The following is a 57,671-nucleotide window of genomic DNA, read 5'->3' on the forward strand; positions in this document are numbered from 1 at the left end:
GCGCCCTTCGCTTTCTCCTCGGCGGGCTGGAACAGAAACCTTACGGTCCCCTTCAGCTCGCGCTCCTTCTCCTTCAGCAGCAGCGCCGCTCCGAGCACCGCCGCGGTATGAAAATCGTGCCCGCAAGCATGCATCTTCCCTGGAATGCGGGAAGCGAACGGCAAGCCCGTCTCCTCCTGGATCGGCAGCGCGTCGATGTCGGCCCGAACGGCGACAATCGGCCCGCCGTTAAAGCCGCCGATCTCGGCGACGACGCCCGTCTTCAACGGATAATCGGCGATCCGAATGCCGGCCTCCGCGAGCCAGCCGCGAATCGACGCCGTCGTCTCATATTCCTCGTGAGACAGCTCCGGATTCTCGTGCAGATGACGACGGATCTCCACTAATCGCTGCACGAACGGAGCAGCTGCGAATCGGCCCATGACTTTTCCTCCTCCCCACAACTTGGCTTCTATTTTCTATTCTTTTCGCCTTCACGTTACCGTTAAACTGCCAGCTCTTCAAAGGCTTCCTTCAATAGAGTGAAGGAGCGAATCCGCTTATCGAAATCGGGAACGATCGTCGTGAAGATCAGCTCTTCGGCGCCGTACCGTTCCGCAAGCTCCAGCAGCCGCTTGCGAACGGTTTCTTTCGTCCCTCGCGTAATGTCCGCTTCCCGCTCCTCGGCCGTGAACGTCTCCCCGGCCTGTCTCGCGAATTCCTCCGCCTGCTCAAGCGAGCCGACGTTCACCGTCTTGCCGCTGGCGAGCGTCACGCGTACGCTCTTGAACGCTCCTGCGAGCGCTGCGGCTTCCTCCTCCGTGTCCGCAGCGATAACGGACAAGCCCAATATCGACTTCGGCTCCGTTCCCCGTTCGCGATTGAACTTGCTGCGATACGTCTCGAACGCTTGAAGCGCCGTATCCGGATCGTTGTTGATGAACAACGCAAAAGCGTAAGGCAGCCCTCGTTCGGCGGCAAGCTCGGCGCTGGACACGCTCGTTCCGAGTACGTAGACGTCGGCAGGCAGAACCGGAAGCGGGTTCGCCTGCAAGCCCGGCAGCGGATGATCCTCCCCTGCTTCGCCATGAAGGAACAGCTGCAATTCGTCCAGCTTCTCCGCCAAGGAAGGCGACTCCGCCAGCCCCTTCTGCAAAGCTTTCGTCGAGCGCGGCAGCCCGCCCGGGGCGCGTCCGATGCCAAGATCCACCCGGCCCGGAGCAAGGGATGCGAGCAAATTGAAATTTTCGGCAACCTTGTAGGGGCTGTAGTGCTGAATCATAACGCCTCCGGAGCCGATCCGAATGGTATTCGTTCTAGCCAGAAGATGCGAAATGAGAACCTCCGGAGACGAGCCCGCCATCTGCGGGGAATCATGGTGCTCCGATACCCAGAATCGCTCGAAGCCAAGCGATTCCGCAAGCTGAGCCAGCTTAACCGTGTTACCGAGCGCCTCCGCGGGCGTCTGCCCCGGAAAGACGATGCTTTGATCCAAAATACCGAATTTGAGTGCCATTAGGCGTCGCTCCTCTTCGCAATCGATTATATGGAATACGTGCCTTCCGGCGTGAAACGCTTGAGGAATTGCTTCGTTCGCTCTTCCTTCGGCGAAACGAAAATTTCGTTCGGCTTGCCCTCTTCCACGACGACGCCTTCGTCCATGAACACGACGTGATTGGCGACATCCTGAGCGAACCCCATCTCGTGGGTGACGATGATCATCGTAATGCCTTCCTTGGCGATCTTGCGAATAACGCCGAGCACTTCGCCGACGAGTTCCGGATCGAGCGCGGACGTCGGCTCGTCGAACAAGATGACCTCCGGGTTAAGCGCCAGAGCCCGGGCGATGCCGACTCTCTGCTGCTGTCCGCCCGATAGCTGGCTCGGATAGGCATCGAGCTTGCCTGCGAGTCCCACCTTTTCCAGCAGCTCGACGCTTCTTTTGCGCGCCTCTTCCTTCGGTACCTTTTGAACGACGACAAGCCCTTCCATGACATTTTCCAGAGCGGTTTTGTGCCGGAAAAGGTTGTATTGCTGGAACACCATCGCCGTCTTGCCGCGCAGGGCGTGAACTTCCTTCTTCGAAGGACGCTTGCATTGGACGGTAAGGTCCGCGATTGTAATTTCGCCGTCGCTCGGCTTCTCCAAGTAATTGATGCACCGGAGCAGCGTGGTCTTGCCGGAACCGCTCGGTCCGAGAATGGCGACGACCTCTCCTTTTTCGACAACGAGATCGATGCCCTTCAGCACTTGATTTTTGCCGAACGATTTCGTAATTTGCTTCAGCTTGATCATGCGACACCTCCGCGGTCATAGACGTTAATTCGCTTCTCGATCAACGCGGTCGCCCTTTCAATGAGAACCGTCAGCCCCCAGAATATTAGCGCAGCAGCCAAGTATGCTTCGAAAAACTTCCAATTCGTCGAAGCGACAATCTGTGCCTGCGCGTTAATATCGACGACCGATACGGTAAAAGCGAGCGTGGAACCGTGTAGGATACCGATCGTCGCGTTCGACAGGTTAGGCAGACTGGCCGCAAAAGCTTGAGGCAGTACGATGCGGCGCAAAGCCTGCGTCAGCGTCATGCCGATGGAATGGGCCGCTTCGATTTGCCCTCGGCTTACCGCCAGCAAGCCGGACCTTACAACCTCGGACAAGTAAGCGCCCGCCGTAATCGAGAAAGACAAGTACGCGAAGCCGATCATCGGAATGGATACGGAACGGAACGACCAGCCGAACTGCTCCGCCAGACTGTCGACGATAAGCGGCAGCCCGAAATAAATAAGCAGCAGATGAGTCAGCATCGGCGTTCCGCGAATGACGGTGACGTACGCGGCGGCGATCGGATGAAGCACCGGCACCCGGTACGTTCGGACGAGCGCGACGGCCGTCCCGATCAGCAAGCCGAAAACCATCGAAACGGCGGTAATGTTAAGCGTCGTCGGTATAGCTTGAAGGATTTGCACGAACGCGGTCCATATAAAAGAAGGGTCCAATGTCACGTTTCCGAGCCTCCTTCGCGAAGAGTAACTTTAGCGCCGAGCCTGCGGCTCAACCATTGTCTGGCAATAGCGAATTTCTTCGTTGCGACTTCCTGATCTTCATGCCGGAGCAATCGGCGTTCTACATAGTGGAACGCTTTTTCCAACAGGATGCTTATCAGAAGGTAGATGATCGCCAGCGCGATATACGACTCGATGAAATGCCGGGTCAATTGGCCGAGCGATTGCGACTTGGACGTCAATTCCATAACCCCGAGCGTAAAAGCGAGCGACGTATCCTTCAAGCTGGCAATCGTCACATTGCCGAAGATCGGAATCGAGATGGCGAGCGCTTGCGGAAATACGATTCTCGCGAAGGCTTGCGGTCCCGTCATGCCGATGGCGTAAGCCGCTTCGATCTGGCCCCGGTCGACCGAGGTTACGGCGGCCCGAATACCTTCGGAAATAAAGGCGGCGCTATGAAGGCCGTACGTCAAGATGACGAAATAAAGAACGGGAACTCTCGAGACGTCTACGTGTATGAGCTTCAGCACTTCCGGGAGCCCGTAATAGAACAGGAACAATTGAATGAGTATCGGCGTCCCGCGAAAAAAAGAAGCATAGATTTGCGAAAGCCGCTGAAGCACCGGAATGCGATAAAGCCGCGGAAGGGCGACGAGAAATCCGACGCCCAATCCTACGACTAAGGAGCCCGCCACGATAAGCAGCGATATCCGGATAAAAGGAAGCAGCTTTACCGCGTATTCGAATACATAAGCGATATCGAATTGCGCACCCATATGGCGAACTCACCCTTTCTTGCTTTCATCCCCTTATTCCACAGTCGTAAAGTCCTGTCCGAGCCACTCTTTGCTAAGCTTGCTCAGAGTGCCGTCGGCTTTGATTTCCACAAGAACTTTGTCGATAGCGTCCGCAAGCGTCTGCTGCTCAGGCTCGTTCTTGCGGAACAAGAACAGAATGTCCGCTTGGCTCAGCGCTTTGCCGACTGTCTTGAGCTTGCCCTCCGGATCGATCAGGGAGAGCGTGAAGTCCGCCGCGAGCGTGCCGTATACGCGGCCCGAAGAGATTTGCTCGACGGTATCGTTCGCTCCGCCGCTTTGGTACACAATTTTCAGGGCGTTATTATGATCTTTGTTGTAGTTTTTAAGAATTTGGTCAGCCGCGCTCGAAGCAGACGTCAGAAATTTCTTTCCTTTTGCATCGTCCAACGTTTCGATCGGATCGTTGTTGTCCTTGGCGACGACGATCTTATTTTTCCAGTGCGCGTATGGCTCTTTGTTGAAGAGGTATTTCTCTTCGCGCTCTGCGTTTTTCTCGATTTCGTGGGCGACCAGATCGACTTTCTTCGTCTCAAGGCTAAGCAGCAAGCTAGGCATGGAATCCAGCAGCTGGAAGTCGAATTCGTATTCGGGAAGTCGCTTGTCGATTTCGCGAACGAGCTCGATATCGTAGCCTGTCAGCTTGCCGTTTGCGTCAAGAAAGCACACTTGCGGGAACAAGCTCGTCGTGCCAACAAGAATTTTTTTGACCTCTGCCGGTTTTTCGGAGCTGGCAGGAGCCGATGCGCTTGGCGATGCGTCAGCCGAAGCGCTCGGGGACGCCGCTTTCGATTCGGACGGTGAGCTCGACGCCTCGTTGTTTTTGCTGCCGCAGCCGGCAATCGCAAGCACTAGCAGTAAAGCGATGGATAAGAACAGCCCTTTTTTCATTGTCGATTCCTCCACATGTCGTTGGTTGTTTATTATTCTTATAATACCTACTGGTTAAGTAAGAATTATGGATGTATTAACCCTACCACTGCTCCGCGAGCAGCGTCAATCCATTCGTTAATAGAGATCTTCTATACGTCAATTCAAAGATGTGATTAGCGGGCTTTCGTTACTCCGTCGGATTCGCGGCTGGCACGAGCTCCTTCTTCCTTTTCGTGTAACGGTTCTCAGGAATGGGCAGCCCCAGATTGCCGCGCAGCGTATCCGACTCGTATTCGGTGCGGAACAAGCCTCTCTCCTGAAGGATCGGAACGACCTTGTCTACGAAATCGTCCAGCCCGTTCGGCTCGCCTCCGACGACGATGAACCCGTCCGCGCCTTCCTGCTCGAACCATTCCTGAATCGTATCCGCGATTGTCGCGGCCGTTCCGGTGAACAAGGATCTCGGCGTAGCGGTGCGAAGAGCGACCTGCCGGAGAGTAAGCCCCTGCTCCTTCGCTTCTCGCTTCAGCTTATCCGTCGCGCTCTGGAAGCTGTTCTTGCCCAGCTCTCCGAGCTCGGGGAACGGCTCGTCCAACGGATATTGCGTGAAGTCGTGATGCTCGAAAAAGCGGCCCAAATAGTTCAAAGCGCTGTCGATACTAACGAGCTCGGCGACCTTCTCGTATTTTCGCACCGCTTCCTCCTCCGTCTCGCCAACGATAACCAGAATGCCAGGGAAAATGAGCACTTCGTCCGGGTCGCGCCCCGCTTCCTTCGCCCGTCGCTTGACGTCCCGGTAAAACTCCTGAGCAATCTCCAGCGTCTTGTGATCCGTGAACACTCCATCGGCTGAAGCCGCGGCCAAATTTCGTCCCCGGTCCGAGGAGCCGGCTTGGAAAATGATCGGCTGTCCCTGCCTGGAGCGGGCGATATTGAGCGGGCCCTTGACGGAAAAATATTCGCCTTCATGGTTCAACGTGTGAAGCTTCTCCGGATCGAAAAACACGCCGCTCTCCTTGTCGCGGACGAAGGCGTCGTCCTCCCACGAGTCCCAGAGCCCTTGCGTCACCTGCAAATATTCCGCAGCGATTTTGTACCGCTTCTCGTGATCGGGATGCTCGGACAGCTTCTTGCCATAGTTCAGCGCAGAGCCTTCGAGCGGCGAAGTGACGACGTTCCATCCGCCTCGGCCGCCGGTAATATGATCGAGAGAAGCAAATTGCCTTGCGACGGTGAACGGCTGGCTGTAGGAGGTGGACAGCGTTCCGACCAGCCCGATGTTCGAAGTAACCGCGCCAAGAGCGGTCAGCAGCGTAATCGGTTCAAACCGGTTAAGAAAGTGGGGAATGGATTTCTCGTTAATGTACAGCCCGTCGGCGACAAAGACGAAGTCGAATTTGCCCGACTCCGCTTTCAGCGTTTGCCGCTTGTAGTACGGGAATTGAATGCTCGCATCCGCCGGAGCGTCGGAATGCCGCCAAGCCGCGAAGTTGCCGCTTGCGCCGTGCAAGCCCGCGCCTAAACGCAGCTTTCTTTGCTTGGATTTCGTTGTCATAGGGGAATCGACCGCCTTTATCGTTCGTAGAGTGACTTGCTTTTCAGCGGAAAATATAATTCATATCCGATTAATAGGAATTAATATCGTCACTTTATCATCGCGACAGCGAACCCGTCAATCGAAACGGTAATAGAACATTTCTATAGATATATCCATAAATTCAATCCTTTTGAATTCATGCAAGTAAAAACGCCTTCGTCGCCTTTAGGACACCGATTGCTCAAATTATGAAAAAGCCCGCCTTTCCTTGAAGGATTGGCGGGCTTAACTTAACGAGATGATTTGGACGGTTTTATTGGACGACTGCTTTTTCCTTAGCGCGAATATCCAGCCACTTGAGCTCTTCGATCAGGTCGGCGCTTGCTTTGTCCAACCGCTCGCGAAGCTCTTCGGCCAGACGGAAACCACCGTCCTCCAGACGCTCGACCCACTGATCGATGGCGTATACGCCGCCGAGAATATGACGGCCACCAAGCGCAGTCAGGACAGGCTTAAGCGCATAATCGATGCTTAGAAGATGAGCGATCGTTCCGCCGATGAAGAGCGGCAGCGAGATTTTGCCATGCAGGCCCGTCTGCGGGAGAAGATCAAGGAACGCTTTAAGCACGCCGGTGAAGGACGCTTTGTAAACCGGGCTGGCAATGACGACGCCGTCCGCGTCGCCGACGAGGGAGACGGCATTAACGATCGCTTCGTCCTTGAAGTTGGCATGGAGAAGCGCTTCAGCCGGCAATTCCGCCACCCGAATATGGTTCACTTCGACGCCTTGCGCGAGCAGACTGCTCTCGACGGATTGAATCAAAGCATTCAGGCGCGAGCCCGGTGTCGGGCTGCCGGAAATAATAACGATTTTGCTCATGGGTAAATCCTCCATTCGGTTTCTTTATGATAGGTTAGAAAGCACTGGCGTATTGGCGAACAGCTCTTTACCGAATTCCAGAATCGTTTCGATAAAGGGCGCATGCTCCCCGTGACAGGAGACGACATTCGTCTGCATCGAGATCCCCTCCGTCTCGGCGAGCGGGATGGAGAAGAGCTTTTCTTCGCGTATTTCTTGTTGCACGCACACACCCGGCAAGAAGCAAATGCCCGTTTTTTGGATGACCAGCTTTTTGGCCATTTCCGAGTTGTCCGTCTGGATCTGAATGTTGGGCGGCTGATCCAAATTTTCGAAGATCCGGTGAATGCGAAGCCAGTCAAGCGCGCCGCACTCGAAAAAGACGAGCGGCTGCGCGGCGATCGCCTCCACGGTCGGACGTTCGCCGTGAAGAAACGGGTGATCCTTATAAGTGTACAACCGAATCGGGTCCTCGTAAAATTTGACCGACTGCAAATGCGGATGATTGACGTTGCGAACGAAGCCGATGTCGACTTCTTTATTCACAACCTTGCCTACGATGTCGTCGGTTACTCCGGTCACTATTTTATACTGCGTGTTCGGAAACCGTCTCTTCAAACGCGGCAGCAGCTCCGGAATAATATAGTTGGACACGGATATGGTGCAGCCGATCCGAAATTCCTCGGGATGCGATTTTTTCTGGTTGACATGAAGCTTGCCCTTCTGAAAAGTCAAGAGCAGCTGTTGGGCGTAAGGCAAAAAGCGTTTGCCTTCCTCCGTAATTTGAATCTGCTTGCCTTGGCGGTCGAAAAGCCTGCAATTAAGCTCTCTTTCCAGCGTTTGGATGCGGGCGGTGACGGAAGGCTGGGACAAGTACAACGCTTCCGCGGCTTTATTGAAGCTGCCGTAATGGATGACATACACGAACGCTTCAATATTTTCAATATTAACCGAAATCGCCCCCTCCGCAAGACTTTGTTATCGTTTTCGAATTTAATATTTCCAATAGGATAACTCGGGTTTTGAATTATGTAAAGGATTATATTTTTCGCCGTTCGATTTGCTCGCCGGTTCGAGCTCCAGAGCAGCTAAAAATTTCGTGATTTCTGCTTGCGCTCGTCGCTGTGGAGTATGTTCCGAGGTATGCGTCTGTTTTAGCTTGCTGTGGGCGGGTTACAGATGCGCGACGGCGATGATTGCTCGGAATAGCCCGCTGTGGGCGGGTTACAGATACGCGACGGCGATGGTTGCTCGGAATAGCCCGCTGTGGGCGGGTTACGAATGCGAGACGGCGATGGTTACTCGGAATAGCCCGCTGTGGGCGGGCTTAATGATTGTTACGCTGCCATTCGATTCGATTTTCGATTTCAATGGCAAGGCTCGTCCCGGACGGGGTACAATGGATGCAGGAATGCACGACCGGAAGGAGTACGATCCCATGTCGACAATCTATTGGTTTCAAGGCCGCTTCCTCCCAAGGAGGAAGTGCGGATTTCGCCGGATGACCGGGCTATTATTTTGGCGACGGTGTGTATGAAGTGTTTCGCGTCTATGGCGGCATGCTGTTCGAGGAAGAAGCCCATTACGAGCGTCTGCGCAAAAGTGCGGAAGGCACTCGGATCGAGCTGCCGGATTTGGCGGATACGGCGACGAAGCTGCGCGAGCTTGTCAAGCTCAACGAAGTTGCCGACGGAACGGTTTACGTGCAAGTCACCCGAGGAGAAGCTCCTCGTAACCATCTGTTTCCCCTCCGCGCTGCGCCTGTGACGATGGCCTATTGTACTTCGACGCCCCGCCCAATCGCGGCGATGGAGCAAGGAATCCACACGGTCACGACGCCGGACATTCGCTGGCTTCGCTGCGATTTGAAGACGCTCAATTTGTTGCCGAACGCGCTGTTCAAGCAATATGCGCTTGACCATGACGCCAGCGACGTCATTTTTCACCGCGACGGGATCGTGACAGAATGCAGCGCTTCAAACTTGTTCATCGTTCAAGGCGGGGCTCTGGTGACACATCCTGCTAATCATTTGATTTTGAAAGGCGTTACGCGTGACGTCGTTATTCGAATTGCGCGCGAGGCCGGAATTCCGGCGCTGGAGCGGCCTTTTTCTTTGCATGAATTGGCGCAAGCGGAAGAAGCGTTCGTGACGGGGACGACTGTGGAGATAACGCCGGTCATCTCGATCGATGGACGGCCGGTCGGAAGCGACGGCCCCGGCCTGCTGACGAGAAAACTTCAACAGCTGTTCTACCAACGAATCGGCAACCTATAATTGCTGTCCCAACCAAAATGCAAAGCCAAAAGCCGTCAGTCGGATTGCTTCCGCAAAAAAGTCGTCAGCGGCTCAATAAGCTTCGATACGTCTCGATCGCCGCCGCCCGCGATGTCTTGAGATCTACAATCGCGTGCGGACGAAGCTGGTGAATTCTTTTGTCGTCCAGCTTGGCGAGCTCGGGCAGCCACTTGCGAATGTAGGAGCCAGACGGATCGTGCGTCTCCGATTGGGTGACGGGATTCATAATTCGAAAATAGGGCGCGGCGTCGAAGCCGAGCGAAGACGACCACAGCCAGCCGCCCCGATTGAGCGTGTTGTCGTAATCCTCCAGCTTGCGGCGGAAATATCTTTCTCCGAAGACGAACGGACAGCCCAAATTTTTCGTTAAAAACATCGCCGTAACCATCCTAAGACGATTAGGCATCCAGCCCGTCTCGTTCAGCTCCGTCATAGCCGCGTCGATGATCGGGATGCCCGTCCGCGCCTCTGCCCAAGCCCGAAAATGCCTATCGTCCAAGGAAGACAGATCGAACAAGCTCTCGTAGCGAAAAAAATCCGGGTCCATACGGGACTGGTACAAATAAAAGTCCCTCCAAGCCAATTGCCGCAGCCAACCTTCCGAATGGTTTCCAGCTGCCACAACGCACTCGTAGGCCGATCTCGCCGACAACGCCCCCACGTTCAAAAACCGCCCGATACGACTCGTCGCGTTCTGCGCGAACGAATCTCTGCTCTTTGAATAATCCACCAGACGCTCGTCTGCGAAAGCGGCCAGCGTCTGTTCCGGATTTTCCGTCGCCCGTCCTTGATCCATTATCGCTTCCCACTCGGCGGGAACCCGGTATCGTTCTCCGAGCGCAATCGAATGAGCCGTCTTCAAATCCCGCAGCCCGATCGTATAAGAGGATACGTTGTCCATGTCCAAAAACTCCCGCCATTTGCGATAAAACGGCGTGAACACCCGGTAGCCCTCTTCCCGCCCCGTCCATTCGTGAAAATCCCGCAGCCGCACGAGCGGCAAATCGGAAAGCGAAGTGAACCGTACACCGGCACTCTTCGCAATCTCCAGCATTGTCCGGTCTCTACGCAACGCGTACGGAGTAAAGTCCTCATGCGTGACAACCTCGTCGACAGCGGGATTAGCCGTCAAAATGTGCTCCAGCACCTCTCCCGGCTCGCCCGCGTAGACCGCAAGAGTCGCCCCGAAGCGCGCATACTCCTCCCTTAGCCTACCGGCTTGTCGCAAAAAATGAATGCCGCTATGCTCCTTGTGCCGATCGTCCCGAAGCAGAAATGGATCTAAAATCAAAGCATGGAGCGTCGCCGCTTCCCCGCCTGCTTTTAAATAGTCAAATGCCGGCAAATCGTGCGTCCGCAAATCCTTGCGATGGATGAACAGCTTCATAGCGCAAACTCTCCCATATTCCACATACTTGTATGAGCCTACTATACGCAATCCCTTTTCGGCAGCGCAAGACCGCATTTCGCCCGCTGCGGCAAAAAAACCGCGCCTCGGCAGCTTCGCCGAAACACGGTTATGAAGTCCTAAGCAATTCTGTCCGTAAAATTACCGAACGATCAATCGATGAAGCTGGGCGAGAATAACCGCCGTCTCTTCCCGTGTCGCAGCCTTTTGCGGCGCGAAGAACACGCCTTTCTTCCCGGCGATCGTCTTGCCGCTAATAAGGCCCGCGCGTTGCACGGTCGTTACGGCGGCCGAAGCGAACGTCTGAATTTCGGACCGATCCTCGAAGGTAATTGGAGCGGCTGTCTGCGGCAGCGCCGCTTGTTGCGTCGCGCTGACGAATCGGACGATTATCGCAGACATTTGCTCGCGCGTGATGGCGGCTTTCGGCGCGAACTTCCCTCCGCCAGTGCCTCCTGCGATTCCTAGACCGTTCGCCCATGCGATCGACTTGGCATAATACGCGTCCGAAGCAACGTCCTGAAAGGAAGGCGCGCCATAGCTTCCGAGCTCCGCTCCTGCCAGCTTCGCCAGCATCACGATGAAATCCGCGCGCGTGACGCTCGATTTCGGTGCAAAAGAACCGTCTCCGAACCCGGAAATAATATTGCGAGCCGATAAAAAAGCGATTGAGTCCTTCGCGAAACTTCCGCCGATATCTCCGAATGAACGCTTGTTATAGGCCACTTCGTATTTTGAGAAATGGACGACCTTGAACAAGATTTGGCCCGTTGCAGCGTCGAATTCACCGTTCGTTACGAGTGTCTTCTCTCCCGATTCAGCTACGTAGTAAACGACGATCGCGTTGGCGTCTTCGCCTGCTCCCAGTGTATACGGCACGCTGACCGCCGCCGTTCCGCCGCCGAAGCTAGAGACGCTTTTGCCTCCGACCGCGATTTTCAATTCATAAACCGGCCTATCGTTGGCCGAGCCGACTATGCTGACTGAAAATATCGCGTCTTCGCCAACAGCCGCGCCGGAAATCGCGTTGATCGCCTTCTCATCGAACGAGATCGAACCGATTCCGAAGCCGATCTTCAACCGTTTCGCCTGACTGCCCGCGATATTGCCGACGGCTTCCGCCGAAATTTTAACGGCCGCCTGCTTTGTGCCCGGATCGACGTTCGCTTGAATTTCGATAACCGGCTCTTTGCCCGCCGATTGGCCGCCGCTCAAACCATGGATCAGCTCATCGATCTGTTTGCCCGATATTTCCGCCAACGAATTGCCCTTGCCGTCGGAATTGGCCTTCACAACGAGGGGCCCGCTTCCGCCATTTTCGTTGCCTGCGCTCCCTCCGTTGCCGTTTCCATTGCCGGAGTTGCCGTTGTTGCCATTGTTATTGTCGGATGCGGCTGCGCGAGTCGCCGTTAAAATGTACGTCTTGGTCGATTGATCCTGCGCCTTGACGACAATCGTCACGGTATTGGCGCCTGTGTTCAGCGCAATCGTCTTCGCTGCGCCATTCGCTAGAGCATCGCCGTTTACCGTCATTGTCGCCAATGAATCCGCCGGCTTCGGAGTAACGGTCAACGTAGATACGGTATTAGCTACGGATAATGTATATGAGTTTTTGCCGCCGTCGAACGTTGGCGACAGCGCTCCAGCGTCAACGGCCAACGAAGCGAGGTCTGCAACATCGATCAAGCTCGCCCGAGGAACCGCCTTGAACAGGTTGTAATCCGCCTCGACCTGCTTCGCGTAATCCTCGCCCAAGTTCACGAGAGTATCGCGGATTGAAGTCCAGTCCGAATTGAGCAGAGGCAGCACGCTGTCCTCAAAGCTGTAGCCCAAGCCGCTATCCCGGTCCGCCCGTGCGTGAGCGAAGGCGTAAGCCATCGCCGAAGCTTTCAGAAACTCCTTGAAATCCGTGAAGCTGCCAAACTTTTTGTCATCGTAGTCCCGATCGAAAGCGGAAATTTTACGCACCAGATAGGTTTTGGACGAACCGTCAAGCGAGCCGACGAACGGATCCTCTTTGGCCGACATGTAATCGTACGCGGCTTTCGTACGAACAGCGTCCTTGCTCGCATATGCCGAATAATCGAGCGAAACGAACGGGTTGGCGATCGAAGCCGGCGTCCGTTGCTGCTTCACATCGAGCACAACATCATCGTCCGTCCCCGCCGTCGGCCCCTCGATGAGCACGAAATACCGCCGGACACCGATGCTTCCGAGCCCTTTTTCGATAACGCGGGCCATGTCCTTAATGGCAAAATAGTCGGCTTTGGAGGCCGTATCCAACCGGGTTAGATTCGCGTAGCCGGACCAGCCATTCCGAAGCTCGCTTTCTTCCGATGCGGTAACGGCCAGCAGCTTCTCGTCGGCGGTCGTCGAATCGGCTGCATTCGCAATTTTGACGAAGCTTCGTTGTCCGTCGACGACCCTCGTGAACCCTTTGACTCCTTTGGCCGAATTGCCGTCCAGCAAATCCCGATTCGAGAGATTGTCCAGCAAGCCTTCGCCTTGCGGCGTCGCCGCTGCGTCCCCGTAGAACGTTTTGAGCATATAGCCCGAATAGTTAAAGCCATTGTTCAACAAAAAGCTTTCATCGATACGAACAGTGTTTTCAAAATCGTTGCCTTCGCCCGAGACGGCCGTAAGCGTCGTTCTGTACTGATCCAGGAAGTCTTTGGCCGCTTGACGAACTTCAGCAGGCGTACTCGTGTTTTTCACGGCCCCGACGTCGTCTCTCGTAATGTACAGACTCGTAATGAAACGGATCAAATCGAAATAGAACGGCGCCTTGAACGATTCGTCCGGATCGTTGAGGTCGAAGTAGGCTTCGCCGTCGTTATGATCGAAAAAGCCGATGTTCCGCGTATGGGCGTCCCCTTCAATCCATGTATCGACGTTGCTCCACGATTTCCAAGCCGTCGGCACCGGAATGGTCGTTCCTAAATCCCGGTAAAAAATCGCGGCGTTGCCTCTGAAAAATTTGAACGTCTTGGCCGCCATTTCCGAATACTTGTAGCTTTTGTCGTAAGCGTCGGAATGAAAAGCGTTGACCGATTTCAAAATTTCCGTGACAGCGTTCGCGCGAGCGGCATCGTTCAAAAGCGCGGCTGACGGCCGCTTCACGACGATTCCGCCGATCATGTCCGAGTCCTCGGTCGCGCCCGAGACGATCGCTTCTTTCTTAATAACGACCGAGACGGAAGCATCGTTGAATACGCCGGAAGCGGCCGCGCCGCCGACCGTAAACGTAATCGTCTTCGCCCCGTCGCCTGTTGCGGCAAAAGTCAATCCAGCCGGAAGCCCGCTAATCGAAAAATGAGAAGCTGCGATGGGACCGTTGCTTACGGTTCCGTTCACGAGCGTAATCGCGAAGGAATTATCCGCCGAAGAAACCGCCGCCGAATCGCTCATCGATACGGTGCTGTCGGCTGCCGCCCCCGTTATTTTCGTGCTGCTCTTCAACAAAACAGGACCTGAAATCGGCTCGGAAGCACCGTAAATATCGGAGAAGGCGGACGGAAGCAGAACGAGCGCCAGCGGAACGTCCGCAAGAACGTCGGCTGCAGCTTGTCCGGACAGCGTAATCGTAATCGCCGTACCTGCAGCGATTGCCGTTGCCGTCAATCCGGCTGGCAGTCCGTTAAGCACGAAATCCGCCCCCTGCGCCAGCTCCGATTTGCTAAGCGTACCGTGCGTCGCATTCACGACGAAGGAAGCATTGGACGGGTCGACCGTCGTCGTCGAATCCATCGAGACCGTAAGATCGGCAGCGCTTGCCGCCCCGGCTGCCATCGGCTCAAAGAAGGAGCTATTTTGCGGATTGACCTGCGACTTGTCCGCCGTCACCTCGAAATCAAGAGCGTTATCTCCGCCCGCGGTCTCAAAGCCGTTGCCTTTGAAGACCCCGACTCCCGTTAACGTCGACAACGACGATCCGTCCGACGGATTTACGGCCTTGCGGATAAGGCTCTTCTGGGCGCTCCCTTTCGGAGCCGGGTTGCTTCCACCGTAACGAGACGGTTTGGAGCTTCCTGAGCTGCCGCCATAGCCGACGAAATCGACGACCGCGCCCCCGGAGGATGCGCCAAAATCGAAATCGGAGTCACTGCTGAGCAGCGCAACCATGCCCCCGTCCTTGTTCATGTTCAAGGAAGTGTCCGCTGCGTTCTCGCCGGTCAATTCTTTGCCCGAGCCCGAGCTGAAGCCGGTCGCAACCGTTCCCGCTCCGAGCTTGATCAAGTAATAGCCGTGAGGCTGAATATCGCCGGTCAACGTTACTTTGCCGATCGTGCCATCGCCGACCGTCATATTGTCCGCTTGACTGGTCGAATCGGTCACTTTCAAAAATTGAACGCTCCAGCCCTGCAAGCTTTGAACCGTTCCGGTCGGATTATACAGCTCGATAAAATCGTTCCTGTAGGGCGAATCCGTGTTGTGGGACCCCCCTCCGAATATTTCGCTGATGACGATATGATTGGCCTCCGCCGCTGCCGCAGCAGGCGTCCATGCAGGCAAATAGGCGGCATTAGATACGATAGCCGCGCTTAACGCCATGACCGCCGTCTTTTTCCACGTGTTGAACCGCACGATTCATTTCTCCCCTCGTCTACTAGCTGTCCGTATGCAAACTCTTACAAGCTTCATACTAGCAATCATCGACGGGGCCTGTGTAAAGCCCTCGTTAAAGTTGATTCGGGGTTATGTAAAAAAAGAAGCCCCGCCGGATAGATTCTCTCTATCCTGCAAAGGCTTCAAGCCGGGCAAAAGCCGGGGTTGCGCGCGCACATGCGCTTGGCATACGCTGGATCCTTGCCAGCCAGGTCATTGAAATAGCTGCTGATCACGTGGTTCGCGGAGACGGAGCCGTTCTGAAAATCGAGCGGAGCTTCCCGGCGAACGTGAGAATAATAGTAGACTTTGCCCCTTCTCGGAAGCTTCATAATAAACGGCGGGAGGTGAGGTACCGCATCGTACACGTTCTGCACGCGGAAGCTCGCCCCCGCGCGGCTTCCGAACGTCTTCGCGTAAGCCGGATCCCCTGCCCGGGGAGCGCCGTACGTATAGACGCAAGGCAGTCGAAATCGCGAATTCGCCGAGACGTCGGGCGCGCATAAGACGGCTAGAGCGCCGCCTAGACTGTGCCCGGTGATTGTCAGAGGCTTGTCGCCCTGCATTCGGTTCAACGCGGCGAGTATTTGCTCCCGCGCCGAACCGTAGACGCGAGCGAAGCCGCGATGAACGAGACCGCCTTGCTTAACCCATTTGTAGTCGACCTGCGCGACCATCGCATCCGTGATCCAATCCTCCGTCGTGCTCGTACCTCGGAACGCAACAATCGCATCGCGTTCCGATTCCAGAATAAACCCGAACAGCTCGCGTCCCCCGCCGAGCGACTCGGCGGTGAACGAACCGACAGGGCTGTAGTCCGTCGGGACGATGAACGCGCCATTCTGGCTGAATTGCATGTATGTCTGGCTGCAAACCGCCGCCAGGAAAATGGCCTTGCCCATGTCGAAGCCATCCGGTTTCAAGCCATCACACCCTTCCGTCCCCTACATTCTATGGGGATCGGAAGGGTTAGATGCCTATGGTTCAAGAGAATGGCGGCCCGGCAGAATCTTCACTCGGACGCGACTTGATTGCGCTTCAGCACGCGAACGCCATTGACCGGGAGCGTAAGCTCGAAGCTGGCCAGCTCCTCTTCGGTTTCCGCATCCCGATAAGAACGGCCGTCGAGCCTCACGATGCGCTCGGCTCCGCTATAATTTTGGACGAAAACGAAGTCCGTCTCTCCGTCCGTGCGAACCTGAGCGGTTACGCCGTCGGGCAGCTCCGATTCGAGAGCGCGCGGGATGCCCAGCTTCACCGCGAGCTTGCCGTAGAAGCTTTCGTAGAAAGGCGCGAACGCGCGCGTTGCCAAATAATACGCCTCGCCCGATCCAAAAGCGTTCACCGTGAGCGCCGGACGTCCCGCGTAGAAGTCGTCGCGGTAAATCGCCAGCGCCTCCGCCCCCTCCAGATGCACGAGCTCGCACAGCTCGCGGGCTTCGAACTCCCCGGCTAGGCCAAGCGCGTTATCCGCGACTGGAACGATCCCGTTGCGCTCATCGTCGTATAGACCGTCGATCTCTTCGGCCCAAATGCCGAGCGTTGTACGGAGCGGGCCCGGAAAGCCTCCAAGGTGGCACAAGTCGTTCTCGTCCACGATGCCCGACCAGTACGTCGTCGCCAAGGTTCCGCCGTCCGAGACGAATTTCTCCAGCTTCGCTCCCGTTTCGCTGCGGCACAAATACATCATCGGAGCGACGATAAGCGCGTATCGGCCAAAATCGTATCCGTCGCCCGAGCCGATAATATCGACCGGAACGCCCAGTTGCCAGAACGCCTTATAGTGCTCCATCACCGTCTGCTCGTAATGAATGCCGGCGTTGCGAGGACCTTGCGAATTCTTCACCGCCCAGCGATTGTCCCAATCGGCGATAATGGCTACGCGAGAATCGACCTTTGTTCCGACGACGTCGGCTAACGAGCCGAGCGACGCGCCCAGCTCCGAGACATCGCGGAACGTCCGCGTGCGCTCGTGGCCGACGTGATCGACGACCGCTCCGTGGAGCTTCTCGCTGGAGCCGCGGCTTTTTCGCCATTGAAAATATTGAACGGTGTCCGATCCGTGCGCGACGGCCTGCAGCGAGGACAGCTTGTGCATGCCCGGCTTTTTCAGCTTGCTGATCGGCTGCCAGTTCGTCACGCTTGGCGTGCTCTCCATAAGCATGAACGGCTTACCTTTGAGAGATCGGAACAAATCGTGATTGAACGCAAACCATGCTGCCACCTGGCTGTCGTCCTTCGATTCGTGCCACGTCGGGTAAGCGTCCCATGAAATAACGTCCAGCACGTCCGAGAACTTGCGATAATCCAGACCTGCGAACCAATTCATCATGTTCGTCGTGACCGGCAAGTCGGAGCCGACCTCGCGGATGCAAGAAATCTCGTGCTTGCAAAAATCGACCGTTCGATCGGTAACGAACCTTTTCCAATCGAGATTGTGCGCGTGTACCATAGACTCTCCGTGGGGGGCGGGCGATTCGATCTGCGGCCAATCCGAATATCGGTGAGCCCAGAAGGATGTCCACCAAGCCATGTTCAGTTCGTCCAGCGTGCCGTATTTTTCGCGCAGCCACTCTCGAAAAGCGTCCTGACATAACGGACAATGGCACTCGCCGCCGAACTCGTTCGATATATGCCAGCCGACGACGGCCGGATGCCCGGCGTATCTGGCCGCAAGCTTCCGGTTCATCGTTCCCGTTTTGTCCCGATAGACGGGCGACGTGTAGCAATGGTTATGCCGCTGGCCGTGAAGATTGCGAACGCGGTTTGCTCCGACTCTCAGCACTTCCGGGTATTGCTCCGACATCCACGCCGGCCGCGCCCCGCTGGGTGTAGCCAGCCAAGCGAACAAGCCGTTCTCCGCGAACCGGTCGAGAACCCGGTCCAGCCATTCGAACGTATAACGCCCTTCCTCGGGCTCCAAAGCCGCCCATGCGAAAATGCCGATCGCCATCGTGTTGCAGCCCGCCAGCTTCATAAGCCGGATATCTTCGTCAAGCACTTGCGGATCGTGCTGCCATTGATCCGGGTTGTAGTCCGCCCCGTGCATGAAGCCGGGTATTTTGCCGCTGATCGGCGGGAACTTGGAGCTCATCTGATCGTTTCTCCTCTCGCATGATGCAGGCTGCGGTTTTTCCTGCGGGCTAAGATACGCCAAAAGCGCGCAGGATCGGGTCGTAAACGACGTGCAAAATGACGTACATACAGGCTCCGATGAACGCGCCAAGCACCGATCCGTTAATGCGGATTCGGCTCAGATCGCGTCCAACCTTGCTCTCTACGAATTCGTTCAGCTTGTCTTTCGTGAACGAATCGAGCGTTTCCCTGACGACAGTACCGATCAGCCGGTGCTCCCTGTCCACAACGTCGCTCAAAAAGCTTTTCACATGCCGCTCCATCGCATTCTGCATGGAGGCGTTATCTTTGAACACATCCCAATAACGGGTGATGAGACGTTCGAGCCACTCTTTCATACGTTCGGCTTCCCCGTCCGCCAATGCCTGAGCCGTGCGTCCAAGCAAATCCTCAATCGCTTTGGAAAATTCGGTTCGCTCCAAAGTCGTCTCTTTCCAGCTTTCGATAGCTTTGGCTATGTCCGGGTCGTCGTTAAGACTGTCTGCCAGACGGCGCAGCCGATCGAGCAGAAAAGTACGCATCTCGTGATCCGGCCTGTGCATATCTTCAAGGAACGCGAGCAAATCCCGTTGAACGATGGATGCCGCTTCATCCAGATTCAGAATATCGGCCGATTCCGCGAACGAGACGGCCGTCTGCTTGAACAGCCGGGACAGCCAGCCCCCTTCGTTCAGCTTGCGTTGCTTCTCCGTTTCGAGCATCGAACGAATTCCTTGCTTAACGTCCTCGGAATCCGCTTTGATGGCTATCTCATCGAGAAGTCGGTCGAAGCCTTTTTCCAGCAAGCCGCTATCGATCAAAGCGGAGAGCGACTTGCCCGCGTACGGAGTAACCGGAACCGTGCGAAGCCCTTGGCGAAGCAGCTTGTCCAGCATGGCGGCCGTCGCCGGCCTATCCATGCTTTCGAACCAGGAGAGCAGCGCCTTCCAACCGATTCGATACACCGTTCCATCCCTTACTAACGGGTCCAATCGCTCGACGGCCATGCGTACGAACGAATATTTTTCGATACTTTCTTTCATGACGTTCGGCGGCAGCAGCTGCGTTTCCACCATTTGAACCGCTCCGTCTATAAGCTTGAGACGATTGTTCGGAATAATGGCGGCGTGCTTAAGCGGCAAGCCCAGCGGACGGCGAAACAACGCGGTCACGGCGAACCAATCGGCGAGTCCGCCGACCAATCCCGCTTCCGACATATAGAATAGAAGCGTTGACCACCATTGGTCCGGCCACCAGGCTTTGCACAGGACGGCTGCTCCGAATGCAAGGGCGACGAGCAACAACACCAGATTCGCTGTTTTTTTCATCCGCTATCTTCCTATCCAGAACGTTGCGGCAAATAATAGAAGGCCAATAATAAACCCGACCGCCGTTCCGTTAATCCGAATATATTGCAAATCTTTGCCCGCTTTTTCATGGACAAATTCCGTAAGCTTTTCGTCCGTGAACGTGGAGAGCCCGCCGCGTACCATCGATCCGATGACATTATGGTTTTTCGCTACCGCGTCCATGACAAGGCGATTAAGGACACCGTTCAGACGTTGCTCGGTCTCGGGGTTGCTTCGTCCGGCCCGAACCGCTTGGCTAATGAAGCCTCGCAGCCAACTGGATGCCGTCTTCGTCTCCGCCGCACGGACTTCGTCCATCCGCCTCTGCAGCCAACCCGCCAAATCGATACGAGTCCGCGCCGACTCCAACAGCTTCATTTTCCCGTCTTCTACCCAGCGTCTTAAGGCATCGTCCTCTCTCAATCGGACAATTATGGCGGCCAATTGCTCGTTCAGCTTGATCCGGTAAGGATGCTCCGGAGACCGCAGCGAGACCGCGAGCTTCTGCAGCCAATCCTGCGCTTTCTCGCCAAGCTTCTCCGGACTAAGACCTGCGACGGACTGGAACATCTTGCGTGAAGCGCTGCCCGATGAATATGAATCGAGCACTTGTCCGATGAGCGCAGTGAGCATCGCCCGAAAAGACGGGGATGAGAGCCATTTTTCAACTTCATGGACAATGAACTCTGCAACCCGGTCGACATAGCCGTTGTTTAACGACCATTGTCCGATATCGGCGGCGATTTCGGATACGTTGAGCTGATCGGCATGATCCAAGATCCATTGCTCCAAATGGTCGGCCAATTCGGTCGAATCGGCCAACCCGAACAGGTCGGCGCCGATCCGGTGCAGAAAGTCGGCCAGCTCCGCGGAGCTGTCGCGTTCATCGAAATAAGCCAATAGCCAGCCGGCCAGGTTGAATTGTTGCAGCTTGCCGTTAATAGCCGCGACGGACAGCAAATCGGTTTGAACCATGTCCGACAATTCGCGTATGAGCCTGTCGCGGTTTTTGGGAATGATCCGCGTTCCCATCCAGCCCGGCCATTTCCAACCGAGAGGGTCCTTGAAAATAGCCGTCACTGCAAACGAATCGGCTAGCCCGCCGATCGCCGCGGCGCTGAAGCCCGCGAATGCGAGTCCGCCGGCGAAGGAGTGCTGGAACGGATATGCGGCAAGCGCGCCTACGATCGATCCGGCGACCGCCCAGTCGGCCGTCCGGTAGATGCGATGTTTCTCCGCCATAGGTCCCTTCACCTCCGAATCGATATTTTTTCCATCATAGCACGAATGGCCGAAAATCCCGCATTTTGGCGATTTATTGCCGGAGAAAGAACGAAGCGGGCGCTTATTCGGACATTAACCTCGGCGGTGGGGCATTAAATCTCCCTTTCAAGGAGGGAATCCGTCGTCTTTCGTTGAAACAATTGTAAACAACGGAAAAATGCGCACACGATGGAGGATACCTGCCATGAAGCTTCCCGATATTACCGTACTGGACTTCGAGACGAGCGGTCTGAAGCCCGCTGCGGATAGAGTCATCGAAATAGCGGCCATTCGCGTCTCCGGCGGCGAAATTACGACCCAATTCAGCACTCTTGTCCGGTTTGACGGCTATTTGCCCGCAAAAGTAACCGAATTGACAGGTCTCACATCCGCTCAGCTCGCCAAAGGAATGGATGAAGAGACGGCTTTTCGAATATTGAATCGCGTCATCGGCGACAGCGTGATCGTCGCGCATAACGCGCTGTTCGACTTAAGCTTTCTTCATCATACTCTGCTTCGTCTAGCCGGACGGTCGTTCCGCAATTCATTCATCGATACGCTCACCATCTCGCGAACCCGCCATGCCTATCCGCATACGCTCACCGACATGAGTAAAAGGTACGGGATCGAGCTCAACGGCGCTCATCGGGCGCTCGCCGACGTTGTCGCCTGCTGGCAGCTGCTCGAAAAGCTAAACGAGGAGCAGTCCGTGGAACCGGACATGAACCGCATCGGCTACTTGCGCAAATATGGCAAACCGGAGTGGTACCCGGAGCAAGCGAAGATGGAGAGCATCGAGCTTAAGTACGCTTAATGTGAAAATCGCTTAAGCCTCTTACCGACGAAATCCCTCTGAATGCAAAAAAACACCGCTGCGTAGAGCTGCTAAGCTCTCCGCGGCGGCGTTCGTTGTGCTCGAATGCCTCCGACTAACCGCCGACAGCCTCCCTTGTGATCGAATGCGCCACAATTACTCTCCAACTACCCGTCGACTGCCTACGTTGTGATCGTATGCGTCACAATTACTCTCCAACTACCCGCCGACAGCCTCCGTTGTGATCGTATGCGTCACAATTACTCTCCGACTAACCGCCGACTGCCTCCGTTGTGATCGTATGCATCACAATTACTCTCCGACTAACCGCCGACAGCCTCCGTTGTGATCAAATGCGTCACAATTATTCTCCGACTAACCGCCGACTGCCTCCGTTGTGATCGTATGCATCACAATTACTCTCCGACTAACCGCCGACAGTCACTGTTGTGATCGAATGCGTCACAATTACTCTCCGACTAACCGCCGACAGTCACTGTTGTGATCGTATGCGCCACAATTACTCTCCGACTACCCGCCGACAGCCTCCGTTGTGATCGTATGCGTCACATTTACTCTCCGACTAACCGCCGACAGCCTCCGTTGTGATCGTATGCGTCACATTTACTCTCCGACTACCCGCCGACAGCCTCCGTTGTGATCGTATGCGTCACATTTACTCTCCGACTACCCGCCGACAGCCTCCATTGTGATCGAATGCGTCACAATTAATCCACGGGTCACGCCGACTGCCCCTGTTGTGCTCGAATGCGTCACAATTACTCTCCGACTACCCGCCGACTGCCTCCGTTGTGATCGTATGCGTCACAATTACTCTCCGACTAACCGCCGACTGCCTCCGTTGTGATCGTATGCGTCACAATTACTCTCCGACTACCCGCCGACAGCCTCCCTTGTGATCGAATGCGTCACAATTACTCTCCAACTTCCCGCCGACAGCCTCCGTTGTGATCGTATGCGCCACAATTACTCTCCGACTACCCGCCGACAGCCTCCGTTGTGATCAAATACGTCACAATTACTCTCCGACTACCCGCCGACAGCCTCCATTGTGATCGAATGCGTCACATTTACTCCCGGACAACCAAAGCTCACGCTTCAATGATTCTGTATTTGCTCCAGAAACTCTCTCCCGTACTTGGCATACTTGGCGTCGCCAATCCCTTTGACCGATCTCATGGCGTTCTCCGTCGCCGGCCTGACGACGCACATTTCCCGCAGCGTCGCGTCGTGGAAGATGACGAACGGCGGAACGCGCTCGCGGTCCGCGATCGTCTTGCGCAGCGCCTTCAGCTTCGCGAAGAGCGCTTCGCCCTCCGCCCCAAGCGACGCGACGCTCCCGGCGGCAGCGCTTCCTCTGCGCCCGGAGGACGATTTCGCGGAAGACTCCGGAACCGGCTCCTCCGCCCGGCGATAAATCCGCTCGCCGTCGTCGATAGCTTGCCGCACGCGGGAAGTAAGCATAACGACCGGGTAGGCCGTATCCGACAGCCGCAAAAAGCCTTGAGCGACCAAAGCGTGAATCAAACCAGAGATGTCCTTCTCCGTCCGGCTGTTCATGCGGCCGTACACAGGCAATCTATCAAAGCCGTAATCGCGAATTTTCGCATCTCCGGCTCCTTTGAGCACTTTGGCCGTCATCGATACGCCAAACCGCTGACGCATGGCCGACACGCAAGCAAATACAACCTTGGAAGCTTCCGTTATGTCTACCTTTTCGCGCGTATCCAGACAATTGCCGCATTGGCCGCAAGGTTCGCACGTATCCCCGAAATACGAGACGATAGCCTGCTGCAAGCATTCGGACGTATAAACATACTGAACCATGTCGTTCAACTGCTTATAAGACGTCATTTTCCGTTCCTCGTCGCCTTCGCCCTGCTCGATCAGAAACTTCTGAGTGACTACGTCCTGGGGAGAGTAAAGCAGCACACATTGCCCCGGGTCTCCGTCCCTTCCGGCGCGGCCGGCTTCCTGATAATAGGCTTCGACGTTTTTCGGAAGATTGTAGTGAACGACATAGCGAACGTTCGACTTGTCGATACCCATCCCGAATGCGTTCGTCGCCACCATCACCTGAATGTCGTCACGCAAAAAAGCCTCTTGCGCTTCCGCTCTAACTTCCTCTTCGAGTCCCGCATGATACTTGCCCGCTCGAATGCCCTGGCGCACGAGAAAAGCTTGGCACTCATCCACTTCCTTGCGCGTCGAAGCGTACACGACTCCGGCATCCCCGGCATGGCCGCGAATAATCGAGGCGAGCGCGCTCCGCTTGTCGACCCCTCTCAGAACGGAAAAAGACAAATTTTCGCGAGCGTAGCCGGTCGTCACCCGCGTCGGCTTGTCCAGCTTGAGCCGCCGCACGATATCCTCCCTTACTTCCGGAGTCGCCGTCGCTGTGAACGCCGCCACAATCGGACGCGGCTCGATCAGCTCGGGAAGACGGGCAATCGACAAATAGCTTGGGCGAAAATCGTGCCCCCATTGCGATATACAGTGAGCTTCGTCTACCGCAATGAACGATATATTCAAGTCGGAAGCCCACTCGGCGAATCGCCCGGATTCCATCCGCTCCGGCGCGATGTATACGAGCTTGTAGCGTCCTGCCGATATGTCCCGGATACGGCGATTCATCTCGGCGCCCGTCAGCGTGCTGTTCAGAACCGTTGCCGGAATGCCCGATTCATTCAATGCGTCGACCTGATCTTTCATCAGCGAAATGAGAGGCGAGACAACCAGCGTAATGCCCGGAAACAGGACAGCGGGAATTTGGTAGCAGACCGACTTGCCCGCCCCTGTCGGCATTACGCCCAATGCGTCTCTCCCGCTCAGAATGGACTCGATCATCTCCGTTTGCCCTTTTCGAAAAGAATCGTAACCGAAATAAGTGCGAAGAGCTTTCAACGCATCCTCCATCATCCCCGTCGTTCTCCTTTCATGAAGAAACCCAAGCGCTCTACGCTTGGGCTGCCGTTCTTCGGCTTGAATCCTCACATCTATTACTCGTAGTATACCATCTCATCGCTCGGCGAGCCACGGCGACAACGTTCCTGCGCTGTAGACGTGCAGCACATGCAAGGCTCTCGTGCACACGGTGTACAGCAGCTTCCTGTCCTTTTCCCGGCCGTAGCGAACGGCGGACGCGTCCCAGACGACAACCGCGTCGAACTCGATCCCTTTTGCCAGATAAGATGGGAGCACCGACACCCCGCGGGGCAAGTTCGCCGAGCCGCCGCTTACATGGGTGACCGGCACCTCGTCCGGGAGCCGTTCCTTAAGAAGAGCCGCCGCGTTGCCGCCTTCGCGGGCTGTCTTCGCAATAACGCCGATCGTTCCGTGCCCGTCCTTGAGCAGTCGGCCGATATCTTCGGCAATTTTGTTCGCCAGCTCGAACGAATCCGGGCATATCGTCACAACCGGCGCTTCTCCGTCCCGCTCGAACGGCCGGATACCGCTTGCGTCCTCGTCCGGCAATATCCTTTTGGAAAAATCCACGATCGGACGAGTGGAACGGTAGCTCGTGCCCAGCTTCCATACCTTCGTATCCTCTGCCGCCATGAGCCGCGTCCAGCCGCCGAAGCCTCCGCTTTCCTGCGATTGCACGTAGATAGCCTGATTGAAATCGCCGAGCACCGTCATCCGGGCTCTCGGAAACCTCCGCCGCAAATAGGCGGCTTGGAACGGCGAATAGTCTTGCGCTTCATCGACGAATAGATGCTTGATTTCGCCTTCCACCTTGCGAAAGCCCTCTATCGCATCCATGATATATTGCAACGGAGTCGCATCCTCGTGATCGACGGCTTTGCGCCCGAACGTCTCCTCCGCTCTCGCGGCCATCCATTCCCAGCCATCGGGCAAATTGCCGTCCGGAGCGCATGCCTTAAATAAAGAACGGCTGCGGAACAGCTCCAAATAAACGCCTACAGGGTCCAAAAACCGAAGCGCCTTCGCGGCGCGGCGCAGCGGCTCCACCGCCGATTCCGCCGCCTGTCTCATCAGAATCTCGGCCATTTGTTCCTCGTCGTCGAACGCGCTGTCGCGAAATCCGCCTTTGCGACGGACTTTTACGTAAGCCCGCTGAATGTCTTCGTCATCCGCAAGCTCGGCCGCTTCCTCGACCCAAGGCTCGTCGAGCTGCGATTCTACCCATGACGCCAACCGCTCCAGCAGCCATTTGCGCAGCTTGGCGGCTCGGGTCCCGAACCCTTCGGACGCCCGGATGCCGTAATAGTACCGCGACATTTCTTCGGCGGAAGCGATCACGTCGCCTCGGAACCTCCACGGCTTGAACCGCATCCCTTCCTCCGACAGCCGTTCCAAATACTTCTCTACCGTGCGAAAATAATGCTCCGAGCCTTTGTAGCGAACGGCTTTCTCCCGGGCTTCTCCTTCGGCCGTTCCTTCCTCCGCCGCAAGCCTTTCGGTCTGAGCGAACAAGTCCTCCACCTCGAACCTCCGGCCGATTCGCGCTTCGATCAGCTCGCGGAACGTCTTCTGCTGCATGTTCGCCTCGCCCAAATCGGGCAGAACGCGGGAGACGTAACCTTTGAACACCGGATTCGGCGAAAACAAGACGATCTGCTCCGGCGTGAGCGAATCCCTATACCTGTAAAGCAAATAAGCGACGCGCTGCAAAGCCGCCGAGGTTTTGCCGCTGCCGGCCGCTCCCTGAACTACGATGAGACGGTGCCTCTCGTCGCGAATGATCTGATTCTGTTCCTTCTGGATCGTCGCCACGATGCTCTTCATCGAAGTATCGGAACGCTCCGACAGTACCGCTTGAAGAATATCGTCTCCTACCGTCTCGTTCGTATCGAAGACATGCTTCAGCTTGCCTCCGCGAATGACGAACTGGCGCTTTAGCGCCAAATCGCCGATAATTTCCCCGCCGGGCGTATCGAACGCAGCCGGTCCAGGCTCCTGATCGTAGAACAGGCTCGATACCGGGGCGCGCCAATCGTACACCCAGTAGGTCTCCCCGTCCTCCGAGGAAAGCGAAGAGCGGCCGATGTAGATTTGCTCGGCCGATTCGGCTCCGTCCTCCTTGAAGTCGATCCGTGCGAAGTAAGGATTATCGTGCATCCGGGCTAGCCGCTCGACCGCTTCGAACGCCACCCGATGGCTTCTTTCCCGCTCGATCAGAAGCTCCTTCTGCTGCATGATGCTCGTCCACGTCTCGCCCATTTCCGTTGCGTCGGAAAAATTCATGCGCACGTCGTCCCAGAACTCCTGCCGAATGCCGACGACGTCTCCGCGCCGGTCTCCGAGAACCGACAATTCCTTGTCCAGACGTTTCTCGACCTGCTCCAGCACCTCGGTCAACCGTTTCTGTTCCTCATCGCGCATAGATTGCTCGCTCGCCACGTTAATCCCGCTCCTTTTTCCGTACCTTGCCTTTAGTACTCCTTGTTGTATCATGCGACACGCTTGAAAGCAACCCGAAACCGCTTTCTGACATCCAAATTATGCACTATAATGGAAAAATAACATCTATGCTTATGACTTCCTTCTAATATTACCCCATTGGTGAAAGGCGGAATTCCATGTCAGCCCGAATTAACGGCGATTCGATTGTCAGCGCCATCGGACAATTGCGTTCTCACATCGGCCAAGTCATCGTAGGAAAGCAAGCCTCGATCGACCTCTTGCTTACCGCTTTATTCGCAGGCGGACACGCCCTGCTTGAGGACGTTCCGGGCACCGGCAAAACATTGCTGGCCAAGACGCTCGCACGCTCGCTCGACTGCTCGTTCAGGCGCGTTCAGTTCACACCGGATTTGCTGCCGTCTGACTTGAGCGGCATTAACTTCTATAATCAGAAAGCCGGCGAATTCGAATTCCGTCCCGGCCCGTTGTTCACGAACATCCTCCTCGCCGACGAAATTAACCGCGCCACCCCCCGCACGCAATCGAGCCTTCTGGAGTGCATGGAAGAACGCCAAATTACGATCGATGGAGACACTCACCCGCTCGCAGCCCCCTTCCTCGTTATCGCAACGCAAAATCCGATAGACAATCACGGCACGTTTCCTCTTCCGGAAGCGCAGTTGGACCGCTTTTTGCTCCGCATTCGGATGGGATATCCGACGCACGACGAATCGCTCGCCATTCTGGCGCGCTTCCGCGGGCAAAATCCGCTGGAGAATCTCGCGCCGGTCATCGATCCGCAGACGCTGCTCGACATTGCGCGCTTCGCTGCGAATGAAGTTAAAATCACAGAGGATCTGCTCGGGTACATCGTCCGCATCTCGGAAGCTTCCCGCCATCACCCCGACGTAGCTCTGGGAATCAGCCCCCGCGGAACGCAAGCGCTGCTTCGGGCGGCGCAAGCTTATGCGCTCGTCCAAAGCCGGGACTACGTGACTCCGGACGATATCAAAACGTTGGCGGAGCCTGTACTCGCGCATAGGCTTCTCCTTCGGCAGACGGCGCTGGGCCGGGACGAACGGTCGGCCGAGACGGTGCGTTCGCTGCTTCGGGATACGGAAGTGCCCGCCGAGCCTGCGGAAGCGCTGGAGCGCAGGTAGCGCCATGCCTTTTTATCTCGTTATCGTCAACGGAATGATCCTCTTGTTTATTCTCACCTATATTTATCGCAGGCAAGCGTTGAAAAATGTCACGTACGCGCGGCGCTTCAGCAGGATGACCGTCTACGAAGGCGACCGCATCGAAATGGTGGAGGAAATCGAGAATCGCAAGCTGCTTCCGGTTCCCTGGCTCCGATTGGAATCCTACATGTCCCGCGAGCTCAAGTTCGACAAGCAGGCCAACCTGGACATTAACAGCGGCGAAATGTTCCAGAATCATCTTAGCTTGTTCAGCCTTCGCCCTTACCGGCGCATCGTTCGCCGCCATGAGCTCCGAATCGCGAAGAGAGGGCTGTATTCGCTGAATTCCGCCACCATGACGGCCGGCGAACCGCTGGGCATCGTCGAGACGAGCAAGCAATTTCCATTGACGCTGTCGCTGCTTGTCTATCCGCTGGCCATCCCGCTTCAGGAGCTGCCGCTTCCGAATCATAGCTGGCTGGGAAATATCGTCGTCCGGCGCTGGATCGTGGAAGACCCGTTTCTTACGGCCGGCGTACGTGAATACGCGCCCGGCGATTCTCTGAGCAATATCAACTGGAAAGCAACCGCCCGAATGGGATCGTTGCAAATTCATCGCAAAGACCATACAGCCGATCATCGATTGGTTATTTGTCTCAATATCGAGATCAACCCGGCCATGTGGAGAACGGTAACGGAGCCCGAGCGTATCGAACGCGGTATCCGTTATGCCGCTTCCGTCGCCGGCCATGCTCTGAAGAACGGAATCGAAACCGGATTTATTTGCAACGGCTGGCTGCACGGAGAAACCAAAGCTCCGATTCGGGTCGAGCCGCAGGGCGGATCGGTGCAAGGTGAAGTCATTCTTGCCGCTTTGGCGAAGCTTCAGCTCGAAACCTCATCGAACATGGCTTATCTATTGGACGAAGAAGCGGGGCGCCTCTCTACTCGAACCGATTACCTGATCATTACGTGCCACCGGGACGAGAAGCTCGTTGCAGCGGCCAATAGGCTGCGGGCATTGGGCAACGGCATCGAATGGATGGATATCCCGGCAGATGCAACGGGAGGAGAAGCCCATGAATACGGCGCATGAGCACGGCCAGTTCCGGCTCGCTGCGACTCGAGCGCTGGCAGCCGTCTACGAGCTGTGGATGGTTCTCCCTCTTTGGCTATTGGCGCATCATATCGAATACGTTCACGTGGCCGCAGCCGGCAAATGGCTCGCGTTAGCCGCGCTTGCTTCCGCTTTAAGCGGAGCCGCCAGCGTCTGGATTCGCACGGTATGGAAGCAAGCGCTAGTCTCGCTTTTAAGCGCGGGACTAGTCGGAGCCATCGTCTCGGCTATGAGCGATCTTTCATTCTTCGGCGCGATCCCGCTTTTCCTTGCAATGCTGCTAGGCTTTACGGTCGGTTACCGCTATGGGTGGGCAGGATGGTATTGGACCGGCGTCGGCGTTTTTTTCGCGATCAGCTCTCTGTTCAACATTGTGCCCGGCTGGAACGACTACTCGTCGTTGCTAATGTTCGGCGGAGTAGTATGCCTTGCGGCAGCTCTGTTCGCTTCGAACGTCATCCATCTCCGCAAGGTAACGTACTCTTCCGACAACCCTCGGCGAGTGCCCGTCGAGATTAAGCGGCATAACCGGTTTTTCGTGGCCGGCTTGCTGATCGGAGCGCTGCTTCTGGCCGCCGGCTTGGGCTCGCTGATCGTCTACGCTATTAAACATACGGTAGTGGCCTTGATACGATGGATTTATGACTTGCTTTCACGCAGGCCGAAGGGAATGCCGATGCCGGAGCCGGAAGAAACTCCCGCTCCTACGCCCGTAATAGGAGAAGGCGAACCTTTGCCGGATTGGAGCTGGCTCATAAACCTGCTTGAAAAGATCACCTTAGTTGTCGGAGTGACCATTCTGGCCTTATTGCTCCTATGGGGTGCCTACTATATATTCCGCAACCGTAACGGCTTTTGGAAAAAATGGTTCAAATGGCTGAGCGCGCTGCTTCGCCGTTCGGAGAAAGCCGCTTCGGCCTCCGGCTTTACGGACGAGGAATCTTCCCTGTTCTCCTGGGAGGAAGCGAAGGGAAGGCTTCGCAGAAGCTTGCTCGGGCGTATGCTCGGGCGCAAAGAGCCAAGCTACGAAAATTTGCCCGACAATCGGGAGCGGGCGCGTTTTCTGTATCGAAAATGGCTTCGGGATCGAATCGGCGAAGGCTACGGAGCGAAGAGACATTTGACTCCGGAGGAAACGCTCGCGGACGCGCAAGTATGGCGGGCGAGCAAAGACAAGCGAAAAAAAGCCGAACCCGATTCAAACGCGGAACGGCAGCTTGTGGACGTCTATTACAGAGCCCGCTATTCTCAAGAGGAGCCTTCGGACGAAGAGTTGGCGCTTGCCCGGAGCAAGCGAAGCGGAGCTTGACCGGGAACTACAGAAACAGGTCGAGCAAGCTTGAAGGTCCCCTTTGACGTTTAAAAGAATGCTTTTGGACAGTCGACACGACATTGGATAATTCCTGTACGGAATGAAAATTTCCGTTTAAATCTATTTTTGCTCCAATCTAACAGAAACACTTGAAGAAAAAGTAAGATATTGGTGCCATATACAGTGTCATTTACTTTTCCACAAACGCTAGGTTTAAACCTAGCGTTTGTGGAAATGACACACCAATTATTATACTGAGTTGAGACTAGTAAATGAAAAGATTGTTGAGTCTACTATTAATGCTTGCCGTGATATCCCCCCTGTCTGCCAATGCATATGCTGATTCCAACTTTGTATCGCCTGGAATCGATCCTCAAAAATCTTTTAAACTTGAGTAGTCACATTAAATGGCAAATGGCAATTTACGCTTTCAGATGGATCATACGTAAAAAAACCAGTAAGCAATGCGCGAGTCGAAGTCTTGTACAGAGATCAATTATACATTTGGCGTACAGTTACAAGTACGACTATAGACGCAGCAGGTAATTGGTCAGTATCCTATACTCCACCGGCCCAGTCAAATCTTTGGGAGGTTAGAGTATATTCTAAAAATTCAAATGTAAATGTCACTAACAACGGGAATACTACATATTCTAGTTACACACAGTATACTAATCTCTCAACCGGCGGCAACATCGGCTCATGGATTGTTGGCGCAGGCTCCGCTGAGGTAGGCTTTTGGGTGTATGACGATTTCATTACTTTTAATAACTTTCTCTCCAACTACAAGGATCCCGGCTCAATTAGCAGAGTTAACTGGGATCCTGTCAATACTGGAGGGTCATGGTTTACCTCGAGCACAGGTACGGTTAGGTTAGGTCAGAATGCACCTGGATCAAGCAGTATATTTCATGAATTTGGAAACTACAGGATTCTGCTTCAAGCTGATTACAGCGGTTGGGGGCAACAAGAACAGTACCTTATTAAATATACAGATACGTTAATAGAACAGGGCATACAATAGAAGAGTACAGGCGCAAAACAGAATCAAATTTTTTATACGGTTTTGCAACGAAACGTGCGCGCCAATCAAACAAGCTGGCACCGGTACTCAACCGATGCCAGCTTGTTGTGTTGCACGGGCTTTTTCAATGTCCATTCAAAACGTTACTTTACTCTGAAAATTTTCGTATCGTAATAATTTTTCCCGTCCAGGGTAACGTCAAAGCTTGACTTGACGAAGCCGACTCCCGTCTTCGAGGCTTGAACCGAATAAGTGCCAGGGCCGGTAACTTTGATGAAATAGCTGCCGTCGCTGTCCGTAACGACGGCGGCTCCGCCCGCGCTGACGGACACGCCCGAAGCGCCATGGCCCGCCTTGTCGAGCACTTTTCCTTCTATATAATAGGAAGGCGCTATCGAAAACACGTCGCTCTCGATCGACTTTATATACGCCCCGTTCTGAGCGACGAGCTTCAGTCGGACATTCCCCGCATTCACGTTGGGAACGAGCCAAGTGTACCGATTGCCGCTTATTAAGCCGGACGTTACAGGCTGCCAGCTTGTTCCGTCGACAGTGTAATAAATATCGACAGACGTTCCGGGAACGACTTTGCCTCCGAAAATAAGCCGAGCATCGTATTGAATATCATACCTGTCCCAGCCTTTAAGCTCCGCAGGCTGCGAGGTCAGCTGAAGCTGAACGCCGTCCTGATGCGAAATCCGGCTTCCTTGAACCGCAACCGTCTTGAAGCCGATATAGCCGAGATTGTCTCCCACGTACGCGGATATTTCCAAGCTTTTGCCCGATGTTCCGGGGTTCGCGACAAACTCTACCGACGTATAGTCGTCGCTGAAGCCGCTGAAATAGCCGTCCTCCGTTTTCCAGAAAAAGAAAGGCTCCGCTCCTGCTGCCCGATCGACTGCATAGTCATTGATCGTTAGTCTATATTTTCCCGCGTCTTCGTCCAGAGCTTCAATCCCGATGTCCCGAATTTGCGGAGGCGCGGCCCCTCTATCGGAGTGCTCGTTTGCTCGTACTCCACTCCGGCTTGTCTGACATATTCGTAGCCTGCTGCCGGATTCGCCAGCGACGCCGCATAAGCAAACAGATCGTCCATCGCTTTTCGGGCAAACATGCCGAACCCCGTGCCCCCGGTATGGTACTTCCAGTTATACTCCCATGTCAACCCGGAAGCGATGACCGTCCCTTTGCCAATCGGATATTCGACCAGCGTCGGGCGGTGAGTGCTTCTGCTTTGCAAAATAATTTTGCTGCCCTCCGGCAATGTGCTCTCGTCGAATTCCCTGTGGCTGACGTATTGCGAATAGAGATCGGCATTGGTCAGTTTGACATTGTCGGTTAGTTCTCCTGTGACGATTGGATGGCTTGAGTCCGCGATAACGTTGTAATAATCGTAATTTTTCGGAGCGAACTGGACTCCGCCTGGAAGCCCTGACGCGATCGTTCCGTTGGCCCAGCCGGTGTCGCAAGCTCCCATGAGCAGCACTCCTCCGCCTTGCACATAGCCCGCAAGCTTCGCCTTCACCGAATTGTAGTCGGTATAGAAGTCCAATTTCTGATCGTTGGCTACAATGACAAGATAGTACCCCGTCAAGTCCGTGCTGGCGAACTGGCTCATCGGAATAACGGTGTAGCTCATATTCAGGCTGTCCAACACGCTTGTATTGGCTTCCGATTTCCAAGGCAGCGTTTCCTGAATGAGCAATACGCGGTTGGCGTCGCCGGACGATACGTTCGCGCTCGGGGAACGCATCGCCGGGCCGGCGAGATTGCCCGGCAGCAGCTCGTAATCGGCCGGAGCTTCATTCGAGGAAGGAACCCCGGTTGTTCGGCATTGTCCGGTTGTTCAACATCGTCCGATTGTTCCGTGGGGCTTGCCGTCGAACTCGAAGAGCTTGCCGGATCCTCGGCGCCGTTCGCTCTGGCCATGCTCGCGCTGCATAGGACTAACGCTAAGATCATTATCATGATTAGCAATCTGGGCAATTTCATCTCTCGTATCATGGAATACTCCTCCGAAAATGATTTATTTCAAAAAATCGACGATCCATTTGCACGACTCCGCACGCGTCAGATGGCTTAGAGGTTCGAACTTGTTAACAAGCTGTCCACTGGAATAGTAGACTTTGCCTTGCGCGATATTGTTCAAGTTCAACAGGGTGACCGCACTTTGATATTTTGTCTGAATTGCGCCTATATCCGAATAAGGCGGCGTTGCGGCATTGTTTTGGATCAACGGTTTGATTCCGTTTGCTTGAGTGGACGACATGATCGTCCATAAAAGATAAGCGGCCTCTTCCCTCGTTACCTCTTCGTTGGGCTTGAACAAGCCGCCCGCGGCGTCCCCGGGCTCGACCCACCCGCGAGCCAACGCAAGTCCGATATTTCGCCAAGCCCAATGATTCGTCAAATCCGTATACTTGTCGGCTTCGGCTTTGGCCAAGCTATAATCGCCTTCCCAGCGCGCTTCCGTCTCCGACGCTTTCATCGCCATCGTAATAAGCTCGGCCTTCGTAATGCCGTTGGCCGGGTGGAACAGGCCGTCGGCGTAGCCGCTTGCGATTCCAAGGAACTTGGCCGTTTTGACTTCCCGGGCGAACCACATATTGCCGCTTACATCGCCGAAATTGTTGCTTGGGAACAAGAACGCATCGGGATAGTTGTCTTGCATATTCACCTTCCCGGTCGCAGGAGACTGGGAGCTTGCGTCAATTTCCACAAACTCGGTCTTTACTTTGACAGCCAACTGATTGTAGATATTGAAGGACTTGAGCGTGTACTCGATGAAATCCCCTTTTGGCGTCTCCGTTGCGGTAAACTCGTGCTTAACCTCCGTACCTTTTTGCCCTGCAAAATGAATAATGGTCCATTCGTCTTTCTTCTCTTTGGGAACCGTGAGCTTGATTACCGTTTGCACCCCTGTACGGCTTCCCCACAATTCCGTTGCGCTGCGGGTTTCGGTAATCGTTGCCTTTGTGTTTTTGCTGGAATCGTATTGCCGGTCGAACGTCTCTTTATATTTGCGCATGTCAAATACTAAAAATCTTCGATAAGTGACCTTATTTCCGTCGTATGTCTTATCGGATGAATATACCGAGGTGCCGTTGTAAGCCAGATCGTACTCGTATTTCCATTCGTCCTTCAGCTTGCTTCCGTCTGTCAATCGGTCGAGCGTAATCGCTCTTGTCGGGTCAAGCTTGTGATTCGAGTCGTATGCTTGAAGGTCGATTCGAACGGGCTGGCCGTTTCTCGACTGTTTGTTGTACCCGTAAATCAGAACGGGGTGGTACGTATGAGTCAGCTCGTTCGCTTTGCTCGCATTCTCGTAGCTTTGTCCGAAATCGATATAGACAGGGTAACCCGCATCCAGTTGATCGGTTATAAAGTCTACGTCGTTGGAAGATAAGTAGTTGAAGCCGTCGGACTTAACGCTTTTGGAAGCGTCGTTCCGATTGAACAGATCGCTGTAAGCGGTCATTTCCCCCATACCGCGCAGCCACCAGAACGCAATCAGCTTCTTCACCGATTCCGTCGGGTCCAGCTTGGCAATTTCCCGGTTGTTCGTTTGCAAAATATCGCCGTCAGCGAACAAATCGTACGCCGTCGATTGTCCGTTAAAGCTGAACGGTTCGTTTTTGTCGTCCAGACTTTTCTCGAAAGCGTTTATTTCTACGGATGAAGGCAGAAGCCCCGCAAAGTTCATGGCGGCTGCAGCTGCGAAGCCTGCGCTATGTGCGCTCAACGTCCCATAAGGGCCGACCGCAAAATTAATAAATTTGAAGCCGTGCTTGGAAATATCGAAGCCCTTTACCGTCCGGGTAAACATATTGAGAGGGGGGCTTATTCCGGCTTGTGCAGCTGCGGGTACGAAAAAGCTGAAGTCGTTCTTGAGCTCGCCCAGAGCGATATCGTAGGAGCCCGGATTCGCGGCGACAGCCGCTTTGCCCGCGCCTGCGGCGGCCAATTGCTCGATTCCGCCGTAATCCTCGGGGCTGTTGGAATAGCCTGTAACATAAACGACGATTCCTTGGCTGCGGGCCGCCTTGATTTGAGCCGTCAAAGCCGTTCGATCCGCCGCATTATAGGCTGCCGATAGAACGATCAGCACTTTTCCTTTGGCGGACGAACCTCCCGACAGAAGTTGAATGCCTTTTCCGACCAACGCTCCCAAATCGCCCGTTCCCGGATCGGGCTTATACTGAGCATCCTCGAACGTATATCCCAACAGTTCCTTATCGCCGCTGTCCTGCTCAAGCGTCTCGATAGCCGGATTCGCTCGAACGATCGACACGGACGAGCCTTCCGGCAGCTCGGCCAGCGTATTCCGAAGCCCATCTTTCGAGGCGAAGCCGGGGTCGCGATCGTATAAGCTTTGCGTCATATCCAAGGCGTATACGACATCGAAGGCTTTTGTCGCGTTGACAGACAGAGAGGAGCTTGCCGCCGCATATACAGTTTTGGGATCGAAAACATCGTTGTCTTCGGCCGTCACCCATCGATTTGCCGTGTCGACAGCGGATTGAGGCAGCTTTACAAAAACTTTCCGATCGTTATCGAATTTGTATACTAGCAGATCTTGCGCCGAAATTCCTTTTGCGGCAAGCTCTGCCGTCTCATAGCGGAATTTGATTACAGCTTTGTCCGCATGCTCAGAGCTTGTCAGAACGACCGGAGTTCCGATGACGTTCTTGAAGGAAGCGAACAGCGGATTGTCCGATACTCGCAACGTATTGTAATAGAGGTTGCCTGCCCCGGTGACGGTCGCCGATGCCGCGTTACTGTTATCCAAAGCCAGATTCACAGTGAACTTCTTGTTGGCGGGAATATCCGCTGTCAACGGATTCGTTCCTAGGCTTGCTTCCGCTCCATCGTATACTCCGTCTCCATCGGTATCCTTAGCGCACGGATTCGTATGGAGCTGAACCTCCCGGGAATCCGACAAGCCGTCGTGATCCGTATCCTTGCTCCAAGGGCTCGTGCCCAATGCTATTTCTTCGGAGTTCATCAAAACATCTCCGTCGGTATCCTCGTTCGGATCCAACTGCCCGTATGGATCGGTCGTATCGCTGAGAGGTACGACATTGATAACAATCGTCTTCCGCTCGGTTTGACCCGCCGACGTTGTTACCGTTACGGCAATTTCGCAGAACCCGTATTGCTCCGGCGCCGTCCAAATAACCGAGCCGCCTGTTCCGGCAATGGTTCCTTTGTCGGCGGACCATGCGTAGGAGACAATGTCGCCCTCATTCGCTACGACTGCGTGCAATCCGACTTGATCGTTCGGATGGACGATCTTATTATCCCGCTCGATGGCTTGAATCGCGTCGGCGCTTATCACCGTGACCGCAGACTGTGCCGTATAGCCGCCGTCCTCGGTCACAGCCTTGATCGTTGCGGAGCCCGGCGAGACCGCTGTGACAAGTCCGTCCTGTGTCACGGAGGCAATGGCAGGATCGCTTGAGCTCCATACGACTTTTTTGTTGGAGCTGTTGCTTGGAGTGTAAATAACCGTAAGCTGCTCTTGCTTGCCTGCCTGCAATTTCAAACTCGGCTTATTCAGCATAATTCCGGCAACCGGCACGCGCGTCGTAAGCTGCAATGTTCCTTTTATGCCGTTAGCGGAAGTCGCCGTAACGGTTGCCGTCTCCGCTGCGGAATTGCTCGCTTGAACAACCGTCTCCCCTTTGGAATCCGTAACGGAGGTAGAAGGCAGCGCAACGCTTCCGGTTCGCGACCAGAGGATCGTTTGATTCGGAACTCCGTTGCCGTTCAAGTCCATCAGTTTAGCTTTTATACTTACGGTTTGCCCGACAGCTATTTGCGGCGTATCCGTTTGTAGAACAAGCGATGCCGGCTGACCGGGCAAAAACTGAACGGTTGCCGTTCCTTTAGCCGAGTAGCCGTTCAACGATGCCGTAACCACAACCGTCTCCGCTTTTTGATTCGATACGGTTATTTGAGCTTGGCCGTTGGCGTCCGTATTTACGACTGCGGGAACGACGGCGCTTCCTGTGCTGGTGACGTTAACGGGGAAGCCCTTCAACGGGCTGCCGAATTTATCCGACGCTCGAACGGTCAGATTGACCGCCGTTCCCGCCGTTGCGGAAGCCGAGGAAGGCGTCAACGTCAATTGCGGCGGAAGCCCAAGCGTATAGTTCAGATTGAAATTGTTGTCCCAATAGGTAACTCCGTTCGCGATAAAAGCGACGACATATTTCAGCTCCTGTGTATTAGGTGGAATGTTGATTTGGAAATCCCAATATTCCAGACTGTTGTTGCTCTGAGGAAGCATTTCGGCAAAAGCTGCTTCTCTCTCTTGAAAAGTGGCCCAATTGTCGGTCGTATACTTGATTTTCACCTTTTTGGCGTATGCGACGTTCTTCAGATAGATTCTGCCGGAGAACGAATTCGACGGACCGATTCCGGCTTCGTCCAACGCCAAGTAGGATTTGGCCAAAAGCCGGTCGGGAACCGAGCCGCCCCCAATGCGGTAATCCTGGTTGTTGTTGTTATCCCAATACGTCTGTCCGTTAACGACGTATTTGACGACAAATTGGATCTGCTTGCCGGGTTCGTTAATCGTTTTTTTGAACGTCCACGCTTCCAAATTTCCTTCCGTCTTGCCGGCGTAGGTCGCCGGAATATCGCTCCATTGCCCGTTTCCGGTAGAATAATGAATATAGACCTCTTTCTGATAGGCGACATTGTTTACCTCGACGGCACCGCTGAATTCGTAGCATGCGGACTGACAGCCCGCGGCTGCTTTCGCAAACAACAGCTTGACTTGATTCGTTTCGGCATAAGCCGTTCCGACGAATGCGCTTGGCGCCAATGACACCAGCAAAGCGCAAACGAGCAACCACATCGTTATTTTTTTCAATGTCTTAATCTCCCTTAATTTTTCAATAGAATATGCAAACGATTGCACAAACTCGCAAACCAAACAAGCGGACTTCGCTCCGATCTCCTTGCGCTGTCCTCCTCCTTATCTCAAAACTTCTATTCCAAAAGTCACTATTTCATTCCTCCTCGTTTATAGTATTTATTGTAAAATACTTCTATAGAAAACCATCAATATCGACAACCGTCAACATAATTGACAATCAATCCCATTAAATAACAGAATACTACCTGTTTCGACACGCCGAAATCCCCTCCTTTCGGCCCTCTTAAGCCTTTCTTTTTTAGGCACGTCAATGAGCCTTCCCGCATATATATAGGTTGGTGAATTCCATCTCCGCCCGGCGGACAAGGGGGTTGGTTGACGAATGCGTCTGCTTGACGAGCATAAGGAACTGGAACGCTCCATTGAAGAAATTACCGAGATCGCGCAGAGCTTCGGTCTCGATTTTTTTCCGATGCGTTACGAAATATGCCCGTCGGACATTATTTACACGTTCGGAGCTTACGGAATGCCGACAAGGTTCAATCATTGGAGCTTTGGAAAAACGTTCAATAGAATGAAAATGCAATACGATTTCGGCTTGAGCAAAATTTACGAGCTCGTCATCAATTCGAATCCTTGTTACGCCTTTTTGCTCGACGGCAATTCGCTCGTGCAGAACAAGCTGATCGTCGCCCACGTGCTCGCCCATTGCGATTTTTTCAAAAACAACGCCCGTTTTTCCGTCTCCAATCGCAACATGGTCGAGAGCATGTCGGCTGCCGCCGAGCGTATCAGCCAATACGAGATCGAATACGGGACGGAGACGGTCGAGCGGTTTCTGGACGCGGTTATGGCCGTGCAGGAGCACGTCGATCCCGGCATTCACAAGCCCTACGGTCTCGATAAAAGAAGGTATATGGAATGGCAGAGCCGCCGGGACAAGGAGGATGAGCGAACGACCAAGAACGCTACCCCTTACGACGATTTGTGGGGTTTGGAGCCCTCTGCTCCAGACACTGAGGCAGCCCGTCCCGAACCGAGTTCGGATAATCGCAAATTCCCTCCTCGTCCGGAAAAGGACGTCGTCTGGTTCATTCAAGAGTTTTCGCCGTTCATGGAAGACTGGCAGCGCGACGTTATGAGCATGCTTCGCGAGGAGATGCTCTACTTCTGGCCGCAAATCGAGACGAAAATCATGAACGAGGGCTGGGCGACCTTCTGGCATCAACGCATTATGCGAGAGCTTAGCTTGACGAGCGAGGAGACGATCGAATACGCCAAGCTGAATTCCGCGGTCGTGCAGCCGTCTCGCTCCTCCATTAACCCCTACTACCTCGGACTCAAAATATTCGAGGATATTGAGAAACGGTTCGGCAGGGAGCGCATATTCGAAGTCCGGGAGCTTGATTCGGATATTTCCTTCCTGCGGAATTACTTAACGAAGGAATTGACGGATGAGCTGGACATGTACGTGTTCGAAAAGAAAGGGCCGGAATGGCAAATTACCGATAAAACGTGGGAAAGCATTCGCGATCAGCTCGTTTTTTCGAGAGTTAACGGAGGATTTCCGCATCTGGAAGTAACAGACGGAGATTATCAGCGCAACGGGGAGCTGGTCATTACCCATCGATTCGAAGGCACCGAGCTGGATTTGAAATACGTCGAGCGCACGCTGCCCTATCTCGTTCAGCTATGGGGCAAGCAAGTCCATCTGGAGACGGTAGTCGACGACAAGAGCGTCTTGTTCAGCTGCGACGGCAAAAAAACATCCCGCAAAAATGCTTAAGGCTTCCTGTTTTGGTTTAACCTACTCCTAGAACCAACTAGGAGAGGTGTGTCGCGATATGTCCAAACCAAGCTCATTTCCTCCGCAGCATCAGACGGTCCAACCGGGCATACAAGCGTATATGAATCCGCTGCCAGAAACGGAGCTGCCCTCTTACACTCCTTCCGGGAAGCTGAAAGGCAAAGTCGCTGTCGTTAGCGGCGGAGACAGCGGGATCGGGCGATCCGTCTCGATTTATTTCGCCAAGGAAGGCGCCAACGTCGCCGTTCTCTATTTGAACGAGGAAGCGGACGCCCAGGAAACGAAAAAGCAAATCGAAGCCGAGGGACGCCGCTGTTTCCTCCTGTCGGGAGACATCGGCGATCCCGCATACTGCAAGAGAGCGGTGGAAGAGACGGTCCGTACGTTCGGCCGGCTCGACATCGTCGTCAACAACGCGGCCGAGCAGCATCCTCTGGACAAGCTGGAGCAGATTACGCCGGAGCAGCTTGAGAAAACGTTCCGCACGAACGTATTCGGCATGTTCTACTTGACGCAAGCGGCTCTTCCGCACTTAAAAGCCGGGTCGGCGATCATTAACACAACATCCGTTACCGCATACCGAGGCAGCCCGGGATTGCTCGATTATTCCGCTTCGAAGGGAGCGCAAGTCGCTTTCACGCGATCGCTGTCCATGAATCTGACAGGCCAAGGCATTCGCGTGAACGCCGTCGCTCCCGGCCCGATCTGGACGCCTCTCATTCCGGCGACTTTCGACGCTCAGAAGGTGGCCGCATTCGGAGCCGACACGCCCATGGGACGCGCCGGGCAGCCGGACGAAATCGCCCCTGCCTACGTCTATTTGGCCGGCGAGGACTCCTCTTACATGTCCGGGCAAGTGCTCCACGTCAACGGCGGCGAGATTATTAACGGCTAGCACCCGAAAGCGTCCGCTGCTCCATCGAGCCCTGCCTGAAAAGGGGGATTCGCACGAAATAAGCCTCCATCCCACTGAGCCGTGGTTATGGAGGCTTATTTGTTTGGATTGAGCAGGCTTAACGCTTTCTTCGATATTAGCAGCTTACATTCCGGCTTCCTTCAGTCTCACAACGGTCCAATCGGTCCGATAGTATCGGACCATAACGGCGAGCCCAAGTGCGGTCAGGAACGTATATAGCGCAAGCCAAGCCCCGATGCTTCCCCAATCCAGCACCATAACGAACAAGTACGTAAGGGGAACGAAGAAGAACAAACTAAGAACCAAGGACGCTCTCATGAGAAAAGTCGTGTCGCCAATGCCTCGCAATCCACCCGCATAAAAATTGTATAATCCATCAAATATTTGCAAATAGGCTGATGTTTTAATGAGAAATGCCGCTAATTCGTACACGTCGGGATCGTCGCTGTACAGCCTCGCGATTGGAACCGCCCATACGAGCTCGATCGTTCCAAGAACGAGCAGAAACAGCGAACCGATAATGGCCGTATCGGTGCCGGATTTCCGAGCCGCGTTCGGATCTCGCCTTCCGATGGCTTGCCCGACCAATATCGTTGCCGTGGAGCCGAAAGCGAAAGCGGGCATGAACCCGAACGACATGATGCTGAGCGACACCTCGTTGGCCGCCGCAGCCAAGTCGCCCAACGTTAGTACGAATACCGTGAAAATATACATCGACACGCTCATCGAGAACTCCTGGGCGCCAAGCTTGCCGCTCTCCGTCAAGATCAGCTTTAACTCTTTCCACTCCGGCCGATAGAAGGTCCGTGTGTTGAATTGCCGATGCTTGACGACCCAGAATACGAACAAGCAGATGACCAATTGAAGCGCCTCTCCGATCAATAATGCGTACCCGGCTCCGTCTACCCCTAGCTCCGGCAGCCCCCATTTTCCGTAACAAAGGCCGTAAGTCAGAGCAACCATCAGCACATTGGCGAATATGGACACGATCATCGAGGTGCGAGTATCTCCAATTCCCCGCAAAAGCCGTGAATAGCAAAGCTTACTATTCCGAACGCCATCGCGTAAAACCGAAGCTCCAAGTAATAATCTCCCGATGCGATCATCGTCGCGGAGCCGCCGGTCCAACGCAAGATCGAATGACTTGCGAACGTTCCCGCTACCGCAATAGCGACACCGACGGCTATGCTTATCCATTCAAAAAGACTTTCTCCGTTCTTCGAGATATACCCCATCGCCTCGTCGTACGATTGCGCAGCCCAATGCACTTTTTGATTCCGTTGATTCGTCATTTGATCCGACCTCCCATTCATTTGTAGCTTAGTTGTACCATGATTTTTATTATAGTTTAAATATATAAAAACTATTAATTTAATAGTTTTTAACTATATTATTGAAATTTCTACCCCAACAACGAAAAAACGACCGCTCTTCGGTATGAAAACCGAAAAGCGGTCGCCGCTTTAAACTCATTTTATCGCGATTTCTTCCAGCTTGTTATTGCAGGTTATCCTCGATGCTCTTCACAAACACTTCGCTGCCATCCGAATTGCGCGTGGACTCGTGCGAGCGGGACGCCTCCTCGACATATCCGAATCCCCAATTGGACTTCTGAACATCCGGGAAGGATGGCGAGACGTTCGTCAACGGTCCGCGGAACAGCATGCGGTTGATCAGTGTTACAGCTTCCAGACGCGGAATGTTGTTGCCCGGTCTGAAGGAGCCGTCCGGATAGCCCGAAATCAGACTGTTCCGGTCAAGCGCTTCGATGTACGAAGACGACCAGCGGCCCTTCGCATCTCCAAAGCGCGATTGAATCGGTTTTGCCACATCCAGCTGCAAGTATTTCGCCATAACGACCGCCAGTTCTTCTCTCGATACCGGGTCGTTAGGGTGGAAGGTTCCATCGGATAACCCGAGAAGATACCGTGACGAGACACCGTCTGGATGTATTTGTACGCCCAGAATTTCTTCGGAACGTCGGAATAGTTCTTTGTAGTACCGCTGTCGTATTCGCCTAGCAGATGTGCGATAATAGTCGCCAGCTCGGCGCGGGTGAGCGATCTTTCCGGTTTGAACATCAGGTCAGGATACCCCATGACGAAGCGAGTATGCCGTTCGTTGCCAAAGCGGTTGGAGAACAGAAGTACCTTAACCGACGATTTGGCGTTCTCCGGATGCGCGAGCTCTCCATCAACGACGAATTCCGCTTTCAGCGTTACCACTTTTTCGACAGAATCGATATTCGGGAACTTAACCCGAATACGATGGCTTGCGACTTGACCGGCTGCCAAGTCCTTCACTTCCCATACGATGACGTTGCCGGTCACTTTGCCGCCGTCGGCATCGATCACTATGACATTGTCCGGCAGCGTCACCTTGAGTTGTCCCGCAGCGAGCGGCTTGTCCGCCTCATTCTTGTAGAGGATAACGACCGGAGCTTCGCTGCCTTCCTCGTAGGTGCTGCGTTCCACCACGATATTCGTCGTTACATCCGCTGTCACTTTTTCAGCTGGAGGCGTTACCGTTACGCCTCCTCCAGAAGTCGGAACGATAGGGTTCATCTCGAAATCCCAGCGAACAATATCCTGCTCGACCGAGATGACTGGGCTCCGGTACTTTTGATAACCGGTTGCGGTCGCTTCGATCACATAGTCCGTATTGCCGAACACCATGAAGGCGTAATTCCCACCCGTATCGCTGTTTTGCGGGTTGGCGTTATTCGCCGGCAAGAAGCCCGCAAGCGTAGGCAACACGACGGTTGTGCCTGGTACAATTCCTTTGTTGCGGTTTCTAGTCGTATCGGCGTATTTCAGGACAACATGAGCATTTGGAATAATAGCGTGAGTTACGCTGTCCGTAATTACGCCGAACGGATCGATAAGCTCTTCGTTGATGTTCATCTCGCCGTTAGCGCTGACCGTTACCGTCTTCTTGGCAATGACGATGAATTCGCGTGAAACGCCGCCGTTGCCATTTGCTACATCGTAATAGTAACGGACTTCCAATTGATAGGTTGTACCCGCAGTCAAGCCTCCCGCTACGAATACGCCTTGACCGTTAATCGAGAATCCGTCGCTTTCGCCAGGTACGGTAACCGTGCCGTTCGAAGAGGTGACGTATTGATTCCCATCTTTGAGGAACAATCCGAACGCCGGGTTCGTTCCTGCGCTGTCGTTCCCAACGAACGAACCGAAATCGAGCGGCTGGATCGTTCCGTCCGGACGTTTGCCGCCGATAATGCCGGCAATTGTCTGATCCGATACAAATTCCTGCCCCAAGCCGGAGATACCATCGTCAACCGCTACCTCTTGAACGTAGGTGACGACAACTGCAGAGCTTCCGGTTCCTACCGTTTGCGAGACTTGAATCTTGTAAATCTGATTTCCTTCCGTAATAGGAAGGACATAATGTCCGTCCTCATCCGTTACGGCCGTTCGGCCCGGAATCGGTTGACCGTTCGCATCCAGCAGCGTTACCGTTACTCCGGCCAGCGGCTGGTGATTAGCGCCGCCTGTAATGATACCGGAGACCACAGCCGGTTCGAACGTGACCAAAATCTTATCCTCGGCATGGATACCGTGAACGGTGTCGTGAACGGCTGCCTTAATGTCGACTTTGACCGAGGTGACGCTTTGAATCGCTTCGGATTTGAAGCGAATCGTTGCAACACCGTTAACCGTTGTCGCTCTAGGCGTGCCGATGACCTGGCCGGCAGCGTCAACGAACGTTCCTTTTGGCGTTGATGTGTTCTTGAGGAATGCGCTGAAATCGACATCTACGCCAGAAACCGGATTTCCTTGGCTATCCGTTACTTTCGCCGTCAGAACAGAAATGGAATTTCCGTCAGCGACAAGTACGTCGGGATTGGCTTTCAAATCAATAAAGTACGTGAGACTCACTGTAAACTCGCTTGTGTCCGTTCCTTTGTTGCCTGCCGCGTCCGTCGCTTCGGCCGACACCGTATAAGTGCCGTCCGTCAGCGGATCATCCGGCGTAAACGTCCAGTTGCCCGACGAATCCACTTCCACTTCGCCGTCTACCGGAGCGTCGTTACTATCCTTCACGACGACCGTAACCGTCGAACCCGGTTCACTCGTTCCCGTGATGACCGTATTCGGGTTGTTCGTCGTCGAACCGTCTGCCGGGCTTACGACCGCGATGCTCGGCTTTGTCGTATCCACGGTAAACGTGCTCGTGTCCGTTCCCTCGTTGCCGTTGCTGTCTTCGGCTTTCACGGTTACTGTGTATTGGCCGTCCGGCAACGGCTCGTCCGGCGTAAACGTCCAGTTGCCCGAACCATCCTCTTCTACTTCGCCGTCTACCGGATCGCCGTTGTTATCCTTCACAACGACCGTTAACGTCGTTCCCGGTTCGTTCGTTCCCGTAATGACCGTGTTCGGATCTTTCGTGATCGAACCGTTAGTCGGACCCGTAATATCCACATCAGGCGCTTCCGTATCAACCGTAAACGCGCTCGTGTCCGTTCCTTTGTTGCCTGCCGCGTCCGTCGCTTCGGCCGACACCGTATAAGTGCCGTCCGTCAGCGGATCATCCGGCGTAAACGTCCAGTTGCCCGACGAATCCACTTCCACTTCGCCGTCTACCGGAGCGTCGTTACTATCCTTCACGACGACCGTAACCGTCGAACCCGGTTCACTCGTTCCCGTGATGACCGTATTCGGGTTGTTCGTCGTCGAACCGTCTGCCGGGCTTACGACCGCGATGCTCGGCTTTGTCGTATCCACGGTAAACGTGCTCGTGTCCGTTCCCTCGTTGCCGTTGCTGTCTTCGGCTTTCACGGTTACTGTGTATTGGCCGTCCGGCAACGGCTCGTCCGGCGTAAACGTCCAGTTGCCCGAACCATCCTCTTCTACTTCGCCGTCTACCGGATCGCCGTTGTTATCCTTCACAACGACCGTTAACGTCGTTCCCGGTTCGTTCGTTCCCGTAATGACCGTGTTCGGATCTTTCGTGATCGAACCGTTAGTCGGACCCGTAATATCCACATCAGGCGCTTCCGTATCAACCGTAAACGCGCTCGTGTCCGTTCCTTTGTTGCCTGCCGCGTCCGTCGCTTCGGCCGACACCGTATAAGTGCCGTCCGTCAGCGGATCATCCGGCGTAAACGTCCAGTTGCCCGACGAATCTACTTCCACTTCGCCGTCTACCGGAGCGTCGTTACTATCCTTCACGACGACCGTAACCGTCGAACCCGGTTCACTCGTTCCCGTGATGACCGTATTCGGGTTGTTCGTAATCGAACTGTCTGCCGGGCTTACGACCGCGATGCTCGGCTTTGTCGTATCCACGGTAAACGTGCTCGTGTCCGTTCCCTCGTTGCCGTTGCTGTCTTCGGCTTTCACGGTTACTGTGTATTGGCCGTCCGGCAACGGCTCGTCCGGCGTAAACGTCCAGTTGCCCGAACCATCCTCTTCTACTTCGCCGTCTACCGGATCGCCGTTGTTATCCTTCACAACGACCGTTAACGTCGTTCCCGGTTCGTTCGTTCCCGTAATGACCGTGTTCGGATCTTTCGTGATCGAACCGTTAGTCGGACCCGTAATATCCACATCAGGCGCTTCCGTATCAACCGTAAACGCGCTCGTGTCCGTTCCTTTGTTGCCTGCCGCGTCCGTCGCTTCGGCCGACACCGTATAAGTGCCGTCCGTCAGCGGATCATCCGGCGTGAACGTCCAGTTGCCCGACGAATCCACTTCCACTTCGCCGTCTACCGGAGCGTCGTTACTATCCTTCACGACGACCGTAACCGTCGAACCCGGTTCGCTCGTCCCCGTAATAACCGTGTTCGGATTGTTCGTCGTCGAACCGTCTGCCGGGCTCACGATGACGATAATCGGCTTTACCGTATCGACCGTAAACGTGCTTGTGTCCGTTCCCTCGTTGCCGTTGCCGTCGGTCGCTTCGACCGTCACCGTGTAGGTGCCGTCTGGCAACGGCTCGTCCGGCGTAAACGTCCAGTTGCCCGAACCATCCTCTTCTACTTCGCCGTCTACCGGATCGCCGTTGCTATCCTTCACAACGACCGTTAACGTCGTTCCCGGTTCGTTCGTTCCCGTAATGACCGTGTTCGGATCTTTCGTGATCGAACCGTTAGTCGGACCCGTAATATCCACATCAGGCGCTTCCGTATCAACCGTAAACGCGCTCGTGTCCGTTCCTTTGTTGCCTGCCGCGTCCGTCGCTTCGGCCGACACCGTATAAGTGCCGTCCGTCAGCGGATCATCCGGCGTAAACGTCCAGTTGCCTGACGAATCCACTTCCACTTCGCCGTCTACCGGAGCGTCGTTACTATCCTTCACGACGACCGTAACCGTCGAACCCGGTTCACTCGTTCCCGTGATGACCGTATTCGGGTTGTTCGTCGTCGAACCGTCTGCCGGGCTTACGATCACAACGTTCAATATTTGCTGGTTCGCAACCGGGAAGTTGGTTAGCCATTCGAGGCTGCGCTCGCTTCCATTTTTCTCTTTTACATCTACGCTTGCAATCGTCGAGTCGTAATTCAGCTTAACTACGTCTCCATAAGGAACGCCTCCCGACGGGAGATTCGCGCCCCCCAATGTCAGGATAAGCGTCTTGCCCGACGCGTCGGAGCTGTCGATCACGACATTGGATACATCGATGAGATCGCCCTGACTGCTAATTCCGATTTTGAACGCTGCAGCCAACGTTGCGGCAACTCCTTGCAGCTCAACCTCGGAATCAAAAACAACTTTAACCTTGTTTCGATTGGCATCCGGGATGACAGACGCCTGATTCGGGGCCATCTGGTTGGCTACATTAAAGTCGGTCAACGCCTTTAACGTATGGTGGCCTGCGCTCAACCCGTCAATCGTTACGTTGGTAACTTTGCCGCCGGAGCCCGGCACTACATAGTCCAACGTAACGGTAGCTCCCGCAGGAACGGCCGTTCCAAGCGTAAGCACAAGCTTATTGGGATCGGTTCCGTCCGACACGGCTCCGGTCACCGCGGCCAGAGTCTTGCCGGAACCGGTATCGTAATAAACCTTGAACGATCCCGGAATGACGGCATTGTCCCGAACAGGGAAGTCAAAGTTAACTTCCACCGTCTTCCGGTCTTGATCGTTGACGACGGCCGCTCCCTTAGGCGTGAACGGATAATCGTCCACGAAAAGCGTCTGATCCTGCACGAGATTGGCGGCGGCATCCTGTAAGCTGCCGTCCGCTTTTACGTACTGAAGCTTGACGTCGTATCCGAAAGGTACGACTTTACCGCCAGCCAGTTCCAGTACCAACGGCTCGTCCGGCGATCCGCTGCCGCCGACAATCGTTGCAGGTACGGAAATATACGTCCCTGGGCTACTGGGATCCGGAATTAGAACTTTAAATCCGTTCGCGTTCCATGTGGCGGAATTGTCCTCTGTCCAGTTCTCCGGATGATTCCGGTCGGTCGGGTAAAGAACATACTCGCTGAGGAAAGCTTTGACGTGATTCGGATTGCTAACGTCAACCGCAGCGCTCGTAATCGTAGGAGGAACCGCATCTGCGGCAAACGTTACCGGTTTCTCGTCATACGCGCCCCCGCCGTATACGCCTGTACCGAAATGATCGCCGACAATCGCTTTTACGTTCGAATCGTTAATAGCGGTCGGCAGCGTATTGGAGATTTGGATGGTCGCTACGCCGTTCGCATCCGACATGACGGATGCGTACCGCATGCTGCTCCCGTCCGAATTGGTTCTTCTCGTTTCGCCCTTCAGCGCGACGCGAGTGTCATCGACGCGGGGCTTTAACGAGACTACCTGCGTAGAGCCGTCGGTTTTCGTAACCGTATAGGACTTGGCCGCCTCTTCTTTGAACAGAGAGAAGGTGACCGGGTAAGGACCTCCCGTCCAGTCCGATCCGTCGTAATTTTTAAGCTGAGCCGTAATGATTCTGGAAGTCGTAGATGTAGTCGATCCGTAAACGGCATAATCCGTGCTCGTGATGCTAATCAATGGAGGTGCCGCTTCATAATTGTAATCAGGGTTTTCAGGCTCGATAGGCAGTTCATTGTTGTTCAGATACCATTTCAAAATATCGTGATTTTCGTATGCGGAACCCGTTGCCGCCGAAAAACCGACATAAGCCTCGTCCTGCTCCAAATATTCTCTCAGGCCGAGTCCCGATTTTTTGATTTTCAGCTTGCTCGTGTCAAAAGTTCCGTTCTTGCCCATATAGACTTCAATCGTGTCCGTCGGACCGTTGTACACAATCCAGGCATGATAGATTTCGCCGTTGTAGAAAGGATACGCGTCATTGGTAGCCCACGTCCCGGTATCTGCCGTCTTGAAGTTATAGATCGGCACGGTTTCTCCCGCCGTTGGTGTCGCTATGATGGAAGGATTGGAGGTAGATCCTCCGACCGACGCTGGAAATACTTTTCCTTTAGGGCTGGTCGTAGATTTGCTGTGATCGACATTGCCATCCGCAACGACGGCGATATGGCTTGTATCATAGGTTACCGCGGTTCCTCCCCGACTGCTGTTAGGAGTGCCACCGATATTCACGCCAATGGCCTTGGGATCCAGAGGATCGGAGGCTACCGTCGCGGAGTTGGCGAACGTATCAAATTCGATCCCGAAGCTTCGCTTCATGCTGCCATAACCCATTCCGCCGCCTTTGACGCCCGCTTCCTTGGACAGCGTCTGGATCGAGAACACCAGACCGTCCCCTGCCGCGAATGCATTGTTGGCGATGCCGGACATGCGGAAAGTAAAGTACGTGCTGAACGATCGATCCTTGCCGAAGGAAATCATATTGCCGTGAAATGCGCTGCCGATTGCGTTCGTTTGGTTCGGCGTAACTCTAAGAACCTTCCGACCTTGATCGTCAGTCGCAAGAGCTGCATTTCCGTTTCGTTGTAGCCATTTCTCAGGAGATTTTCCTGGAATGATCCCGTCAACATCTTGAGCGGCGCTAAAATCGTCGTGTTTGAGGGTCAAGTACCTCGTCTCGGGTGCTGATGCGCGTGCTTTCGCGGGAGCGAATCCCATCGAAGTGATGATGAGAACGGCTATCAACAGTAATAATGCGGATTTATTGAAACTTCTGCACACACTGCTCGCCTTCCTTTTCTTTGGTCATAGATTTTGTAGTATATATAAAGGCTTTAAGCCATTGCTTGCTAACGTGTACAGAATTTCCAAAACTCTAATTGGGGCATCCATTCACTGCAACGAAAATTTTTGTGTATTTTTACCAATAAAATTACTATACAATCGTCAACTAACCAATTTCTGAACAGAATTCGACATAAAGTAAAGCAAACCAAAAAAACCGAGAAGCAAGCACCCTAATTCCAGTGCCTGTCTCTCGGTTTTCGTTTGCTGCCGTTCTCGATAATAGCTGCGATTAGAATCTTCCGAACAACGGCTTCCGAGCCGGCTTGTAGGCAGCCGTTTCCTCTTTGGTCAGATGTTCAACCTTGTGAACATTAGCCTCTGACACCGTCGCGAATTTGCTTTCCTTGTCCCAAGGGTTATCGAAATACACCCTTCTTGCTTTCTGATCGAAGGCTTGAACTTGGTTAAGGTTGACGAGGTTGGTTCGGTCCAGCCTTTCGAAGCCTGCGACTGAATAGGCCGTCTGCAACTCTTCCAATGTTGTCGGATAATACAGTTGTCCGACACGAGTATGAAATACGGGGCCGTCCGACGTTGATGTAACGGATAGAACATCATTCATTTCAATTACGACCGGCTTCCCATTCCGATCCAACAATGTAATGAAGGACATAACGAAAACCTCCTTACTTTTTCAATTCTGCCGGAACAGGAGGACGATGCATGATCCAGACGCATGCTGTGCTAACGAACATAACGGCAAAGAGAGCTAAAACTTTCGATACAGCGATAATCATCTTCTTCTTCATTCGTTCTCACCTCCTTTTTGTTGAGGTACCAGCATTGCAGTGTGAAGAACGGATACAAACCCGATCGTAGCGCTATGCCAAAATAAATTGGAACAAACGACAGCAAAGGCAACAATCTTCATGTAGGGGTAATATCTTTCAGGAATTCGCGCGTAGCCCTTAAAATTTCTAGGAGCGTAGATTAGAACAAATATTGCGCAAACGATCGTTACAACGGGAATCCACCTATCTGGCATCGACACGAACGGAGCGGCATTAATAAGGGCAATGGAAAGAATCGTACACAATGTAGAAGAATGCAGATGGTAGCCCCCTGCAATTAAGCGCAAGACTACAAAGAAGGCCAGACCGATAAAAGTTTCAAAAAAACGCCCCGTAGCAGCACCTATTATAAAAATGATTGCAGCTGTAAACAAAGAATGGAGAATAATATACAAAGAATATTGCATAACTGCGACACTAGCGGTAGCTTCCGGTTCACTCTTTTTAATGTAGTTGGCAATCCCGTAAGATAGCTTATGTATCACGCCTACCATCCTTTCGAATGGAAAAGTAGATCAGCAATACCAAAATAATCATGATCGTAATAGACACAAAGTAGATGTAATAAGGCAAGTCAACAGAAGCAAGATAGAAAATGTTGACTAGAATGATCTCCAGCAAAGCTAGCAACAGAAACAAGAAGAACAAACGGTTTCCTTTGAACGTTTCTTTGTAAAAGCGACTGCTGGATTGAATGTAGCTGAATCCGCCATTGGTCATGAAGATAAACGCTGAAATTATACAAAGCGTCAACGCCGTAGAAAGTTGAAGTGCAAATCCATTGTTCGTATAAGGCAATATTTCGTTAAATAAATGCGCTTTAAGAAAAATAGTGAGCAATAACCATTGAACAAGTGAAAATGCGACGAACGTGATAGCAACCATCACAATTGAATGCAACAGTCGAACTCTTAAAATGATGGTGATCAAAAATACGAATAAAAAGATATTTACTAAAGGTGAAATATTTTGCAGAGATTCAACTTGCAAGGTATTGGAAACAAAAGAGAAAATTAAAGATGCAATTATAAATTTAAGTAAAGCTTCTTTTACGGAAAACCGAAACAATACCATCGCGAAAATAAAAAATGAAAGAAACTCTACCGTCGATGCCAATATAAATTTCGCGAATAGCATAATGCCCTCCAAAAAAGTCGACTCGGAATACTAAGTATATTGTATCAAATCTTTAGGTTTAATTATCTATTTATTATTCGTCAACGCAAAAAAATAATGATATTATTTTTAGTGCATTTCTAATTAAATTGAAAGAGGATTCTTATGCCGCTCTGGTTGGAGATCACTAGGCTTGTTTTTTTAGTTTCTATTCCCCAAACGTTTGCCTTACTCACATTCTGCTTTTCTTTCCTGCATGTCCCGCCCAAAAACTTACAACGCAGATTGCTCCTATATACAGTGGTCCACTCCGTTTATGTCGATATTCTCTACTATATCGTCCCAGTCCCGGTACATATGTTGAATTCCATATGCGCGAGTATTATCTTGTGCTTTATCATGTTTCGGGATCTGAAGGCAAAACAAATATTTTCACTGCTGCTATTCTCATTTATACTCGGCTCCATCATGGACTTAATCTTAGGGATTTTATCGTTTTACGCACTTAACATTCCCGATCAAAAGACCATGATGTCGACTTCCTTCTACCAAATGTTAATCGCCCTTTATCCTGAATTGCTAATATTATGGCTATGGTCATGGATGATTCGTAAAAAAGACTCCTTGTCGTTTAAACGATTGTTCGCCGCCGTCATGAATAGTGAACGTGCCGATTTGACTAAGCTTATTACAATGAACGGGGTGCAATCCGTCGCAATCGGCACCGTTTTATTCTTACTGTCTATCGGAAACGAGAACAAATATGGATACATAACCATTATTTCTATCTTTGTAATGATAATCAGTTTGCTTGCATTAGCGTTTACGATCTTTCTCGTCGTACGCACGCAAGAACGGGCCGTCCGTATGACTCAAGATATTTATTTGGGAGATATCGACCAAATGTTCGCCTCCATAAGAGGCCAGCGCCATGATTTCCTCAACCACGTTCAGGTTATTCATACGATGGCTCAAATGAGAAAGATCGATCAATTGCAGCAATACTTGGGCGAGCTTGTAAAGGAATCTCAAGGCATCAGCGAAATTGTCAATCATTCATCGCCCGTTCTAGCTGCTTTCATTAAAGCGAAAATTACGGTAGCCATCAGTAAAAGCATCGCCTTCACTTATGAACTGCCAAATAGATGGGACAGTAGCGACACCTCGGTCAAGACGATCGACATCGTCAAAATTCTCGGAAATCTGGTCGACAATGCTTTCGATGAGGTCGCTTCCCTCCCGCAGATTGAAAGGATCGTGCACGTTATCGTACGTCATGAAGAAGACGGCTTAACACTTGAAATAAGAAATAAAGGACGCGTATTGAACGACAGCGAGCTGGCGCGTATTTTCTTGCCCGGATATACGACCAAGAGAGCCGGCCATTCCGGATTGGGCTTGGCTATCGTTCTAGAGAGGGTCGGCTCGTACAACGGAAAGCTGGATGTCCGTTCGAACGAGAAGGAGGGCACCGTGTTCCGCATCGTATTGCCGCAGCAAGAAGCGCTTGCCGTTAAGTCATACGGGTGATAGATAAGCTGTTCCTTAGCAGTCCAAAGTCGAAAACAGACAACACAAAAACGAACCTGCCCTCGCTAAGGCGAAGGCAGGTTCGGCCGTATTACTCCAACTTCCCATGTCATCAGCTCTCCGTATCCAACTGTAGGGCACCAGCAATCTGGCGCAGCCGGATGCTCGCCGCCTCTTCTACTCCCGGAAGCGCTCGGAGCCGATCAAACGGAACATGAAAACCGTTCAGTTCTTCAATGAGCGTGTCCGGCATATGAAAGCCGTTAAAGAAGCCAGCTTCAAACGCAGCGCAGCGCAGCCGTATCGTTCCCAACCGGCAGCACCTGCCCGAGCAATATGACATGAATATCAGGCTTTTCAAATAAGGCATATACATGATCGGAACGAAAGAAATACGTCAGACCGCTCCGTTCGTTCAACCATGCTTCATTCAGCAAGTGGAGCGTCGGCGAATTCCCTGCTGGCCCCATTCGTCCGCACCTTCGGCAACCGTTATTCGGTCCCGGTCCAGCAGCCCAATAAGCTCCTCCTCGACTTCCGCCGTCCAGTCGATGTCGAGGTAATTAGCCAATTGTTCAACGTGAACATCGGCATTGGACGCCAGAAATTGATTTCGCGCCTCAAGGCCTTGCTCGATTTTTTCCAGCAGCAAATTGTAGCTCCTCAGCTTTCGCTCCTCGCCGGACAACGCCGCATTTTCTCGATACAGCTCATCGAGCTGCTGCACGTATTGCCGGAAATAACGCTCCAGCACCCAGTAGTCGGCCATAAGCTCAGTCGGGCCGCCGGACTGCTGCAGCAATCCGATCCTGAAGTCGACTCCCATGCTGTCCAGCAGCAGCAATTGCTCAGCCGCTGCCGCACGATTTTCTGCGAAACGGGCCGTCTGTTCCGCCAATCGGGGCTTCATGCTTTCAATTTGCGCCTTGGTAGCGTCGATTTCCTGTCTGAGCTGCTCTGTCGAATCCACATCGACAATCGAGAGCAAATAATTGGAGAAAGCGCCGGTCAAATGGGCGTAAACGCCGGCTCCGCCGAAGGCTAGCAGCAGCATTGTCAACAGCAGCACTCTACGCATTGGAGATTAGCTTCCTTGTCGACAAGTAGGCAGCCGTCAAACCGATCAACGTCCCGCCCAAGGTCATTGCCGCCAGAATCGCACACAGCTCCGGCGTAGTTAAGCCGATGACTCCGCTCAGACGCCGATCCAGCGGAATCAGTACCCGCACATGTGCCGTATAGACAGCCAGCGCTGCAAGCAAGCTGCCAGCCAGCGCTACGACGCTTCCTTCGAACAGGAATTGCCCTCTCACAAGCAGAGGGCGGGCTCCGAGCAGCAGCTTGACGCGGATTTCCCGTTTACGCTGCTGCAACGACAGGTGAATCGACAGCAGCACATTGATAAAGGCGATGGCCGCAAAAAACACAAACAGCGCAAAGCCGTATTTGGCAAGCGCATCAGCGCCCTTATACAAGGCGGCTGCGTACTTCTGCGGATAAATGACGGTCGCAATTCCGTCAAGCGTTTGCAATTCTCCGGCGACCAGAGCTGTCTTCGAAGGATCTGTCAGCTCCAGCGTCACTGCGTCCGGAATGTCGCTGCCCTGAAGCGATTCTAGCAAATGGCGCTTATCCTGAAAAAACAGCCCGAATCGTTCCAGCAGCTGCTCCTTGGTTTCAACGGATGCAGACTTGACATAAGGCTGGCGCACCAGTATATCCGACAACTCTCTGGCATCCCTTGAAGGCTCTACATAAAGCTTGATCGTAATTTGCGATTCCAGGTAGTTCATCAGCGCCCCGGTGCCGGAACGGACAATGAGCAACGTACCGAAGATTGCCGTTGCGGCGAACACAAGCGCGCAAGCCGCAGCAGCCGCGCCGGCGTTTCGCCGCAAGCCTGCACAGGCGTCCCGAATATAGTAAGAAATCGGACTTCTCATCGTTCAACTATCCTTCCGTTTTCCATGCTAATCAGACGGGCTTCCGGCATGGACGCGAGCAGGTCGGCATGGGTGACCAGCAGCATGGCCATTCCCGTCTCGTCCTGCAGCGTCTTTAACAGCGACAGCATATCCGCGGCCGTCTCTCCGTCCAAATTGCCGGTGGGCTCGTCGGCCAGCAATATTTTCGGACGGTTGAGCAGCGCTCTCGCAATGGCAACCCGCTGCTGCTCCCCGCCGGAAAGCTCGTGCGGATAACTGTTTTCCTGTCCCGTCAAGCCGACCCGATCCAGCAGCGCTTCCGCCCGCGAGGCGATCTCCTTGGCCGGCATTCCCGTCACTTCGCCGGCCAAAGCTACATTTTCCAGCGCCGTCTTCCGCTCCAGCAGCTCGAACGACTGAAATATGACGCCCAGCTTGCGACGGATTACATGTTTGGGCATAGTCTTGATGCATGTGCCGTCCAGCAAAATGCTCCCGTAAAAATGGGGGATTTCCCGGTAAAGCAGCTTCAGCAAGGTGCTCTTGCCCGACCCCGAGCGTCCTTGCAAAATAACGAGTTCGCCTTCTCCCAGCCGAAAACATAAATTACGGAGCACGATGCGCTCTCCGTAATTTAGGTTCAACCCGTCGATGGCTATCATCGAATGTTACCCTCTGCCAACCAAGGGAGAAAACCGTCCAGAAACTTTTCGGCCGCCGGCATGAAATAAGAACCGAAATGAAAGTCCGGATCAAGCGTCGTTATAATCCAGCTGCCCTTGCCTTCGCGGCAAGTAAACAGCACCGCTCCGCCGTCTTCCGTGGCAATGACGACCTCGTCGTTCGCCTTGGGCCAAAATACGCCGTGGTAGTGCCAGGTTGCATCTCCCATGGAGATGTAGCGGAACAAGTCGTGCTCCGGCTTGAGCTGTACGAGACCGCTGCTCGCGTCCTTGTCCAGCCACCACCAGAAATTGGTCGGCCGGAATTCCCATTTCAATTGCGTCAACCAGCCATCCGGCAACGGCGTCATCGCGACAACCGTGCCCCCCTCTTCGACATAAGCTTTGAGCTTGTCCCTCGCTTGATCCATCAGCCCGCGATGCAGACGGGAGGTGACGAGCACGACGTCAAAGGAAGACAGCGGCGTATCGGCCAATTCCGGCAAATAAACGATATCCTGTAAATATTGACGATACTTCGGCTCATTCAGCGTGCGATAGTGCTGAGAGGAGCCGCCGTACAATGCAGCTATTTTTCTCATACGCGTTCCCGTCCCTCCTGCAGTCGACGATATTCTTCCTGTACCCATTGCATGAGCTGCGGTCCGATCCGACCGGAAGAGTTGGCCTCGGACCAGTAGCCGAACAAATTATTGCCGGCATGGACGACAATCGTCCCACTCGTGCTTTGCCGGTCAATGTACGTGATCGGTTCTCCGCCCGGCAGCGTCAGCAGCGGCGTCGCGCTGGGAGGCAGCGGATGGTGCCCTCTCGCAAAGAAACCGGCCACCCCTTTGTTGTACGTCATATCCTCCGATCGAACCCCTTGGAAAATCGGATGCGCGGGATCGGGATTGCCAACTGCATAATCCCGGTGGTCGACAATAGC

The 57,671-nt window shown here is 53.9% G+C and carries 41 protein-coding genes and 1 pseudogene (2 of these 42 running past the window's edge); 8 read left to right on the forward strand and 34 right to left on the reverse strand.

Translation table 11 applies throughout. From position 1 onward, the window contains the following. From D3H35_RS08640 to D3H35_RS08680, 9 genes are all read right to left on the reverse strand, one after another. Positions 1–422 carry the start of an amidohydrolase gene (locus D3H35_RS08640; RefSeq protein ID WP_119148686.1) on the reverse strand. Its footprint begins 736 nt before the window's first position, so the window shows 422 of its 1,158 coding nt (coding positions 1–422); it begins with the start codon at positions 420–422; its stop codon lies beyond the left edge, outside the window. Positions 423–484: 62 nt separating this feature from the next. Next, positions 485–1,495: an LLM class flavin-dependent oxidoreductase gene (locus tag D3H35_RS08645; protein ID WP_119148687.1), complete on the reverse strand. Its 1,011-nt coding sequence runs from the start codon at positions 1,493–1,495 to the stop codon at positions 485–487. 26 nt (positions 1,496–1,521) lie between these two features. After that, a complete protein-coding gene (locus tag D3H35_RS08650; protein WP_119148688.1) occupies positions 1,522–2,274 on the reverse strand; it encodes an amino acid ABC transporter ATP-binding protein in 753 nt (250 codons plus the stop codon). Continuing rightward, complete coding sequence (locus tag D3H35_RS08655; protein ID WP_119148689.1) at positions 2,271–2,981, reverse strand: amino acid ABC transporter permease; 711 nt, start codon at positions 2,979–2,981, stop codon at positions 2,271–2,273. The genes D3H35_RS08650 and D3H35_RS08655 overlap by 4 nt, the downstream gene beginning before the upstream one ends. After that, a complete protein-coding gene (locus tag D3H35_RS08660) occupies positions 2,978–3,760 on the reverse strand; it encodes an amino acid ABC transporter permease (protein ID WP_119148690.1) in 783 nt (260 codons plus the stop codon). The genes D3H35_RS08655 and D3H35_RS08660 overlap by 4 nt, the downstream gene beginning before the upstream one ends. 33 nt (positions 3,761–3,793) lie before the next feature. Next, on the reverse strand, positions 3,794–4,690 hold the full coding sequence (locus D3H35_RS08665) for a transporter substrate-binding domain-containing protein (RefSeq protein ID WP_119148691.1): 897 nt from the start codon (positions 4,688–4,690) through the stop codon (positions 3,794–3,796). Positions 4,691–4,859: 169 nt separating this feature from the next. Beyond that, the gene (locus tag D3H35_RS08670) at positions 4,860–6,227 is read right to left on the reverse strand and encodes an LLM class flavin-dependent oxidoreductase (RefSeq protein ID WP_119148692.1); all 1,368 of its coding nucleotides are present in this window, start codon (positions 6,225–6,227) and stop codon (positions 4,860–4,862) included. A 295-nt stretch (positions 6,228–6,522) separates the two neighbouring features. Further along, positions 6,523–7,089 carry an NADPH-dependent FMN reductase gene (gene ssuE / locus D3H35_RS08675; RefSeq protein WP_119148693.1) on the reverse strand — a complete coding sequence of 189 codons (567 nt, stop codon included), beginning with the start codon at positions 7,087–7,089 and terminating at the stop codon, positions 6,523–6,525. A gap of 24 nt (positions 7,090–7,113) precedes the next feature. Beyond that, positions 7,114–8,025 (reverse strand): LysR family transcriptional regulator, encoded by a 912-nt coding sequence (locus D3H35_RS08680; protein WP_119148694.1) that lies wholly within the window; start codon positions 8,023–8,025, stop codon positions 7,114–7,116. A gap of 581 nt (positions 8,026–8,606) precedes the next feature. Here D3H35_RS08680 and D3H35_RS08685 point away from each other — a divergent pair. Then, on the forward strand, positions 8,607–9,344 hold the full coding sequence (locus D3H35_RS08685) for an aminotransferase class IV (RefSeq protein ID WP_233567838.1): 738 nt from the start codon (positions 8,607–8,609) through the stop codon (positions 9,342–9,344). A gap of 64 nt (positions 9,345–9,408) precedes the next feature. On the opposite strand, the gene D3H35_RS08690 is transcribed toward D3H35_RS08685, so the two are convergent. The 6 genes from D3H35_RS08690 to D3H35_RS08715 form a co-directional block, all read right to left on the reverse strand. Further along, entirely contained in the window at positions 9,409–10,752 is a 1,344-nt protein-coding gene (locus D3H35_RS08690) for a cryptochrome/photolyase family protein (RefSeq protein WP_119148695.1), read from the reverse strand. Between the two features lie 162 nt (positions 10,753–10,914). Continuing rightward, complete coding sequence (locus D3H35_RS08695; RefSeq protein WP_119148696.1) at positions 10,915–15,357, reverse strand: DUF2252 family protein; 4,443 nt, start codon at positions 15,355–15,357, stop codon at positions 10,915–10,917. Between the two features lie 164 nt (positions 15,358–15,521). Next, the gene (locus tag D3H35_RS08700) at positions 15,522–16,301 is read right to left on the reverse strand and encodes a lipase family protein (protein WP_233567839.1); all 780 of its coding nucleotides are present in this window, start codon (positions 16,299–16,301) and stop codon (positions 15,522–15,524) included. A gap of 89 nt (positions 16,302–16,390) precedes the next feature. Continuing rightward, positions 16,391–18,472: a beta-galactosidase gene (locus D3H35_RS08705; RefSeq protein WP_119148697.1), complete on the reverse strand. Its 2,082-nt coding sequence runs from the start codon at positions 18,470–18,472 to the stop codon at positions 16,391–16,393. A 49-nt stretch (positions 18,473–18,521) separates the two neighbouring features. Further along, positions 18,522–19,820 (reverse strand): DUF445 domain-containing protein, encoded by a 1,299-nt coding sequence (locus D3H35_RS08710; protein WP_119148698.1) that lies wholly within the window; start codon positions 19,818–19,820, stop codon positions 18,522–18,524. Positions 19,821–19,823: 3 nt separating this feature from the next. Then, positions 19,824–21,083 carry a DUF445 domain-containing protein gene (locus D3H35_RS08715; protein ID WP_119148699.1) on the reverse strand — a complete coding sequence of 420 codons (1,260 nt, stop codon included), beginning with the start codon at positions 21,081–21,083 and terminating at the stop codon, positions 19,824–19,826. 226 nt (positions 21,084–21,309) lie between these two features. Between D3H35_RS08715 and D3H35_RS08720 the strand changes: the two genes are divergently transcribed. Continuing rightward, complete coding sequence (locus tag D3H35_RS08720) at positions 21,310–21,918, forward strand: 3'-5' exonuclease (RefSeq protein WP_119148700.1); 609 nt, start codon at positions 21,310–21,312, stop codon at positions 21,916–21,918. Between the two features lie 1,119 nt (positions 21,919–23,037). Here D3H35_RS08720 and recQ read toward each other — a convergent pair. Both recQ and helD read right to left on the reverse strand, forming a co-directional pair. Beyond that, entirely contained in the window at positions 23,038–24,858 is a 1,821-nt protein-coding gene (gene recQ, locus D3H35_RS08725) for a DNA helicase RecQ (protein WP_119148701.1), read from the reverse strand. Positions 24,859–24,957: 99 nt separating this feature from the next. After that, complete coding sequence (gene helD, locus D3H35_RS08730; RefSeq protein ID WP_158594003.1) at positions 24,958–27,303, reverse strand: RNA polymerase recycling motor HelD; 2,346 nt, start codon at positions 27,301–27,303, stop codon at positions 24,958–24,960. A gap of 179 nt (positions 27,304–27,482) precedes the next feature. On the opposite strand from helD, the gene D3H35_RS08735 reads away from it, so the two are divergent. Genes D3H35_RS08735 through D3H35_RS08745 form a run of 3 tightly spaced genes read left to right on the forward strand, consistent with a single transcriptional unit; the run spans position 27,483 to position 30,913 of the window. Next, entirely contained in the window at positions 27,483–28,466 is a 984-nt protein-coding gene (locus D3H35_RS08735; protein WP_119148703.1) for an AAA family ATPase, read from the forward strand. Between the two features lie 4 nt (positions 28,467–28,470). After that, positions 28,471–29,583 carry a DUF58 domain-containing protein gene (locus tag D3H35_RS08740; protein ID WP_119148704.1) on the forward strand — a complete coding sequence of 371 codons (1,113 nt, stop codon included), beginning with the start codon at positions 28,471–28,473 and terminating at the stop codon, positions 29,581–29,583. Next, positions 29,567–30,913: a hypothetical protein gene (locus tag D3H35_RS08745; protein WP_119148705.1), complete on the forward strand. Its 1,347-nt coding sequence runs from the start codon at positions 29,567–29,569 to the stop codon at positions 30,911–30,913. Before D3H35_RS08740 ends, D3H35_RS08745 begins: the two co-directional genes overlap by 17 nt. A gap of 1,170 nt (positions 30,914–32,083) precedes the next feature. On the opposite strand, the gene D3H35_RS30635 is transcribed toward D3H35_RS08745, so the two are convergent. The 3 genes from D3H35_RS30635 to D3H35_RS08755 form a co-directional block, all read right to left on the reverse strand. After that, a complete protein-coding gene (locus D3H35_RS30635; RefSeq protein WP_158594004.1) occupies positions 32,084–32,713 on the reverse strand; it encodes a carboxypeptidase regulatory-like domain-containing protein in 630 nt (209 codons plus the stop codon). Positions 32,714–32,856: 143 nt separating this feature from the next. Further along, the gene (locus tag D3H35_RS30640) at positions 32,857–33,693 is read right to left on the reverse strand and encodes a hypothetical protein (RefSeq protein WP_158594005.1); all 837 of its coding nucleotides are present in this window, start codon (positions 33,691–33,693) and stop codon (positions 32,857–32,859) included. Positions 33,694–33,966: 273 nt separating this feature from the next. Next, positions 33,967–38,820: an Ig-like domain-containing protein gene (locus D3H35_RS08755; RefSeq protein WP_147355782.1), complete on the reverse strand. Its 4,854-nt coding sequence runs from the start codon at positions 38,818–38,820 to the stop codon at positions 33,967–33,969. A gap of 388 nt (positions 38,821–39,208) precedes the next feature. Between D3H35_RS08755 and D3H35_RS08760 the strand changes: the two genes are divergently transcribed. Both D3H35_RS08760 and D3H35_RS08765 read left to right on the forward strand, forming a co-directional pair. Then, on the forward strand, positions 39,209–40,612 hold the full coding sequence (locus tag D3H35_RS08760) for a SpoVR family protein (protein WP_119148708.1): 1,404 nt from the start codon (positions 39,209–39,211) through the stop codon (positions 40,610–40,612). 58 nt (positions 40,613–40,670) lie between these two features. Continuing rightward, a complete protein-coding gene (locus D3H35_RS08765; RefSeq protein ID WP_119148709.1) occupies positions 40,671–41,528 on the forward strand; it encodes an SDR family oxidoreductase in 858 nt (285 codons plus the stop codon). 144 nt (positions 41,529–41,672) lie between these two features. On the opposite strand, the gene D3H35_RS08770 is transcribed toward D3H35_RS08765, so the two are convergent. From D3H35_RS08770 to D3H35_RS08800, 8 genes and pseudogenes are all read right to left on the reverse strand, one after another. Next, on the reverse strand, positions 41,673–42,542 hold the full coding sequence (locus tag D3H35_RS08770) for an MATE family efflux transporter (RefSeq protein ID WP_233567840.1): 870 nt from the start codon (positions 42,540–42,542) through the stop codon (positions 41,673–41,675). Beyond that, complete coding sequence (locus tag D3H35_RS32190) at positions 42,539–42,841, reverse strand: hypothetical protein (RefSeq protein ID WP_233567841.1); 303 nt, start codon at positions 42,839–42,841, stop codon at positions 42,539–42,541. Before D3H35_RS32190 ends, D3H35_RS08770 begins: the two co-directional genes overlap by 4 nt. A gap of 205 nt (positions 42,842–43,046) precedes the next feature. Next, positions 43,047–43,379 carry an S-layer homology domain-containing protein gene (locus tag D3H35_RS08775; RefSeq protein WP_158594006.1) on the reverse strand — a complete coding sequence of 111 codons (333 nt, stop codon included), beginning with the start codon at positions 43,377–43,379 and terminating at the stop codon, positions 43,047–43,049. A 62-nt stretch (positions 43,380–43,441) separates the two neighbouring features. Then, positions 43,442–50,569, reverse strand: a pseudogene (locus D3H35_RS08780) (Ig-like domain-containing protein); the annotation flags it as partial. A gap of 358 nt (positions 50,570–50,927) precedes the next feature. Continuing rightward, on the reverse strand, positions 50,928–51,311 hold the full coding sequence (locus D3H35_RS08785; RefSeq protein WP_119148712.1) for a LytTR family transcriptional regulator DNA-binding domain-containing protein: 384 nt from the start codon (positions 51,309–51,311) through the stop codon (positions 50,928–50,930). 13 nt (positions 51,312–51,324) lie between these two features. Further along, positions 51,325–51,447, reverse strand: a complete 123-nt coding sequence (locus tag D3H35_RS08790; RefSeq protein WP_119148713.1) for a cyclic lactone autoinducer peptide — start codon at positions 51,445–51,447, stop codon at positions 51,325–51,327. Continuing rightward, the gene (locus D3H35_RS08795; RefSeq protein ID WP_158594008.1) at positions 51,444–51,974 is read right to left on the reverse strand and encodes an accessory gene regulator ArgB-like protein; all 531 of its coding nucleotides are present in this window, start codon (positions 51,972–51,974) and stop codon (positions 51,444–51,446) included. Before D3H35_RS08795 ends, D3H35_RS08790 begins: the two co-directional genes overlap by 4 nt. Further along, on the reverse strand, positions 51,964–52,626 hold the full coding sequence (locus D3H35_RS08800; RefSeq protein ID WP_119148715.1) for a hypothetical protein: 663 nt from the start codon (positions 52,624–52,626) through the stop codon (positions 51,964–51,966). Before D3H35_RS08800 ends, D3H35_RS08795 begins: the two co-directional genes overlap by 11 nt. 846 nt (positions 52,627–53,472) lie before the next feature. On the opposite strand from D3H35_RS08800, the gene D3H35_RS30645 reads away from it, so the two are divergent. Continuing rightward, positions 53,473–54,135, forward strand: coding sequence for a sensor histidine kinase (locus D3H35_RS30645; protein WP_158594009.1), 663 nt, complete (start codon positions 53,473–53,475; stop codon positions 54,133–54,135). Positions 54,136–54,247: 112 nt separating this feature from the next. On the opposite strand, the gene D3H35_RS30650 is transcribed toward D3H35_RS30645, so the two are convergent. From D3H35_RS30650 to D3H35_RS08830, 6 genes are all read right to left on the reverse strand, one after another. Beyond that, the gene (locus tag D3H35_RS30650) at positions 54,248–54,448 is read right to left on the reverse strand and encodes a hypothetical protein (RefSeq protein WP_158594010.1); all 201 of its coding nucleotides are present in this window, start codon (positions 54,446–54,448) and stop codon (positions 54,248–54,250) included. A gap of 117 nt (positions 54,449–54,565) precedes the next feature. Continuing rightward, a complete protein-coding gene (locus tag D3H35_RS08810; protein WP_119148717.1) occupies positions 54,566–55,213 on the reverse strand; it encodes a hypothetical protein in 648 nt (215 codons plus the stop codon). Further along, complete coding sequence (locus D3H35_RS08815; RefSeq protein WP_119148718.1) at positions 55,206–56,078, reverse strand: cell division protein FtsX; 873 nt, start codon at positions 56,076–56,078, stop codon at positions 55,206–55,208. The genes D3H35_RS08810 and D3H35_RS08815 overlap by 8 nt, the downstream gene beginning before the upstream one ends. Continuing rightward, positions 56,075–56,722 (reverse strand): cell division ATP-binding protein FtsE, encoded by a 648-nt coding sequence (locus tag D3H35_RS08820; protein WP_119148719.1) that lies wholly within the window; start codon positions 56,720–56,722, stop codon positions 56,075–56,077. Before D3H35_RS08820 ends, D3H35_RS08815 begins: the two co-directional genes overlap by 4 nt. Next, on the reverse strand, positions 56,719–57,324 hold the full coding sequence (locus D3H35_RS08825) for a type 1 glutamine amidotransferase family protein (RefSeq protein WP_119148720.1): 606 nt from the start codon (positions 57,322–57,324) through the stop codon (positions 56,719–56,721). Before D3H35_RS08825 ends, D3H35_RS08820 begins: the two co-directional genes overlap by 4 nt. Further along, positions 57,321–57,671, reverse strand: partial view of a phosphate starvation-inducible protein PhoH gene (locus D3H35_RS08830; RefSeq protein WP_119148721.1) — the 3' portion only. 294 nt of this gene lie beyond the right edge of the window; only the last 351 of its 645 coding nucleotides appear in the window; the start codon falls outside the window, past its right edge; it ends in the stop codon at positions 57,321–57,323. Before D3H35_RS08830 ends, D3H35_RS08825 begins: the two co-directional genes overlap by 4 nt.

This window comes from Cohnella faecalis (genome assembly GCF_003570905.1).
GTDB classification, from domain to species: Bacteria; Bacillota; Bacilli; order Paenibacillales; family Paenibacillaceae; genus Cohnella; species Cohnella faecalis.

What these genes read in the sequence shown, in the direction of transcription:
- D3H35_RS08770 (WP_233567840.1), bottom strand. Translation starts at nt 42,542, where the DNA reads ATGATCGTGTCCATATTCGCCAATGTGCTGATGGTTGCTCTGACTTAC.
- D3H35_RS08670 (WP_119148692.1), bottom strand. Translation starts at nt 6,227, where the DNA reads ATGACAACGAAATCCAAGCAAAGAAAGCTGCGTTTAGGCGCGGGCTTG.
- D3H35_RS08650 (WP_119148688.1), bottom strand. Translation starts at nt 2,274, where the DNA reads ATGATCAAGCTGAAGCAAATTACGAAATCGTTCGGCAAAAATCAAGTG.
- D3H35_RS08815 (WP_119148718.1), bottom strand. Translation starts at nt 56,078, where the DNA reads ATGAGAAGTCCGATTTCTTACTATATTCGGGACGCCTGTGCAGGCTTG.
- D3H35_RS08740 (WP_119148704.1), top strand. Translation starts at nt 28,471, where the DNA reads ATGCCTTTTTATCTCGTTATCGTCAACGGAATGATCCTCTTGTTTATT.
- D3H35_RS08690 (WP_119148695.1), bottom strand. Translation starts at nt 10,752, where the DNA reads ATGAAGCTGTTCATCCATCGCAAGGATTTGCGGACGCACGATTTGCCG.
- D3H35_RS08745 (WP_119148705.1), top strand. Translation starts at nt 29,567, where the DNA reads ATGAATACGGCGCATGAGCACGGCCAGTTCCGGCTCGCTGCGACTCGA.
- D3H35_RS08660 (WP_119148690.1), bottom strand. Translation starts at nt 3,760, where the DNA reads ATGGGTGCGCAATTCGATATCGCTTATGTATTCGAATACGCGGTAAAG.
- D3H35_RS08720 (WP_119148700.1), top strand. Translation starts at nt 21,310, where the DNA reads ATGAAGCTTCCCGATATTACCGTACTGGACTTCGAGACGAGCGGTCTG.
- D3H35_RS30645 (WP_158594009.1), top strand. Translation starts at nt 53,473, where the DNA reads ATGACTCAAGATATTTATTTGGGAGATATCGACCAAATGTTCGCCTCC.
- D3H35_RS08810 (WP_119148717.1), bottom strand. Translation starts at nt 55,213, where the DNA reads ATGCGTAGAGTGCTGCTGTTGACAATGCTGCTGCTAGCCTTCGGCGGA.
- D3H35_RS08765 (WP_119148709.1), top strand. Translation starts at nt 40,671, where the DNA reads ATGTCCAAACCAAGCTCATTTCCTCCGCAGCATCAGACGGTCCAACCG.
- ssuE (WP_119148693.1), bottom strand. Translation starts at nt 7,089, where the DNA reads ATGAGCAAAATCGTTATTATTTCCGGCAGCCCGACACCGGGCTCGCGC.
- D3H35_RS08825 (WP_119148720.1), bottom strand. Translation starts at nt 57,324, where the DNA reads ATGAGAAAAATAGCTGCATTGTACGGCGGCTCCTCTCAGCACTATCGC.
- D3H35_RS08715 (WP_119148699.1), bottom strand. Translation starts at nt 21,083, where the DNA reads ATGGCGGAGAAACATCGCATCTACCGGACGGCCGACTGGGCGGTCGCC.
- D3H35_RS08735 (WP_119148703.1), top strand. Translation starts at nt 27,483, where the DNA reads ATGTCAGCCCGAATTAACGGCGATTCGATTGTCAGCGCCATCGGACAA.
- D3H35_RS32190 (WP_233567841.1), bottom strand. Translation starts at nt 42,841, where the DNA reads ATGACGAATCAACGGAATCAAAAAGTGCATTGGGCTGCGCAATCGTAC.
- D3H35_RS30640 (WP_158594005.1), bottom strand. Translation starts at nt 33,693, where the DNA reads ATGCGTTCCCCGAGCGCGAACGTATCGTCCGGCGACGCCAACCGCGTA.
- D3H35_RS08645 (WP_119148687.1), bottom strand. Translation starts at nt 1,495, where the DNA reads ATGGCACTCAAATTCGGTATTTTGGATCAAAGCATCGTCTTTCCGGGG.
- D3H35_RS08760 (WP_119148708.1), top strand. Translation starts at nt 39,209, where the DNA reads ATGCGTCTGCTTGACGAGCATAAGGAACTGGAACGCTCCATTGAAGAA.
- D3H35_RS08800 (WP_119148715.1), bottom strand. Translation starts at nt 52,626, where the DNA reads ATGCTATTCGCGAAATTTATATTGGCATCGACGGTAGAGTTTCTTTCA.
- D3H35_RS08785 (WP_119148712.1), bottom strand. Translation starts at nt 51,311, where the DNA reads ATGTCCTTCATTACATTGTTGGATCGGAATGGGAAGCCGGTCGTAATT.
- D3H35_RS08705 (WP_119148697.1), bottom strand. Translation starts at nt 18,472, where the DNA reads ATGAGCTCCAAGTTCCCGCCGATCAGCGGCAAAATACCCGGCTTCATG.
- D3H35_RS08790 (WP_119148713.1), bottom strand. Translation starts at nt 51,447, where the DNA reads ATGAAGAAGAAGATGATTATCGCTGTATCGAAAGTTTTAGCTCTCTTT.
- D3H35_RS08820 (WP_119148719.1), bottom strand. Translation starts at nt 56,722, where the DNA reads ATGATAGCCATCGACGGGTTGAACCTAAATTACGGAGAGCGCATCGTG.
- D3H35_RS08710 (WP_119148698.1), bottom strand. Translation starts at nt 19,820, where the DNA reads ATGAAAAAAACAGCGAATCTGGTGTTGTTGCTCGTCGCCCTTGCATTC.
- D3H35_RS08665 (WP_119148691.1), bottom strand. Translation starts at nt 4,690, where the DNA reads ATGAAAAAAGGGCTGTTCTTATCCATCGCTTTACTGCTAGTGCTTGCG.
- recQ (WP_119148701.1), bottom strand. Translation starts at nt 24,858, where the DNA reads ATGATGGAGGATGCGTTGAAAGCTCTTCGCACTTATTTCGGTTACGAT.